Raw genomic sequence first — 57,671 nt, forward strand, 5'->3', positions numbered from 1 at the left:
AACGCCACCGCCACTGCCCAGCAAAAGCTCAGCGAAGGCGAAGGCAGCCTGGCGGCGGTTGCCGTCCGTGCCGCCGAGGAAAGCCTGCACCAGACCAATGTCCTCCTGGATGCCATCGCCAAGGTCTCGTCCAACCTGGATGAGGCACGGAACAGCCTCGAGGCGGCCGTTGTGGACACCTCCCAGGACCTCGCCCAGGCAAGGGCCATGATCCAGTCCGGCGCACACCCGGAACTGGCAGGCCCGGTGGCCGGGGTTGAAAGCGCCCTGGCCCAGGTCAAAGCGGAAATCCAAGGCGGCAAGATTGACCCTATTGCCACCCTGCAGCGGGTGGAAACCGCCCACCAGTCGCTTGACCAGGCCCTCAGCGGCATCAGGGACCAGCAGGAGCAGGCCCGCCGGGCCCAGGCCTCCCTCCAGCAAACGATCATGTCTGCCCAGGCGCAGATCAGCGCCACCTCGGACTACATCACCGCCCGCCGCGGCGGTGTGGGGACCGAGGCACGCACCCGGCTGGCTGAGTCGCAGCGGAACCTCGACTACGCGCTGTCCATCTCGCGCACCGATCCGGTCACGGCACTCACCTACGCCCAGCAGGCCCACGCACTCGCCGCCCAGGCAGCCCAGCTCGCGCAAGCGGATGTGGACCACTTTGGCGGCTACGCCAACCAGGGCTACGGCCGCGGTGGCATGTTCGGCGGCGGCGGCGGTGGGGGCCTGGGCGGCGCCATCCTGGGCGGCATCCTGATCAACTCCATCCTCAACGGCGGCGTTGGCGGCGGTTGGGGTGGCGGCCACAATGATGGCGGCGGCTGGGGCGGCGGCGACTTCGGTGGCGGGGGCGACTTCGGTGGCGGTGACTTTGGCGGAGGCGACTCCGGAAGCTTCTAAGCTTCAGCTCGCCCAGGCCTATCCGGCCGACACAACGGCTGGCGAATGCAGGACATACACAATTGTTCACTGGTTTCAGTGGTCACCACAGAGCAGGACGAAAGGGTAACACCATGGTTAAGCAGTCCATTTTCGGCCGCATCGCGCAGCTGGCGAAGGCAAACGTCAACTCGTTGCTGGACAACGCTGAGGATCCGCAGAAGATGCTGGACCAGATGGTCCGGGACTACACCAACAACATCGCGGAGGCAGAGTCCGCCGTTGCGCAGACCATCGGCAACCTCCGGATGCTCGAGGACGACTACAACGAGGACGTCAAGAACGCCCGCGACTGGGGCAACAAGGCACTCGCCGCCTCGCGCAAGGCTGATGAATTCCGCGCCAGCGGCGACGTGGTGGACGCCGAGAAGTTCGACAACCTTGCCAAGGTAGCCCTGCAGCGGCAGATGGCCGCCGAAAATGAGGCAAAGGGCGCGGAGCCGAGCATCGCTTCCCAGCGCGAAGTGGTGGAGAAGCTGAAGACCGGGCTGGACCAGATGAAGGGCAAGCTCAACCAGCTGACCAGCAAGCGCAACGAGCTGGTGGCACGGTCCAAGACCGCGGCAGCCCAGTCCCAGGTCCACGACGCCATCAAGAGCATCGACATAATGGACCCCACCAGCGAGGTTGGCCGGTTCGAAGAGAAGATCCGCCGCGAAGAAGCCAAGGTCCGCGGCCAGCAGGAGCTCGCCGCTTCGAGCCTGGACGCCCAGTTCAACCAGCTTGAAGACCTCGGGGAGCAGGTTGAGATCGAGGCGCGCCTGGCTGCCCTGAAATCTGGCAATTCATCAAAGCCGGCCCTCGGCGCTTCGGGGTCCGCGGCCCCAGCATCAACCGTTGAGGAAGCTGACTTCGACAAACTCTGAACAGCGGAGGAGCGATCCGCCACGACTGAACAGAACGGGTAAGGCCAGGGCCATGGACGGCCCTGGCCTTACCCGTTCCTGTCCCTGTCCCTGTGTAGCGTGGTGCTATGGAATCCTCCGGTGTGACCTCGATCGTCTGGCTTCGCGACGACCTTCGGCTGGATGACAACCCTGCCCTGGCGGAAGCAGCGGCGCTGGGCCTGCCCCTGACGGTGCTTTTCATCCTCGACGAGGAGTCCGAAGGAATCCGGCCCCTGGGCGGGGCAACCAGGTGGTGGCTGCACCATTCCCTCACCTCCCTGGGCGCGGCGCTCGAAGCCAAAGGCTCCCGGCTGCTCCTCCGCCGCGGTCCCGCCCAGGACGTCATCCGGCAACTCGCGGCCGAAACCAACGCCGGCCATCTGTTCTGGAACCGCCGCTACAGCCTTCCGGAGCGCACAGTCGACGCCGCCGTCAAGGCGTGGGCCGGAGGGAACGGGATCGAAGCCGCGAGCTACCAGGCGAACCTCCTGTTTGAGCCATGGACGGTCCGCACCGGCGCCGGCGGCCCCTACAAGGTGTTCACTCCGTTCTGGCGGGCCTGCCTGGCGGACGGTGAGGTGCGCGACCCCCTCGATGCGCCAAGGAATCTGCCGGCCCCGCCTGAGGGAACAGGCGCTGCCGGGGACGACCTCGGGAGCTGGCACCTCCTGCCCACCTCCCCCGACTGGAGCGGCGGGCTGGCCGATACCTGGGATCCTGGCGAAGACGGCGCCCAGCGCCGGCTTGAGGATTTCCTGGGCGGTCCCGCAGCGGACTATGGCACCGGCCGCAACGTGCCCGGCGTGGAAGGAACCAGCCGCCTGTCTCCGCACCTGCGCTTCGGCGAAGTCAGTCCTTTCAGGGTCTGGCGGGAAATCCGCGGCCGCTTTCCACGGGAGGTGCCGGCCGACGTCGGGATTTTCCGTTCCGAGCTCGGCTGGCGCGAATTCTGCTGGCACCTGCTGTACACCAACCCGGAACTTGCCACCCGCAACTACCGGCCGGAGTTTGACCGGTTTGAGTGGCAGTCCCTGGGCAGCGACGAACTGGAAGCCTGGCAGCAGGGACGTACCGGATACCCGTTTGTTGATGCCGGCATGCGGCAGCTCTGGCAGACAGGCTGGATGCACAACCGGGTGCGGATGGCGGCAGCGTCCTTCCTGGTCAAGAACCTCCTGGCAGACTGGCGGACCGGGGAGGCCTGGTTCTGGGACACTTTGGTGGACGCAGACGCCGCAAGCAATCCCGCCAACTGGCAGTGGGTGGCAGCGTCGGGAGCGGATGCGTCCCCGTACTACCGGATCTTCAATCCGGTGACCCAGAGCAAGAAGTTCGACGCCGCCGGGAGCTACCTGCGGCGCTACATCCCTGAGCTGGCGGAATTGGACGGGAAAGGCGTCCACGAGCCGTGGAAGGCCGGTGGCGAGCTGCGGGGATACCCCGCTCCCCTGGTGGACCTGCCGGAGTCCCGTGAACGGGCCCTGGAGGCCTACCAGCGGCTCAAGGACAGCTGAGAAACCCTCAGCAGCGCCGGCTGGCCTTGGTCAGCGGCTGACCTTGCCCATCAGGGAGGCTACCGGTCTCAGGAAGAGCGGCCGGGCCAGGAACCAGGCGGCCACCATGACCACGACCGAGGCCAGGAAGACCCAGAAACCGAACCACCCGTCATTGTCCTGCACACCATACATGTGGTTGAGGTTGCGAAGTGCTCCGGTGGCGAGCACCAGGAACACGTGCACCACGATGAACGCCACAAAGTAGATCATCACAGGGAAGTGGACGGCCCGTGCCCACTCGATGGGAAAGGCCCTGTTGAGGCTTGCCGCCTTCTTGGGCCAGGCACCGGACATACGGAGGCCGGTGATGAAGGCCAGCGGAGCGGCGACGAAGACCGTCACGAAGTACGTCAGCAGCTGAAGGGCGTTGTAGTTGATCCAGCCGTTCTCGGTGGGCCAGTCCAGGGAGGCATACTGCAGGGCGGCCGACAGTGCGTTGGGGAAAACATCCCAGCCCGTGGGAACAATCCGCATCCACTGCCCGGTGGCAAAGAGCAGGACAGCGAACACCAGGCCATTGACGACCCACAGGGCATCCAGCGTCAAGTGGAACCACAGCTCAAGGGTGATTTTGGTGGGCGGGTTCTTGGTCTTGATCAGCCCTTTGTTGTTCCGGGTCCAGTGCCCGCTGGGGCGGGTGGTGGTGCGCACCTGCCAGCCGGTACGGATGATCAGCAGGAGGAAGAACGCGTTGAGGAAGTGCTGCCAGGCAAGCCAGGCAGGAAAGCCCACGGGGGCAGCGTCCGGAAGCTCGGAATGGCCGGGATAGTCGGCAACGAAGGAGGCAATGGCAGGCAGGCCCATCAGCCATTTGGCAATCAACACCACGAGGACCAGTCCGCCCAGGACGGCAGGGACCCCCCAGTAGAGTCGCGACCGCTTACCCGCCGCGGTACCGGGTTTCTTCGTGGGTGTGGACATCGAACAACATTCCTCTCGAGAATGACTGGCCAAGTACTCACGACGTGTGAGGCTCTGCGAAAGAGAATACTAGGAACTACTCGTATCCAAGGAAAAAGAAGACCCCGGCCGGCTGATGCCGGTCGGGGTCTTCTTCATAGTTGCGGGGACAGGATTTGAACCTGTGACCTCTGGGTTATGAGCCCAGCGAGCTACCGAACTGCTCCACCCCGCGTCGCTGAAACAACTCTACCCTATTTTGCCGGCCGCTTTTTCCACGCGCCGATTAAACAAAAAAGCCCGGACACTGTTTCCAGTGCCCGGGCTTCCCCATCAGTTGCGGGGACAGGATTTGAACCTGTGACCTCTGGGTTATGAGCCCAGCGAGCTACCGAACTGCTCCACCCCGCGTCGCAAGAACTACTTTACCGGCACGTGAACACCAGGCCAAATCGGGGCGGCGTGATGTCCGTCTCCCTAACGGAAGCGGCACCTGCTCCCCGAAAGGAGCAGGTGCCGCATCCCGCCGTCGTATGCCCTCAGCTACCGGGCGGTACCCCGTGCTGGCGCATCAGTTGCTCGGCGAGGGCGAGGGCGAAGGCGTGGCCTCAGGCGTAGCCGTGGACGCCGGCGCCGGAGATGCCTCCGGAGCCGCGACCGGAATCTTGGCCTCCGCCTCCACGGCCCTCTTGAGGGCAGCGGCGATCCGGTTCTGCGCCTCGCCGTACGCGGCGAAGTCACCGGCAGCCAGTGCCGCCTGCCCGGCCTGCATGGCCGCGTTGGCTTCGTCCAGCGCTGCCTTCAACTCCGCCTTGGCGTCGGCACCCGCCGGCGTGGCAGGGGTGGCAGGACCGGCCGGCGTCTGGCCGTTGTTGTCCGAGTCGCCGGCAGCAGCTCCGGAGTCCCCGCCGAACAGCTGCTTCAGCGCCTCGTCGAGGGTGGGTGCGAAGCCCACCTTGTCCCCGAAAGCCACCAGGACGCGCTGCAGCGTGGGGTAGGACGTCTCGCCGGTGGACTTGAGGTAGACGGGCTGCACGTACAGGATGCCGCCGCCCACCGGAAGGGTGAGGAGGTTGCCGTTGAGTACTTCCGAGGCGCCCTGGCGCAGCAGGTTCAGGGCCTGCGACACCGTGGGGTCCGAGTTGAACTTGTTCTGCGCCTGGCCCGGGCCGGGGACCTGGATCTCCGGCGGGATCTGGAGCAGCCGCAGCTTGCCGTAGCTCTCGGCCTTAACCCCTGCCTGGTTGCCGGCATCGGAGTCGGCGGCCAGGAAGCCGTAGAGCACGTTGCGGGCGTTTCCGTTGACGATCTGCGGGATGAACGACGAGGTCAGCTGGAAGGCGGGCTTGTCCTGGTCCGGCATCTGCAGCGACATGTAGAACGGCGGCTGCTTGACGCCGCTGGTGGAGTCAACCGTGGGATCCGCCGGAACGCTCCAGACATCCTTGGTCTGGTAGAACGTGGACGGGTTGGTCACGTGGTACTCCCCCAGGAGCTGGCGCTGGACCTTGAACAGGTCCTCCGGGTACCGGACGTGGCTCATGACGTCGCCGGACATTTCCGAGTACGGCTTCAGCGTCGAGGGGAACACCTTCTGCCAGGACTTCAGGAGCGGGTCCTGGTCGTCCCAGGCGTAGAGCGTGACGGAACCGTCATACGCATCCACCGTCGCCTTCACGGAGTTCCGGATGTAGTTGACGGTGCTGTTGGGCAGGGCAACTGCCCGGCCGGACGTGGTCTGGGTGTCAGCGGTGGCGTCCGAGAGCTGCTCCTGCTGGGAGTACGGGTAGTACTGGCTGGTGGTGTAGCCGTCCACGATCCATTTGACCCGGCCATCCACCACTGCGGGGTACGCGTTGCCGTCGACGGTCAGGTAGGGGGCTACCTTTTCCACGCGCTCACGGGGGTTTCGGTCGTACAGGATCTGCGACTCCTGGTTCACGCCGTCCGAGAGCAGCAGGTCCGAGGACTGGAACTTGATGGAATACAGCACGCGGTTGAAGAACGTCCCCACGTTGGGTCCGCCGTTGCCTTGGAAGGTGTACTGGGTCTCGCCCTCGCCTTCCCGGCCGGAGGGCCTGTCCTGCTCGCGCGCCCGGGCACCGTCAGGCGCACCCACGATCGAGTAGTCCGGCGAGGACTCGCCGAAGTAGATCCGGGGTTCATATGTGGAGTCGTCGCCCAGGACACCCGTTGACGGGATGCCCGACTGCAGGAACTCCGGCTTGCCGTCCACCGTGAACTTGTTGCCCTTGGCTGCCACCACGCCGTATCCGTGCGTGTACACAACATGCTGGTTCAGCCAGCCCTGCTGGTTGGTGGCCACGTTGGCAGGGTTCAGTTCACGGACCGCGATCACGGTGTCCTGGATCTTGCCGTCCACCTCGTACCGGTCAACGTTGAGGGCTTCCGGGAACTGGTAGTACGGGCGGTACTGTTCCAGCTGCGAGAACGCATCCGAGATCAGGTTCGGGTCCAGCAGCCTGATGTTTGCGGTGGTCTGGGCATCGGGTGCGAGGGCTCCGGTGCTGGCCGTGTTGGTGGCGTCGTACCGGTCCACCTGGATCTTGTCCAGGCCATAGGCAGCCCGCGTGTTGTCGATGTTGCGCTGGATGTATTCCTTTTCCAGCGTCTCTTCGGAGGGGCGGACCTGGAACTGCTGGATCACCCAGGGGTAGACGCCCCCGGCCAGGATGGACGTGATGACGAGCATCGCGGTTCCAATGACGGGCAGGCGCCACTTGCCGATCACCGCTGCGACGACGAACAGGATGGCAACGAGGACCGCTGCCACGGCCAGGATGGCCTTGGTGGGGATAACGGCGTTGACGTCCGTGTACAGGGCACCGGCCCAGCGCCCGCTGTTGCTCTGCACTGTTGTAAAGCGGTCAAGCCAGAAGTTGATGCCCAGGAGCACCAGGAAGGAGGCGCCGGTGACGGCGATGTGGATCTGCGCCGCCCGGCTGGTGAAGACGCCGCGTTCCATCAGCCGGATGCTGCCGTAGAGGTAGTGGGTGAGGATGCCTGCGATGCCGGCAATGACCACCACGCTGATCAGGAACCCTGTCACGAAGCCGAGGAACGGAAGGGTCATCAGGTAGAAACTGATGTCCATGTTGAACTCGGGATCCGCTTGCCCGAAGGGCTCCTGGTTGAAGAACAGGAGGACCTTCTGCCACTGGCTGGCGACCGCGCTGCCGGCGAAGAGGCCGAACAGGACGGGCAGGCCCACCATGACTACCCGGCGGACCGGTTCCAGCTGCGCCTGGTACCGGTTGAGGTTGTCCCGGATCTCAGAGTCGGGCGCGTATACCGGCCTGGCATGGTAGGCGATGCGGATGGCGAAGAAGACCGCCGCGAACATCACGGCGAAACCGGCTGCAAAGATGCCGATCCGGGCCAGGTTCTCGGTGACGAAGACTTCGATGAAGCCGAGCTGGCGGTACCAGAGGACGTCGGTCCAGACGTTGGCGAAGAAGATGAAGCCCACTACCACCAGGGCAACAACGATCAGGGTGGGCGTCAACGCCCCGCGTCGTGAAGGGGGCCTGCCTGTGGACATGGTGCTGGCGGGACGGGACAAACTGGGTACCTCATAGCTGGTCGTCAGATTATTCGATGCGTGCGTGCGAGCGACGTCCGGCACCGGTCAAACAGCTGGTTTCGTCCGTCACAATTGCCACGAGTGGCGGTAAGGCTTAGTTCCTGTCGAGTCTAGTTGCGCCCAGTCTAGTTGCTTGTGCACGCCGGAAGGCCGGATGTGTCCTGGCCGCTGCCGGCGCGTTCGACGGCGTCACGCGCCTCGGCCAGGTTCTCCACCCGGACCACCTGCAGACCTTCGGGGACCTGCCCCACCACTTCCTGGCAGTTTGCGGCCGGCGCGAGGAACATCGTGGCTCCCCCGGCCCTTGCGCCCTGCATTTTCTGCTCGATCCCGCCGATGGGTCCCACGAGGCCGTCCGGGGAGATGGTCCCGGTCCCCGCAATATGCTTGCCGCCTGTCAAGTCACCTGGCGTGACGGTATCGATAATGCCGAGCGAGAACATCAGCCCGGCACTCGGACCGCCTACCTTCTCAAGCGAGATGTCGACCGTGAAGGGGAACGTGAACAGGTATTTGAGCATCACTCCCAGGATGAAGCGGCCCTGGCCGTTGTCCTTGGGGGTGATGGCCACCGGGACCGGCTGCCCGCCGCGCTCCACCACCACGGTGGCCGGCGCTCCTTTTCCTGCCGCCAGCTCCTCCTGGACAACGGCCAGTGAGGTGATGTCCTTGCCGTTGATGGTTTTGAGGATGTCCCCGGGCTCGATCTTCCCGGCGGACGCGGAACCTTCCGAGAGGGCCGCCGCCTGGAGCTGCTGCCCGAAAGGAATCTCCAGCTCCTTGAGGGCTGACGCCACGGCGTTTTCCTGGGACGTGGTCATGGCCACGGAACTCTGTTCCTCGGCCTCTTCCTTGGTGGTGCCCGCCGGGTAGATCAGTTCCACCGGGTGCACGGCCTTGGATGGGGTAAGCCAGGCGGAGAAAGCATCCAGGATGCTGACGGGCCCGTTGGGTCCGCCGTCGACGTAGACGGTGGTGAGGTCCAGGTTGCCTTTCGCCGGGTACGTATCCCGGCCCGTGATGCTGATGACCGGTTTCCCTTGGTTTTCGCCCAGCGTGTTGTACGTGGGGCCGGGCGACTCCACCACGTAAGGCACCGGAAGGGTGCCGACGGCGATACCCAGCCCCAGCGCCGACATCCCTGCCAGCAGCATGGCGGATACTTTCCGGTCCCGGGGCGCGGGGGCAGGCAGGGCCCCGCGGGCTGCCGGACCGCCGTCGTCCTCGTTTTCTTCTGTTGGCGCTTCTTCTGTCTGCGCAGGCAACCCGCGGGTGAAGAGCTCAGGAGCGTGGTCCTCTGAGGGATGGCCGCCACGGGTTGTAGTCACCCAACCAAGACTACGCGGTGACCGTACCCGCCAGCTCTTTGCCTAGAGCGAACGGCCCCGCCGTCCGGCAGACAGCCGACCACGGCCGGGGTACCGTGAAGGTTGACAGTCACACCGACGATCGGCGGGATCATGGCCTCCAATCCACTCAATTCGTCCAACGGGGATGACACCCCCAAGGACCCGTTGACCGAAATGCTGCAGAACCTCATGGGCGGCAAGGGGATGGAAAATTTCGACCCGGCGGAGCTGGCCAAGGCTGCCGGGCTGCCCAACGACCCCAACCTGCTGGCGCAGATGTTCTCCCAGGTGCAGGCAATGATGAGCGCCCCCTCCGAAGGTCCCGTCAACTGGCAACTGGCCCACGACAACGCACGCCGGGTTGCGGCAAGCAGCAGCGACCCCTCGGTGACATCCCAGCAGTCGCGCGAGGTCGACGAGGCCCTGCGCCTGGCGGAACTCTGGCTGGACCCCGTCACTGATCTCCCGTCTACCGGACTGATCGGCAAGGCATGGTCCCGGGCGGAATGGGTGGAAGCCACCCTGGGCACGTGGAAGCGGCTCACCGAGCCCGTTGCCAACAGCATTGCCAACGCCCTGTCCTCCGCCATGACGGAGCAGATGCCCGACGAGATGAAGTCCATGATGGGCGGGGCATCCTCCATGCTCCAGAACATGGGCGGCGCAATCTTCGGCATGCAGCTGGGGCAGGCCATCGGCGCCCTGTCCGCTGACGTTGTCAGTTCCACCGATATCGGTGTCCCCCTGGCCGACCTTGAAATGGCACTGCTGCCGGCCAACGTTGCCAAATTCGGAGAAGGTCTGTCCCTGCCCGAGAACGACATCCGGCTCTTCCTCGCCGTACGGGAAGCGGCGCACGCACGGCTCTTTGTCCAGGTGCCCTGGCTGCGCGGCCATCTGCTGGGCGCAATCGAGGCCTATGCCCGCGGCATCCACATTGACACCTCACGGATTGAGGAACTTGCGCGGGACCTTGATCCCAGCAACCCCGAGGGCATCCAGGACGCCCTTTCGCAAGGCGTGTTTATGCCCCAGCGGACTCCCGCGCAGGAACAGGCCCTGGAGAAGCTTGAGACAGCGCTCGCCCTGGTGGAAGGCTGGGTGGACGAGCTCACCGCGGCCGCCACGGAGAAGCTGCTGCCGTCCGCGGGCGCCCTCCGCGAAACCGTGCGCCGCCGCCGGGCAACCGGCGGCCCGGCCGAGCACGCCTTCGCGTCCCTGGTGGGCCTCGAGCTGAGGCCCCGCAGGCTGCGTGATGCCGCCACGCTGTGGGCCATCCTGAAGGAAGAGCGCGGCATCGAAGGCCGCGACGCCATCTGGCACCACCCGGACCTGCTGCCCACCGCCGAGGACCTGGATGACCCCAAGGGCTTCAGCGGGCGCCGCAAGCTGGCCGAAGCCAGCGACAGCGAAGTGGACGACGCCCTGCAGAAACTCCTCAGCGGTGGCTTCGACGCTGCCCCGGAGGGCGGGAGTGGGTCTGGGGGCCAGGACTCCCCGGAGGGCCAGGGCGGCGGCGAAGGCCTGGGCGGCTCTGCAAAGGACGACGGCGACGGCGGACGGCCGGAGGAAGGGCAGGACGGCCAGCCGAAGGGCTAGGCCGTCCTGGCCGGCATTGCTGCGCCGGCGGATTCAGTCCGCATCGGGGTCGGCCATGCCGCGCCCGGTGGCGAACGAGACACCTTCGAGGAACGCTTTGGCCCGCTGGGTCTCGGGGTAGGCCTCCAGCAGCTTCCAGAACGCAGCGTTATGCGCGGCCACCAGCAAGTGGGCGAGCTCGTGGAGCAGCACATAGTCGATGACCCACTGCGGCATTGGCCGCAACTTGTCCGAAAGCCTGATGGTGCCCTCCGCGGGGGTGGCTGAACCCCACCGGGAATTCTGGTTGCTGACCCAGCGCACCGACGCCGGCACTGCCCGTCCCCCGAGATACTGTGCCGACAGGTGGGCGGCATGGGCTGCGAGGGCAGCGTCGGTGGCCGGGCGCTTCCGGCCTGACGCTGCCCGCCGCTCCCCTTGGCGCTGCAGCTTGGCCACCATCCGGTGGACCCATTCGGCCTCCTGCGCCGCGGTAAACCGCGCCGGGATGGCCACAACTGCACTTCCGTTCTCCCAGAAGGCCGCCACAGTGCGCGTGCGCCGCGCGGATCGGCGCACCACAACGGGCGCACCGTCGGCAGTGGTCAGGGGGGCAGTGGTCCCGTTGGCGGCGGTCCGGGCAGCGGCAGCCGCTGTCGCGCCGTTCCCGGACCTCACAGGGAAGTGCTTTCCGTCAGGACGCGCAGTACGTCTTCCCCGTACCGTTCCAGCTTGGAGGGGCCAACTCCTGCGAGCCCTGCGAGCTCTTCGAGCGAGGCGGGACGCGCCTCGGCAATGGCGGTGAGCGTGGCGTCAGTGAAGACCACGAACGCCGGTACCTCCGCGGCGAGGGCAACTTCGCGGCGCCAGGTCCGCAGGGCATCGAAGGTCTGTTCCTCATAGCTCGGCGGACAGGAGTTGCACCGGCCAATTTTGCGTTCCGCGCCGGTGGCGAGCATGCTTCCGCAGACCCGGCACATGGCGGGCGCGGCGGCTTTCCGGCGGGACACCGTGACCTTTCCCCTGGTGCTTGAACTCGCCACGGAATCCGGGCGCAGCCCGTCCAGGAACCGTGACGGCTTCCGGTTTGCCCGGCCGCCCGGAGTCCGGGCCGTGGACCATGACAGCGACAGGTGCTCCCGGGCCCTGGTGATTCCCACGTAGAGGAGCCTGCGTTCCTCGTCCACAGATTCCGGCGAGTCAGCGAAGGAGATGGGCATCAGCCCCTCGCTGAGGCCCACCAGGAACACCGCATCCCACTCCAGGCCCTTGGCGGCGTGCAGCGAGGCAAGGGTCACGCCCTGGACGGTGGGGGCGTGCTGGGCAAGGGACCGTTCCTGGAGTTCGTTGACGAAGTCGGCCAGCCCAAACTGGGCGCCCCGGGTTTGGACCAGCTCATCGGCAAGCGCCACCAAGGCTGCCAGCGATTCCCAGCGTTCCCGCAGCGCACCGCCGCTGTGGGGGGCCGAGTCCGTGTAGCCGAGGGAGGAGACGATGTCCCGGACCAGCTGGCCCAGGGGCTCGGGGGCGTCCGTTTCCGCGACAGCCCGGGTGGCGGCCCGCAGCTGCAGGATGGCGTCGCGGACCTCCTTGCGGGCGAAGAACCGCTCACCGCCCCGCAGCTGGTACCCGATGCCGGCGGCGGCGAGGGCCTGCTCGTACGCTTCGGACTGGCCGTTGGTGCGGAACAGGACAGCGACCTCACTGGCGGGCGTGCCGGCGTCGAGCAGTGCCTTGATCTTCTGGGCAACAGTGGCTGCCTCGGCTTCATCGTCCGCGCACTCGGTGAACTGTGGTGCCGGTCCCGCCGGCCGCTGCGCCACGAGCTGGAGCGGTGTTGCCCAGGATGCATCCGCAACGGGCCCGCCGCTGCGCCTGCCCGCCAGGAGGTCGTTGGCGAGCTTCACCACCTGCGGGGTGGAACGGTAGTCGCGGATGAGTTTCACAACATTGGCCTGCGGGTAGCGGGCCTTGAATTCCAGGAGGTGCTTGGGGGACGCCCCCGTAAACGAATAGATGGTCTGGCTTGCGTCGCCCACGACGCAGAGTTCGTCCCGGCCGCCGAGCCAGAGTTCCAGGAGCCTCTGCTGCAGCGGGGAGACGTCCTGGTATTCGTCCACCACAAAGTGCCGGTACTGCTCGCGGACGGTGGCGGCGACTTTCTCGTCCTCCTGGAGGATGCCCACCGTGATCAGCAGTACGTCCTCGAAGTCGATGACATTGCGGTCCGTCTTCACGTCCTCATAGGACTGGAAAACCCGTGCCACGGCGGTGAGGTCGAACCCTCCGGGCGCGCCCCTGTCCTGGGCGTTTTCCAGGTAGTTGGCCGGCGTCAGCATCGACACCTTGGCCCACTCGATTTCGGAGGCGAGGTCGCGGATGGATGCCCTGTCCGTGCTGAGCCGGAGCCTTCGGGCGGCCTCTGCCAGCATCTGCGCCTTGTGGTCCAGGAGGTTGGGCAGGGTTCCGCCCACCGCCTGCGGCCAGAAAAACTGGAGCTGGCGCAGGGCAGCGGCATGGAACGTGCGTGCCTGCACGTTGCCCGCGCCGAGGTCCCGCAGCCGGCTCCGCATCTCTGCAGCAGCCCGGGCAGTGAACGTCACGGCAAGCAGCCGTTGCGGCGAGTAGACCCCCGAGTGGACGCCGTAGGCGATCCGGTGGGTAATGGCACGGGTCTTGCCGGTCCCCGCACCGGCCAGGACGCACAGCGGCCCGTTCAGCGTGCTGGCCACTTCCCGCTGCTCCGCGTCCAGGCCGCCAAGGATGCGATCCTCCAGGGATGCTGTGCCGTCAATATGTTCTGTAGTCACTTCTGCTGCTCTTGGTCTCGACTACCGCGTGCTGGAGTCTGGTGGATACGTAAAGGAGTCAGGCGCCGGGCCGGTCCTGGATGCGTCCGCCGTACCAATGCTCAATCAGCGAGCGGGCAATGGAAAGCCGGCTGGAGATGGTGATCTCCCCGCTGAGCACGGCTTCCTGGAGTTCCTCCCGGCTGAACCAGCGCGCCCTGGTGACCTCAACGCCGTCGGGCTTTGCTTCGGAGTCTTCGGTGACGGCGGTAAATCCAAGCATAAGGGAGGCCGGGAACGGCCAGGACTGCGAACCGAGGTACTGGCATGCGGTCACCCGGACGCCCACCTCTTCGTAAATCTCGCGGACCACTGCCTGTTCCAGGGACTCCCCCGGCTCCACGAAGCCTGCCAGCGTGGAGTAGTTCCTGGCATCCGCCGGACCGCCGCCGCCCAGCAGAAGCCGGCCGTCAGGGCCCACGACGGTGACAATGATGGCAGGATCCGTCCGCGGATAGTGTTCCGACAAATCCTCGGGGCACCGGCGCACCCAGCCGCCGGATTCCACCTCGGTGGGCTTGCCGCACCGGGGACAGTGTGTGTGGCCGGAGTGCCAGTTGGCGATGGCGCTCGCTTCGACAAAAAGTGCAGTGTGGGTTGGGCTCAGCCCGCCAGCCACGTCGCGGAAGCCGGCCCAGCGGGCGTCGGACGGGATGCCCGCTGTTCCCGGGGCCACCGGCTCCGGCAGGACAAAGAGCAGCAGCCCGGTTCCTGCGGGAAAGTCCGAGTCCGGGAGGGCGGAACCGAGGAAGACCACCAGTTCCGGCGCCGACCCTGCCGCGGAAAGTTCTTCAAGCAGCGGCGCCGCGGCGGCCGCAAACAATCCGTCGCCCTGCACCAGCCCCTGCCGGCCGGACAACACAACAGCCAACGTTGCGGGGCTGGCCAACTGGCTGGCCACTATCCCGGGCGCAGTTCGCTCGGCCGATCCGCGGTCCACCAGCGCAGGCCTTACGGGGAGCAGGGTATCCATGAGGTGGTTTGCGGGCAGCGTTGCCGGCTGCTCCTGGTAGACCGGTGTAACAGACTCGGCATGGCTCATAGGTCCACCGTACTGACTGGCGCTGACAATTGACATTTCGAAGCCCTCTCCATGCCCCCTGATTTGCAGGTATCTGAAGACTCGCCGCTGCCGGACCGGCCTCCCGGACGGCAGGCAATCTACCGTGGAATGGTGAGAAGAAAACCGATTGAACTGGCAGCCGTTGCAACCGCGGCAGTCCCCGGACTGACCCCGACGGCCGTTAGCTCTGCCCCGGACGACCCCGCGGACTTCGACTCTGCCCTGCTCCTTGATTCCGAGGGGAAGCGCTGGCGGGTGAGGTCGCCGCGGCACGCCGAGGCCAGCGCACGCCTGGAAACCGAATTCCTGGTCCTGCGCGCCTTCGCGCCGGGCATTAGGGCTGAGCTCCCTTTCCTGATGCCCACCGTGGCGGGCAGTGTGCGGCTGGGCAGCCTGAGCACGTTCGTCTACTCGCACCTGGGCGGGAGCACCCGCAGCGTCGAAGAGCTCACGGCGGGACCGGACGCCCTTGCCCGGGAAATCGGTGTTGCCCTGGCGGCGATCCACGATCTTCCGCGTGCGTTGGTCAGCAACGCGGACCTGCCCAGCTACACCCCGAACGAATTCCGGCAGCGCCGGCTGAACGAGCTGGACCAGGCAGCCACCACCGGGAAGATTCCCCCCGCCCTGCTGCTCCGCTGGGAACACGCGCTGGAGGACGTGTCCCTGTGGCGCTTCAATCCGTGTGTCGTGCACGGCGACCTGCACGAGGACAACCTGCTGGTGGAAGGCCAGCGGGTCACGGCGGTGACCGGCTGGACCGACCTCCGCATCGGCGACCCCGCGGACGACTTCGCCTGGCTGGTCGCTTCCAACGAGCAGGATTTTGTGGATGCCGTCCTGGCGTCCTACACGTCCGGCCGCCGGGACACTCCGGACAACCACCTGCTCCGGCGGGCTGCGCTCTCCGCTGAGTTCGCCCTTGCCCAGTACCTGGTGAAGGGCATCGCGGCCGGGGATTCCTCCATGATTGCCGAGGCGGAGGAGATGCTGGACACCCTGGCCCACGACATCGCTGAGCACGGCGGGCAGCCCATCAGCGTTGAGCCCCTTCCGCCTGCGGCAGCTGCCGGGACCACTGCGGCTGGGGCGGCTGGCACGGCGGCGCATGGGGCTGCGGCACCTGACGCTGTTCCGGGCATCCGCGCGGCCGACGACGACATGCCGGCTGGCGTGCCGCCGGTCACGGTCCTGCCCGTCCCGGCCCAGCCTGTCCCTGCCGGGCCTGCCGTCATCGTGACTCCAATTCCGGTGGCGCCAGTCCCTGTGTCCCAACCTGCGCCCCACCCGGCACCCGCTGCCGGCCAGCGGTTGGGGGCGGACAACGACGGCACCGGGACGAAAAGCGATCCCGAGAGCGGCGCTGGATCCTCCCGCCTTGGATCCGCCGGCGGACCCGACGATACATCCACCGCCGCACTCTCAATTGTCGAGGCCAAGAAGGACTAGGCCAGCTCCCGCCGTGACGGGACTACTGCCATAACAGGACTACGGCGGGGAGGAAGCGCGGCCAGGAGGACGCCTCCTCAGGGAGAAGCGAGTGCGGCCGTGACGATCTCCTCCAACTGGCCTGCAGTTCCAAGGTCGTGGGGCCGCACCACCTCGTTGTCGGCAACGTAGAAGAACGCCGCCCGTACGTCCTCCAGCGGCACCCCCTTCAGCCGGGACCATGCCAGCCGGTACACAGCAAGCTGGACTGCCTTGGTCCGGAGCAGGTCCCCGGAGGGCCGCCGGCCCGTCTTCCAGTCCACCAGGTCCCAGCGTCCGTCAGGATCCTGGAATACTGCGTCCACACGGCCACGAACCACCACGTCCCCTACGCGCGTCTCCACGGGCACCTCAATGAATGCCGGAGAACGGTGGGCCCAGGGGGACGACCGGAAGGTGGCCACCATGGCGTCGAGGTCGTACGCCGCATCGATGTGGTCATCCGAACCCGGTGCTTCATCGAGGTCCAGCATGCCGGCCGTGCCAAAGTACTCTTCCACCCACGCGTGAAAAGCCGTTCCCTTCCGGGCCGACATTCCCGGTTCCCGCGGCACGGGCCTTCGCAGGCGCCAGGCCACCGCTGACGGGTCCTCGCCCAGGTCAACCAGGGTGGATGCCGAAATGTGGGCGGGAAGGTGGACGTCCTGGGAAGAAGACCTCCTTGCCCGGCGTTCGAGCAGCAGCGCTGCTTCCCGCGCCCAGCCGGCAGCAACCCCTGGCAGTTCGGACGTCCGCAGGAGGCCGGGATCCATGACGGACGGGGTTCCCGCGCCCGCTCCGGCGTCCGGCCGGGCAGCAGCGGGACGCCGGATGGAGGGCTCCAGCGCCGCCATCACCCGCGCAGACGCGGTTTCCATCGCGTGCCTGCGTCCGCTGGCCAGGCGCAGTCGCTCCCCCGTGCGCGGATCCACCGGCCCCTCCAAGGGATCGTAGGGCCAGCCGGCCACCTCTGTATCAAGCGTCAGGGGGCTGGTTTCAGGCAGGGAGGCCTCCTCCACCGAAAGGGGATGGATGACTGCCCGTGCGGGCCCTTCGCTGGCCGTGGCGGTCAGAATTTCAAGCTCCGCCAGGAACGGCGACATGTCCGCCCGTCCCGACCTCGATCCCACCCAAGCCACACTGGACGCCCACAGGACATGCTTTGCCCGGGTATACGCCACGTACGCCAGGCGGCGCTCCTCAGACTCCGCATGTGCCTGGACAGCTGCCTTGAAGTCCTTTTCCGCATCCAGCCACCCTTTTTGGTCGGGCTGGTCCAGGTCCCACTGGGGAAGATCTTCCCGGTCACCGCGAAGCGGCCAAGGCAAAGCTGCGGACCCGCTGCTCCAGCGGGAGTCACGATCGCTGGGGAAGTCCTTGGCGTTCAGTCCAGGAACAAAGACGACGTCCCATTCCAGCCCCTTGGAAGCATGGACCGTGAGCAGCTGCACGGCCTCCCGGTTGACGTCGCCCGGTGGTGCTTCCAGCCCGTTTTCCTCTGCTGACGCAGCTTCCAGCCAGGACAGGAAGGCGAGGATATCCACGCGCTGGGATGTCCGCAGGAACCCGGCCGCGGCATCCTGGAAGGCATCAAGGTTCCGGCGTGCCTGGTGGATGCTGATGCCGGGCCTTGCGGCAACCTCGATATCAAGCAGCATGGCCCTTTCCACCTCCCCGAGCAGGGTAGTGAGGTCGTCCCCAAGATAGCCGCGGAGCTGGCGCAGCTCCGCTGAGAGCTGGACCATCCGCTCCCTGGCAGCGGGGGTAAAGGACCTGCCGTTCGCTGGGGGGCATCCTTCCCGGGGCAGCCAGTCAAGTGCCTCCACCAGGCTGGCGGCGTCGGTAAGGTCGCCTTCCAGGACGGCCGGCTCTGCTTCCGGCAGGTGGTCGCTGGCCTGTCCAGCCTGGCCCCGGCGCCGGGCAAGCTGGCTGGACCAGTCCCGCAAGGCCATCAGATCTGCGGGGCCAATCCGCCAACGCGCCCCGGCCAGCAGGCGCATGAGAGCATCGGAACGGCCGGGGTCGGCGAGGACACGCAGGGTTGCAACCAGGTCCACGATTTCAGGCGTATCCAGGAGCCCGCCGAGTCCGACAATCTCGTAGGGAATGCCGCGGGCCTCCAACTGCCGCCGTATGGGCTCCATTTGTGCGCGCCGCCGGCAAAGGACAGCGATGGCGGGCGGGACCGGCGAACCGTCGGGCTTCAGCTCAAAATCCGTCACCCGGTACTTCAGGACGTCATCGGCGAGCGCTGCGGCTTCATCCACATCGCTTCCAAACCGCCCCAGCACCACTGATCCCGCTGCCGCATGGGGGCTGGGCTGCAGCGGCGGCACCTTGGGTGCCGCCGCCCCTCCCCCGCCCGCTGGGCCGCGCTGCGCCGCGGCCCGGGCCAGGGATTCGGACATCACGTTGGCGGCGGCCAGGATGGACCGTCCGTTCCGCCATGCCGTTGTCAGGTATGACGTGGGTGCGGGAGACCAACTGGCAGCGCTTTCCGCCATATCCTCTCCCCTTGCACCCTCTGCATTCTCACCGGCGAGGGCTGTCCCATGTCCCGGTGTCCCCTTCCACACGGGGAACTCGCGTACGAAGTGAAACAACTGGCCCGCCGAAGCGCCCCGGAAGCCGTAAATTGACTGGTTGGGGTCTCCAACGGCGGTCACAGCATGCCCGCCGCCAAAGAGCCGGGAGAACAGCACCAGCTGGGCGTGGGACGTGTCCTGGAACTCGTCGAGCAGGACCACCTTGTAGCGCTGCCGTTCCATCTGGGCTGCCAGGGGCACCTCCTGCGCCACGCGGGCGGCGAGGGCCACCAGGTCGCCAAAATCAAGCGCCCCACGGGCTCGCTTCGCCGCCGCGTACCGGCCAACCATGTCTGCCACGCTTGCCCTGGTCCTCAGCATGCCGGCGAGGTCGGCCGCTGCCTGCGGCGGGTTCCTCTTCTTGGCCGCGAGGTACGGCAATGACTCAAAGTCGGACAGCCGCGCCATCAGCCAGGATTCAACGTCCTCAGGTTCCTGGAGGTGCTCTGCGCATTCACCGGCAAGTTGAATGACTGCCTTCACAAGGGTTGACTTGGCGGCGCGGAAGTGACCGTATTCGCCGTCGTATCCCTCCACGACCTCGCTGGCCAGCTGCCAGGCCTGCGCGCCGCCCAGCAGGACCACATCCCGCTCCACTCCCAGGCGGAGCCCGTAGTCAGAGACGATGCCGCTGGCGAAGGAGTGGTAGGTGGACACTTTCGGCTCCAAAGCGTCGGTGCTGAGCAGCCCGTCCTGGAACACGCTGGGCCTGCTGCCTCCTTCAGCCCGGCCCTGGACATCCCTGCCCCGAAAAGCAGTGTCCTGGATAACCAGGCGCTGGAGGGCGGTCAGCTTGCCCCTGATTCGGGAGGCGAGTTCACCTGCCGCCTTGCGGGTGAACGTCACGCCCAGGACTTCCTCCGGCCGTACCCAGCCGTTGGCCACGAGCCACACCACGCGGTCCGCCATGGTGGCTGTCTTGCCGGATCCTGCCCCCGCAATGACCAGCCGGGGGGCCAGCGGCGACGAAATGATGGCCGACTGCTCAGGGGTAGGAACGTTCTTCTCCCCCAGGAGCACGGACAGTTCCTCCGGACTGAAGCGGGGCGCCGGGGGTGACCCCGCATTGCCGGCGGGCCCGGAAGGCGGGAGCGCTGCGGAAATGGTAGCCGAGGAAAGTTCCATCTCCGGCCTCATTCGGTCACTTGCCTTCCGCGCACGCACAGCGGACACACCTCCGGGAGCCTGCAGCCGTGGCCGCCGTGGCTTCCCCTCGAGGGATCGTGCCGTGCTTCGAACGTGCTCCCACCCATAACAGCGGCTGCCTCCTTCACCATGTCCATGGCCCAGTTCTCCTGCGGGTCGATTGCGTCCTGATGCTGGACGGCTGGATTCTTTGCCCCGGTTCCGAGCTGGGCCAGTACAGCACCGCCGGGGAGCGGGGCGGCGGGGCCGTCCGGACGGTCCTGGAAGCCTCCGGCGAGCACCGCTGCCTGGTAGGCGCCAAGCTGGGGATGCCGCGACAGTTCCCCCTTGCCGGGCTGCCGTTTTCCGGTCTTGAGGTCAACAATGACCAGCCTGCCTTCGCTGTCTATCTCAAGCCGGTCCACTTGGCCGCGCAGGACGGCGTCCCGGGCAGGAGCATCATCGACGGGAATCTTTCCGAGTGCTACATCGAAATCCTGTTCCACTCCGAGCAGGCTTCGGCCCTCGCTTCGCATGAGGAGTACATACTGTGCCAGCTTGCGCACCATGGACTCCGCACGCTGGAAGTCCAGCCTGCCCTCCCAGTTGTCCTTCATTCCGAGTGCAGGCCAGCGCCGGACCAGCTCGGCGACGTACTCACTGCCGGACGCGTCCGGCAGCTCCTGGGCAATGGCATGGACAAGGGTGCCAAGGCTGCGGGCAAAGTCTGTGGCGGCCTCACCTCCGGCGGCCTGGACAAACCAGTCGAGCGGGGATTTCTGCACTGTCTCGACTTTTGACGGCGACACGAAGACGGTACCGCCGGGCGGAACCACCGCTGCAGCAGAGGTCAGCGGAAGAAGGCCCCACCAGCTCTGCGGATGCGCGCCGGGCACCGGCGGGTCGGCCTGCGCCAGCCGGGCAAGGACCCTGGCCGCCTCATCCGCCTGGGGAGCGTCCCTGCCGTCCAACTGGGCATGCTGCCGGAGTTCGGCAACAAGGGCCCGCAGCGCCATGGGCCGCTCCACTGCCGTGAACGGACGGCCCTCCTGGCCGGGTGCCAGCGGCGCAACATAGTCCAGGAAAGAGGACGGCTGGTCATCCTCGGAGGAAACAGCCGTGCACACCAGCAGTTCACGTGCGCGGGAGACTGCAGTGGAAAAGCTTCGCAGCTCGTCATACCTGATATCGCGGAGCCGGCTCAGGGGAACACGCTGCAGGGCGTACCCTGCCCCATGTTCCACGGCATCGCTGTAGAGCGTACTTCCCAGCAGCTCGCCGCGGAGCCGGGTATTGGGCCACACACCTTCCTGGAGGCCTGCAACTATCACCACCGGCCATTCCCGTCCGGCCGCACTGGCGGGAGTCAGCAGTTCCACGGCGTCATCCACCTGGGCACGGGCGGCAAGGGTGTCCATGGGAAGCTCCTGGTTCAGGAGGTACTCGAGGAACTGCTCAGGGCCGGCACCGGGCATCTGGTCTACGTAACGCTCCGCGGTGTGGAAGAGCGCCATCATGGCGTCCAGGTCGCGGTCCGCCCGCGCGCCGTGCGGACCCCCGGCAAGCGCGGTTTCCGTCCAGGAACCGGCAAGTCCGGTTGAATCCCAGAGCGCCCAGAGCACTGATTCAGCGTTGGCGCCGGGTTGCGCAGCGGCGTGGCGGCCCGCCTGGATCATGCGTGCAGCCCGCCGCGCGGCACGGCCTTCGATGCCGAGGGTAGCCAGCGCGCCGGGTTCCAGCAACGCTTCGACCAGCAGCGAGTCGCTGGTCCGGCCCCCGCCGCCCAGGATTTCTTCCCTCCGCAGTGACTGCCGAAGCCGGCGGAGCTCAATGGAGGTGGCTCCGCCGATCCGGGAGGTCAGGAGGGATACTGCGGCTTCCGGGGTCAGCAGCATGGGATCAAGTGCAACCGCGAAGGCATCAAGCAGCGGACGGACAGCCACTTCGTCCCGGACGGCGGACTCAGCCACGGGGACCCTCACACTGATCCCCTGGCCCGACAGGTAGCGCTGGAACTCGCTGACCTTGGCGCCGTTGCGCACGATCACCGCGAGCTCGGAAAGGTCGCGTCCATGGTTGACGTGCTGGTCCAGGATGCGCTGGGCTACATAGCGCAATTCATGTACGGCGGACGGGACGAGGTGTGCCTCCACAGCCCCTTGAGGCCTGCGGCCGACGGGTTGCTCAAGCCGCCTGGCCAACTGCCCGCCCGCGCGCTGTGAAATCCGCCCGGCAACTCCGAGCCAGGCTTGGGCCACCGCGGGTGCCTGCCGGTGGGCGTACTGCAGCGGACGCTCCACCACGGGTGCGTCGGGTGACAGCAGCCCGGGCAGTTCAGCCACGAGGTCTGGCCTGGCACCCCGGAAGCCCTGCACCACAGTGTCCGGAGAAAATGCGACATAGCAGTCCTGCCCGCCGGCGATGTCAGCCAGCAGCTCAAAGACTGCGGGGTTGGCTTCCTGGATGTCGTCCACCAGGATCACCTGCAGCCGGTCCCGTTCCGCCGCCAGGAAGCCGGGGGAATCCTGGAAGATCTGCCGTGCTGCCGTGATGATGCCGGCTGGATCAAAGGCCTCGGGCATCCGCAGGTCCAGGACATCCCGGTACTCGGCGTAGAGTGCTGCGGCGGCAATCCAGTCAGGCCTGCGGCACTCGTGGCCGAGCCGCACAAGGTCCCCCGGGGTACGGCCCGACTCGATGATGCGGTCGAACAACTGCCGGACTTCCTGCCGGAAGCCCCGGGTTTCCAGCGCCCCCGCGATATCTTCGGGCCAGGGAAGCTCCAGCCCGGGAAGGCGGTGCCCGTCAAGGAGTTCCTTGATGATGAGGTCCTGCTCCGGGCCTGAGAGCAGCCTGGGGGGCCTGGACAGCGGAAGGATCCCTTCAGCCTTGGCGCGCCGGATCACATCGAAGGCGTAGGAGGCCCAGGTCCGTGCAGGGGTTGTGCTCAGGCTCCTGTCCAGCCGGGCGGTGAAGCGGTCCCGCAAGGCATCGGCGGCAAGGCGGCTGGGCGCCAGGATCAGTACCCGCTCGGGGTCCACGCCGTCCCGGGTGACCCTGCTGACGGCGGCCTCGACAAGGACGGTGGTTTTGCCTGTCCCCGGAGCACCGGGGAGCAGCACGGGCCCTGTTCCTTGGGGGACGTCCACGGCAGCTTGCTGATCAGCTGACAACAGCGGCGCCACGGCATGCACCTGGCGCGGCGGGAGCAGCCGCAGGCCGGTTGCTCCCGGCCCGGCCTGCCGCGGCGTACGTGCCCCTCCGGGGCCGGTGGATCCACCAGGATGAGGGGCCTGGCCATCCGCGGAATCATCCCGGGGTTCGTCGAGCGGGCCGGTGAGGGGCATGGTTACTGTCACAGGGACATTCCATCATCGGCCACTGACAATCTGTGCAGCCGCCGCTCCAGCATCCCGGCAACGGCGTCAATCCTGTCGAACTGGGCCTCGCTTGGCGCCCAGCGGGCGGCCGTAAGATCCACGCGCCAACGCCCCTCGCCGGTCCGCTGGAAGTCAAGGTAGGCACCCAGCAGGGGTGTGCCTTCACCAAGGTAGCGGCGGAGGGCTTCGGCCTCGTGTCCTTCCGGTGCGTGGCCGCTCGCCTTAAGGACCCGCCACCAGGGGACCCCGCTGCCGTAGCTGCTCATGACCGTGCCGACCTGCCTCGGGCCGCCCGAACCCAGCAGTTCGGCGACGTCGCCGTATGCAACGGCGGATCCGGCGGGAACCAGTTCCACAATGGCCAGCACCGCCTCCACATACTCAATCCGCATTGATCCAATCTAGCGGCAGTGGCGTTCCCCGGAATTGTCGGTGGTGCCCTTTAGCGTTGGAGCATGAGCACTTGGAACACCCTCCCCCGCGCGGCCTTCGACCTCGAAACCACAGGGCGCAACTCCCGGGCTGCACGCATCGTCACGGCCTCTGTGACCGTGGTGGACCACAAGGGCGACGTCGTCAGGGAGCACGAGTGGCTGGCGGATCCTGGGGTGGAGATACCCACTGAGGCCAGCGATGTGCATGGCATCACCACTGAACAGGCACAGCGTGATGGCAGGCCTGCCCACGAGGTGACGCGTGAGCTTGCGGCAGTGCTGCAGGGATTGTTCGACGACGGGACTCCAGTCATTGCCTTCAACGCCAGCTACGACTTCACGGTGCTCGCTGCCGAGTCTGCACGGTACGGGGTTCCGCAGCTGACCCGGTTCCCGGTCCTGGACCCGTACATCATGAACAAGCAGGTGGACCGCTACCGCAAGGGCAAACGGACCCTCACGGCGTTGTGCGAGGAGTACGGCGTGGTCCTGGACAACGCCCACACGTCGGCCGCTGATGCCCTCGCCACCTTAAAGGTCCTGGACGCCATGGCCGGCAAGTTCCCTAAACTCAGCATGCCGGCCAGCCAGTTGCACCAGCTCCAGGTTGACTGGGCAGTGAGCCAGGCAGCCGATTTCCAGGGCTACCTCCGCAAGACCAAACCCACCGCCGTCATTGAAGGTGACTGGCCTGTCCTCCCGCCGCAGGATGCCAGCACCGGGGGCTTCTAGCGGGGCGGTTCAGTTTCCCGAGGGAGATGTCGGTCACATCGCTTAATAAGCTGGCTGATTTTCAGCAGCCGTCATTCGGCTCATGGGCTGATCCTTCGTTCAACGGAGCACCTGAGGAACCCTTTCTTCGAATCAGATTCGATTGACGCCCCAATGAGTTCCTTTATATTCAGCGGCGGGCCTGAAAACACCGAAGTGAGACAATAAAGTTTTGCGGTCACCCCTGCCCCGCAGTGCTTGAACAGCATCGGGCAGGTGCCAGGCGCCACCAGCGCAGCCTTGCGGCCCGGTTGACTTATGACTCAATGAAAGCGACAGACTGATGAAAATCAAAGCGATGAAGTGGCTGACAACCGCTCCCGTGGCAATCGCCCTCGCGGTTTCCCTGGCAGCGTGCGGCTCAGGATCAGCCCAGCCGAGCGGCACCCCCACGGACGCCCTCGCCGGCAGCGACCAGCAGACGCTGGACAAGTACACCACCGCAGACGTCACCCCGATTGACCAGATCGACAAGACCAAGCTTGGACTGAACACCGAAGGCAAGCTTGAAGTGGGCACCCTGTCGGACGCCCCGCCGAACATCTTCATCGACCCCTCGGGCAAGTTCACCGGGTACGACAACGAACTGCTCCGCGCCATCGCCGGCAAGCTCGGCCTCGAGGTCGAGTTTGTTGCCACGGACTTCTCCGCCCTGCTTTCCCAGGTTTCCACCAAGCAGTTCGACGTCGGGTCCTCCTCCATCTCCACCACGGACGCCCGCCGCCAGAACGTCGGCTTCACCAACGGCTACGACTTCGGCTTCATGGCCGTGGTTGCCAAGACCGACAGCGGCATCAAGGGGTTTGCCGACCTCAAGGACGATCTCCGCATCGGCGTGGTCCAGGGCACCGTCCAGGACGACTACGTCACCAACACCCTGAAGATGGAACCCATCCGATTCCCGGACTACGCCACCGTTTACGCCAACGTGCGCAACGGCCAGGTTGACGCCTGGGTGGCTCCGTCGCAGCAGGCCACCGGCCAGGTGAAGGAAGGCGACGGCACCGCCATCGTCGAATCCGTCGTCAACACGCAGAACTTCACTGCCTACGCCGTGGCCAAGGATAACCAGCCGCTGATCGACGCGCTGAACTCGGGCCTCGACGCTGTCATCGCCGACGGAACCTGGACCAAGCTGACCAAGGAATGGTACCCGGACCGCGAAATGCCAAGCGACTGGAAGCCGGGCAGCAAGGCCGCCACGGTTCCCCAGAGCTGATTGAGCCGGGACGTTTATGGATCTCCTGGACCAGCTGGCTGACACCTTCTTCAACTGGGAGGAAATGGCCAAAGTCATTCCCGCCCTGTTCATGGTGGGCTTGCCCAACACCCTGATATTGGCCGTGGCCTCCGGGATCCTCGGCTCCCTGCTGGGGCTGGGGCTCGCCATGATGGGGATTTCCCGCAACGCGGGTGCCCGTTGGGTGGCGCGCATCTACACCGATATTTTCCGTGGCCTCCCTGCCATCCTGGTGATCCTGGTCATCGGCATCGGGCTCAGTCCCATTGCCAGGGAAATCACCGGGTCCCGGAACCCGTACCCGCTGGGCATACTGGCCCTGACACTGATCGCGGCCGCCTACATCGGCGAGATTTTCCGCTCCGGTATCCAGAGCGTGGAGAAGGGCCAGCTGGAGGCCTCCCGGGCGCTTGGCTTCAGCTACGGCAGTTCCATGCGCCTGGTGGTGGTGCCCCAGGGCATCCGGCGGGTCCTTCCCGCCCTGGTGAACCAGTTCATCTCGCTGCTGAAGGATTCCTCGCTGGTGTTCATGCTCGGGCTCGCTGCCTCGGACCGGGAAATCTTCCGGATCGGCAATGACGCCATGGCCAACACCGGCAACCTGTCTCCGCTGGTTGCCGCGGGTGTCCTGTACCTGATCCTGACCGTCCCGCTCACCCACTTCGTCAACTTCATCGACCACCGGCTGCGTACCGGCAAGCCGGAAAAGAAGGAACCGGACGAGCTGGCAGCACCTATCGGCAAGGGGGCACAGGCATGACGGAATTCGCATCCGGGACCCTGACCGGCAAGAACCTGCACCTCTCCTTCGGGCACAACCACGTTCTCCGCGGCATTGACCTGCACGTGGAGAAGGGCACCACCGCTTCGGTGATCGGCCCTTCGGGTTCAGGTAAGTCCACCCTGCTGCGCGTTATGAACCGGCTGATTGAACCGGACCAGGGCGACATCCTCCTGGATGGCCGATCGGTCCTTAAGGACAACCCGGACGAGCTCCGGCAGCGGATCGGCATGGTATTCCAGCAGTTCAACCTGTTCCCGCACAAAACCGTGGTGGACAACGTGTCCCTGGCCCTGCGGAAACTGCGGAAGCTTTCCAAGGAGCAGGCGCGGGCCGAGGCCCTGGAGCAGCTGGAACTGGTGGGCCTGAAGCACAAGGCCGATGCCCGCCCGGCAAACCTTTCCGGCGGCCAGCAGCAGCGCGTGGCAATCGCCCGGGCACTGGCCATGAAGCCGGAGGTGATGTTCTTTGACGAGGCCACCTCCGCGCTGGACCCCGAGCTCGTCAAGGGAGTCCTGGCACTGATGACCGACCTCGCGAAGGGCGGCATGACCATGGTGGTGGTGACCCACGAGATGGGCTTCTCCCGCAATGTGTCGGACACCGTGACCTTCATGGATGCCGGAGTGGTTGTGGAGTCCGGCCCGCCGGAGCAGATCTTCACCGCACCCGCAACGGACCGGCTCAAGGGCTTCCTCTCGGACGTCCTGTAGCCCGTCCCGAAGAGCGCATAAAGAAATCCCCGGCTGCAGCACGCAGCCGGGGATTTTTTTGCGGGGTGCCGCCTCGCGGCGGCTGGGGCGGACGACCCCGGGACCCGCCCCAGGCCCTAGCCTTGGGCCGCCGCGGCAGCCCTAGCCGCGGCCGGCAGTGCGTCATAGATCCGGTTCATGGCGGTGTCGTCATGCGCGGCGGACAGGAACCACGCCTCAAAGACGGACGGCGGCAGGTACACCCCGGATTCCAGCATCGAGTGGAAGAACGGGGCGTAGCGGAAGCTCTCCTGCGCCTGGGCGTCAGCGTAATTGTGGACGCCGTTGGCGGAAGTGCCGAAAGCCACGGAGAAGAGGTTGCCGGCAAACTGGATCGAGTGGTCAACCCCGGCGGCATCCAGGGCCCCGGACAAGGCGGAGGACAACTCCAGGGAGCGGACGTCGATAAAGGAGTACACATCCCGGGTGGCATGCGTCAGCGTGGCCACGCCGGCGGCCATCGCCACTGGGTTTCCGGACAGCGTGCCTGCCTGGTAGACGGGACCGGTGGGCGCGAGGTAGTCCATAACGTCGGCACGTCCGCCGAGGGCCGCCGTCGGCATTCCCCCACCGATGACCTTGCCGAAGGTGAGCAGGTCCGGGGTCCACGGCTCGGCGGCGTCCGGCGCTCCGCCGGTCAGGCCCCAGTAGCCTGAGTAGCCGGTGCGGAAACCGGTGAGCACCTCGTCCACGATGAGCAGTGCACCGTGTTCGCGGGTGATGCGGGACAGGCCCAGGTTGAAGCCTTCCTCCGGCGTCACCACGCCCATGTTGGCCGGGGCTGCCTCGGTGATCACAGCAGCGATGCTGGGCCCGTGGGCGGCAAAGGCTTCCTTGACGGCTGCGAGGTCGTTGTAGGGCAGCACCAGCGTTTCGGCGGCCGTGGCCTCGGTGACGCCGGCGGAACCCGGCAGGGCGAGGGTGGCCACGCCGGAACCTGCGGCTGCAAGAAGTCCGTCCAGGTGGCCGTGGTAGCAGCCGGCGAACTTGATGATGAGGTTGCGGCCGGTGAAGCCGCGGGCCAGGCGCACGGCGGTCATGGTCGCTTCTGTTCCGGTGGACACCATCCGGACGCGTTCGACGGCGGGGACGCGTTCCTTGACGATTTCAGCGAGGTTGGCCTCGTCCGGGGTGGACGCGCCGAAGGACAGGCCGCGGTCCACGGCTGCGTGGACGGCCTCCAGCACGGCGGGGTGGGCGTGGCCCAGCAGCGCCGGCCCCCAGGAGCAGACCAGGTCCACGTATTCCTTGCCGTCGGCGTCCGTGAGGTACGGACCCTTGGCCGAAACCATAAAGCGCGGTGTCCCGCCCACGGAACCGAAGGCACGGACCGGCGAGTTGACCCCGCCCGGCATCAGCTGGCGGGCACGGTCGAAGAGTTCCTCATTGCGAGGGGTGCTGGATGTCATGGTTCCTATTCTCTCAGTTAGCCGACGCTGTCTTCCGCCGGCGCGTCAGGTGCCGAGCAGTTCAGCCACCCGGGGCGCCACCGCCGTGCCCAGCAGCTCGATGGAGCGCATCATCGCCGAGTGCGGCAGCGGCCCGTTACTGTATTTGAGGTCAAAGCGGTCCACACCCAGGTTCTGCTTGAGCAGGACGATCTTGCGCGCCACCGTTTCCGGCGAGCCCACGTAGAGGGCACCTTCCGGGGCGCACAGTGCCTCGAACTCGCCCCGGCCGGCAGGTCCCCAGCCCCGTTCGGCACCGAGTTTGTTCCGCAGCTTCAGCCAGTGCGGAAAGAGTTCCTCCCGGGCCTGCTCGTCGGTCTCGGCCACGTGCCCGGGCGAGTGGGTTGCAATCTGCTGCATCGGGTGCCCGTACTTTGACATGGCCTCGCGGTACAGGTCCACCAGCGGCCGGAAGCCCCGCGGCTGCCCGCCGATGATCGCGAAAATGATGGGATAGCCGTACTGGGCGCACCTCAGCACCGATTCGGGCGTTCCGCCCACGCCAATCCAGGTGGGCAGCAGGTGGTGTTCCAGGGTCGGGTAGACGCTCAGTCCCGACAGCGCAGGCCTGGTCCGGCCTTCCCAGTGCACCGGTTTCTGCGCCCGCACCTTGTCAAAAAGCTCGAGTTTTTCCTCGAACAGGACCTCGTAGTCCGCCAGGTCCAGCCCGAACAGCGGGAAGGACTCGATGAAGGAGCCACGGCCAAGCATGACTTCCGCCCGGCCGTTGGAGATGGCGTCGACGGTGGAAAAGCGCTGGAACACGCGGATGGGGTCATCTGAACTCAGGACAGTGACCGCGGAGCCGAGCCGGATCTGGGATGTGCGGGCGGCTGCGGCGGCCAGGAAAACCTCCGGCGCGGACACCGCGTAGTCCTTGCGGTGGTGCTCCCCCACACCGAAGGCGTGGAGTCCGACGGCGTCAGCCAGCTCGGCCTGTTCCAGCAGCTGGCGCAGCACCTGGGCATGGGGCTGCGGGCTCCCGTCCGGATTCTCGCCGACGTCTCCGAAGGTGTTGAGGCCGAGCAGGATGCGGCCTGCACCCACGGGCGCCGTGGGACTTTCCGGCGGTGCAGGGGTTGCTTCGGTCATCGGGACTCCTTCAGCCAGCCGGCCAGTTCGGCGGCCCAGTAGGTCAGGACCATGTGGGCACCGGCGCGGCGGATGCCCAGCACCGATTCGGTGATGGCGGCCCGCCGGTCGATCCAGCCGTTGGCAGCCGCGGCTTCGATCATCGCGTACTCGCCGGAGATCTGGTAAGCGGCCACCGGCACCGAGGACATGGCGGCGACGTCGGCGACGATGTCCAGGTAGCTCATTGCAGGCTTCACCATCACGACGTCGGCCCCCTCGGCGAGGTCCAGTTCCACTTCGCGCAGGGCCTCGGTGCGGTTGCCGGCATCCATCTGGTAGGTCCGCCGGTCGCCCTTCAGCTGGGAATCAACGGCTTCACGGAACGGGCCGTAGAACGCTGAAGCGTACTTGGCTGCGTAGGCGATGACGGAGGTGTTGGTGTGCCCGGCTTCGTCAAGGGCGGAGCGGATCGCGGCAACCTGGCCGTCCATCATGCCGGAGGGGCCCAGCATGTGGGCACCGGCGTCCGCCTGGGCCACGGCCATCCGGGCGTAGATCTCCACCGTGCGGTCGTTGTCCACGTAGCCGTCGGCGTCGAGCACTCCGCAGTGCCCGTGGTCTGTGAACTCGTCCAGGCACACGTCGCTCATGACCACCAGGCTGTCGCCGACCTCTGCGCGCACGTCCCGGATGGCCTTGTTCAGCACCCCGTCCGGGTCAAGCGACGCCGTCCCCTCGGCGTCGCGGGTTTCCGGGATGCCGAAGAGCATGATCCCGCCAAGCCCCAGCTCAACGGCCTCTGCCGCGGCGCGTTTCAGGGTGTCGGTGGTGTGCTGGACAACTCCGGGCATGGAGGTGATGGGGTTGGGTTCGGCCAGGCCTTCGCGGATGAAGGCCGGAAGAATCAACTCGGCGGGCGCCAGGCGGGTTTCGGCGGTCAGCCGGCGCATGGCCGGTGTGGTGCGGAGGCGGCGGGGGCGGTCGCTGGGAAAAGTCATGATCCTGTCCTTTGCTTTTGGTTCAAGCGGTGGGTGGGTGTCCGGTGGCGGGCTTCCCCCGCATCAGGGCGGCTGTCCGCCGGCGTCTTTATTTGCTTGGAGGGCTGCCGCGACGGCGGCAACAAGCCCTGCCGGCGTGGGCTGCGCCGCGATGGCAGCAACCGGCATGCCAAGCGCGGACGCCTGGTCCGCCGTCGGCCGTCCAATCGCCACGAAGCGGCAACCGCCCAGGGGAACCAACCCATGGAGGCGCCGAGCAGCGCTGGGTGAAGCGGCGATCACGGCGTCGATGCGTCCCGCGGCGAGTTCGGCGGCCGCAGTTGCCGGCGTCAGCAAGGCGAACGACGGCGGCTGCCCCTCCCCTGCCCTGTCCTCCGCCGGGATGGCGAGCCTCCGCTCCGCTGCCGCGGGATAGTCCACGGTGCGGTAGGCCGTGACAGCCGTGACGGTGCTGCCTGCCGCTGAGAGCCCCTCCGCCAGGCGCGGCGACGCGATGTCGGCCTGAGGCAGCAGGACCTTGCCGCCACCGCCTGGCCACACCGAGAGCAGCCCGGCGGCGGACTGCTCTTCCTCCGGCGCCAGGGCCACCGCGAGCCCGTGCTCTTCCAGGAGGCTGCGGGTCGCCGCGCCCACGGCTGCGATGCGGGTTGCGGGCGGGACCCAGGCCGCCAGCGCCAGGCCGCGTTCGCCGGCTTTGGCCGCGAGCACATGGACCGTGGTGGCGCTGCTGACCGCCAGCCAGTCGAAGGCCCCGGCAGCCAGGGCATCGCAGGCAACGTCAAGGGAATGCTGGTCCGGAGCCCGCTCAAAGTCGATCAAGGGCAGCAGCAGCGCGTCGGCTCCCGCGTCCCTCAGCGCCTCGACGAGAGGCAGCGAGCGCTCGGGGCTGCGGGTGATGAGCACCCGTGCGCCCGCCAGCGGCGCCGTGGGCGTCCCGGCGCCCTCCTGCGGAGCCCTGGCCGGCATGATCAGCTGCGCCCCGGCCGTGAACACCGGGCGCAGACGGTAGGCAAGGGCATGGCCGGGTTCAGGAAGCCTGCAGGTCCGCTATGTCAGCGGCGCCTGCGGCCAGGAGTACTTCGGCGAGTTCGATGCCGAGCAAGGTGGCACCCACCTCTGTCAGGCCGTCGGTGGCGCGCTTGTCCCGGACGGAGGCGGTGCCGTCCACAGCGCAGACCACCGCTTCCAGGTGGAGCAGGCTCCCTTTGCGGTAGGCGTAGGCGCCGACGGGCGCCGCGCAGCCGGCTTCGAGCCTCGCGAGCAGGGCCCGTTCAGCGGTGACGGCCAGCCTGGTGTCCGGATCATCCAGTGCAGCCAGGGCCTGCGCCAGGACTTCCTTCGAACCTTCCGTAGAGCCGGGCCTCGGCGGAGCGTCGGCGGTACGGCACTCGATGGCAAGCGAGCCCTGGCCTGCGGCGGGCAGCATAACGTCCGTCTCGAGGAACTCGCTCACCGTATCAAGCCGGCTGATGCGTTCCAGGCCTGCGGCGGCGAGAACCACGGCATCCAGGTCGCAGGACTTGCCGGGAACCACGTCGCTGACGGTGTTGCCCGGCAACCCGGGAACGCGGCCCAGGCGGGTGTCCACGTTGCCGCGGATGTCCACGATCTCCAGGTCCGGACGGGCGGTGCGGAGCTGGGCTGCGCGCCGGGGTGATCCGGTGCCCACCGTGGCGCCGGCGGGAAGGTCGGCAAGTTTCAGCCCGTCGCGGGCACACAGGACATCGCGGACGTCAACGCGCCGCGGGGTGGCCGCGAGGCTCAGCCCCACCGCTGGCCCGGTGGGCAGGTCCTTGAGCGAGTGGATGGCGACGTCGCATTCGTTCCGCAGCAGCGCATCCCGCAGGGCCGCGACGAAGACGCCGGTGCCACCCATCTGCGAGAGCGAGCCGGTGAGGACGTCGCCGTCGGTCCGGATGTGGACGAGTTCCACCGGAAAGCCTCCGACGGCGGCAAGCTGGTCCGCGGTCTGCTGCGTCTGGGTGAGCGCCAGCTTGCTGGCACGCGTGCCGATGCGGACCGTCACTGCTGCGGCGCTCCCCCGGAAGCCGCCGGCTGCTCCGCCCCGGCTTCGCCGGGATAGGGGTCGTGCCCGGTGCCAACGGTGGTGTCAGCTCCGGCGATGGTGGGCTTCTCGCCGCGGAAGTTCGCACAGCATCCCGGGCGGCAGACGTCGTACCAGGGACCGAGGTCCGTAAGCGCCGGACGGTCGCTGATGTTGTTCGCCACGGTGCGCTCGGTGATCAGGTCCACCAGGCCGTTGACGAACTTGCGGTGCGTGCCGGGCGTGGGGACGCGGGTGGCGGCAAGTCCAAGGTTGGCGCAGGTTTCCAGCGCTTCGGTGTCCAGGTCCCAGACCACTTCCATGTGGTCGCTGACGAAGCCCAGCGGCACAATGACGATGCCCTTGACGCCCTGGCCGGCCAGCTCCTCGATGGCGTCGTTGATGTCCGGCTCGAGCCACGCCACGTGCGGGGCGCCGGAGCGTGACTGGTACACCAGGGACCAGGGGGCGGTGAGGCCCGATTCCTCCTCCACGCGCTGGATGACGGCGGCCGCGGTGGCAAGGTGCTGGGCCACGTAGGCCGAGCCTTCCTCGAACTCGCGGGGTTCGCCTTCGGACCGGCCTGCCGCTTCCGCGTCCCGGGTGGGGATGGAATGGGTGGCGAAGAGGATCTGGACGGGAGCGTCGGGAGTGCCGGCTGCGGCGAGCTTTTCGCGGACTTCGGCGAGGCCTGCAGCGGTGCCTTCGATGAAGGGCTCCACGAAGCCGGGGTGGTCGAAGTACTGGCGCACTTTGTCCACTTCCAGCCGGCCGTCCAGGCCGGTTTCCGTGAGGGCCATGCCGATGTCCTCGCGGTACTGGCGGCAGCTGGAGTAACAGGAGTAGGCACTCGTGGTGACCATCAGCAGGCGGCGGTGGCCGGCGTCGTACGCGTCCTGAAGGGTCTGCGGGATGTACGGCGCCCAGTTGCGGTTGCCCCAGAGCACGGGCAGGTCGATGCCGCGGGCGGCCAGCTCGGCCTCCAGTGCGGCCTTCAGCTCGCGGTTCTGCTGGTTGATGGGGCTGATGCCGCCGTTGGCGCGGTAATGGTGCGAGACCTCTTCCAGGCGCTCGTCCGGGATGCCCCGGCCGCGGGTGACGTTGCGGAGGAACGGGATGACGTCCTCCTGGCCTTCCGGGCCGCCGAACGAGGCGAGGAGCACGGCGTCGTAATTCTTCGGCGCCATCCGTCCTGCCTCGGTAACGGGGTTCACGGCGGTGCCCGCCTGGGGGTCCAGGGGGCTCATGCGAGGACCTCCGCTACTTCGTCGGCGCTGATCCGGCGGCCGGTGTAGAACGGTATTTCCTCACGGACGTGGTTGCGCGCCTCGGTGGCACGCAGGTGCCGCATGAGGTCAACCAGGTCCACCAGCTCCGGGGCCTCCAGGCCCAGGATCCATTCCCAGTCGCCCAGGGCGAAGGAGGAAACCGTGTTGGAGATGACCTGGGGGAAGTCGCGGCCCAGCAGTCCATGGTCGCGGAGCATCTTGCCGCGCTCAGCCTCGGGGAGGATGTACCACTCGTAGGACCGGACGAAGGGGTAGACGCACAGCCACTCCGCGGGCGCAACGCCACGGGAGTACGCCGGCGTGTGGTTCTTCGCGAACTCGGCCTCGCGGTGCACGCCCATGGCGGACCAGACGATTTCCGTGCCCGCGAAAAGGGTGCTGCGGCGGATGTCGCGGATGGCCTGCTGCAGGGCCTCGGGCTTGGGGCCGTGGAGCCACACCATGACGTCGGCGTCAGCACGCATGGCTGATACGTCGTAGCTGCCGCGGTGCGTGACCCCGGCCTGGGCGAGCCGTTCCAGCAGGGCTTCGAAGTCTGCGGCAGCGTCGGCGCTGCGGATCACGTTTTCGGAGCGCTTGAATACCGTCCAGAGGGTGAAAAACTGCTCGGCTGATTCTTCGGTTTTAGTGACAGATTCGGCAGAAGTGTGGCTCATGGTTACAAGTTTGCCCCCTACTACCCACCAAGTCGAAACCAAGAACTTCTACAAGCGGTAGAAGTGGTTAAAGTCACATCCCAGCCAAGGCAGCGTGCGGCGGGCGCCGGTCCGGCTATGGCTTCCGCATCCGGAAGTAGGCGGCGCCGGCAGCAGCAGCGAGGCCCACCAGGCCCACACCGAGCCCGATCATCACGGCCTCCAGCTCCGGCTGCGACCTGACAACGGCGCCAACGCTTTGCGGGGCACTCCGGGGGACGCCGGCAGCCTGCGGCGCGCGGCCTCCGGCTTCCTGCGGTGTGGCCGCAGCCTGGTTTGCGGCCACAGGTACAGGCACTTCGGCGCCGGCCGCGGATTGGCTGCCGGGCCCGGCCTCCGCGGCCCCGCCTTGGCCAGCCGGAATGTCGCCCCCGGACGTATTTCCACCGGCTGCCCCAGCGCCATTCGCAAGTCCGCCGGGGCCCGACGTCGGCACCGGTACTGCGCCGGATGGTGCGTCCTGGGCGGCGGTTTCCGGGGTGGGGGCGGCAGGAGCCGCAATGCCGGGCTGTTGCGGGGCCGGTGACTCCGGCGACGGCACGGCTGGCACCGGAACGCTTACTGCCGGAGCGGGTGCCGAAGGAAGAAGCGGAACGTCCGACGGCGCCGGGAGGGGTATCGCCGGCAGGGGCGTCGCAAGTGCCAGCGAGTCATCCGTGGGAGCCGCGGTCACGGCCGGCGCCAGCGAAGCCCTGACTGCGGGAAGAAGCGCTGAGGGAACTGACAGGGCCGCCGGGGCGGGCGCCTGGCGTGGAACAGGAGAAGGGGAAACCGCATCCTTGGAAGGCCTGGAACCCTGGTCCTTTGCTTCCTTGCCATCCCGGTCCTGGCCGGGGGAACCCTGGCTCGCGGGGGCGGCAGTGCCTCCGGATTGCGGATTCCCTTCATCACCTTGGGACGCCGGAACGCCTGTTGCAAGGACCAGTACCGCTCCGACTGCGGCGGCTGCAGTGCCGCGCCGGAGTCCCCCATGGATACCGGTCCGGGACTTGAAAAGTTCGGACCTGTTGTAAGCCATAGTCATCGACCCTAGCCACATCGGAAGGGGAAATAAAAACCGGCGCAGCGCCCGGTCTCCGGGCCTGGGCGGGGCCCTAACGCCCTGCTGCCACGCTGACCAGCAGCAACAGTCAGCGGACCAGGTTCCGGATCTGTTCGTTCGTGTCGGAGACCACTGCTGCAAGCCCGTTGCCGGCCACCCAGCCTCCCACCACGGCCAGGTTCCCCGCCGACGTGCAGGCTTCCCGGATGCCGGCCACCCGCGCTTTATGGCCCACGGCGGCGAAGGGAAGCGACCCGCGCCAGCGGACCACGTCCCAGTCCACCACGTCTTCCCTGGTGATGGCGGCACCCAGCAGGGCTCCGGCGTCGCGCAAGGACGCAGCGAGGAGTTCCTCATCAGTGTCCGGGCCAGCGGCCTGTTCCCCGGCCCCGTCCACCCGCCCGTAGGAGAGCCGGACCACGTGCCGTCCGGGCCCGGCAGCGGCAGCCAGCCAGTCCCACTTTCCGGTGGCATGCGTCAGCGCCTTCGCTTCAATGCCGGGAGTCTGCGGCGCCACCAGGACGCCCGTGCCCCGCGGCCGGCGGTCCAGTTCATGGCCCGCCAGGACCAGCGTGACAAGCTTGACGTCCGGGCCTGCCGGCGGCCTCTTCCCGGCGATGCCGGGCACTGCGTCCTCAAGCAGTCCGACGGCGGCCGGACCGTCCACTGCCACCACCAGCAGGCCGGCGTCGAACGTTGCTCCTGCGGACGTGACCCGCCAGCCTTCGGAGGTGCGGGCAACCGCCCCGGCGGGTGTCCCCGGGAGCAGCGTGACTCCCCGGCGGCGGAGATCGGAGACCAGGGCGGTAACAAGCGTGTGCATGCCGCCCTCCAGCCCGGCGACGGCGGAGCCCGCCTTGGCCGGAGCGGCAGGTGCGGGGCTGTCCCCCTCGAGGGCAGCACCGGCCGGCGTGCGGCGCTGGGCGGAGACGGCGGCGGCCAGGGATCCGTGGCGCCGCAGCCCGGCGCGCAGCCCGGGTGCCACCATGTCGACGTCGAGCATCCCGGGGTCAGCGGAGTGCACGCCGCCCACCACCGGGGCCACCAGCCGTTCCAGGACCCGGGCGCCCATGCGCGCCTTGACCAGTGCGGAGACGCTGATAACGTCCGCCGCGGTCCCTAGCGAAGCCGGGAGGAGCTTATCCAAGGAAGCCCGGAGGGTGCCGATGAGGCCGAGTGAACGGCGGACTTCCGGGTCCCACGGATTGGCCGGAATCCCCAGCACACCCGTCCGTGGCAGCTCACGCGGGCCGTCCGGCAGCTGGACCCAGGCTCCGCCGGGGCGGGGCGACACGATCTTGGCGGACAGGCCCAGCTCGGCGGCCAGCCCTGCCACCGCGTCCGACCGGGTGGCGAAAGACTCGGCACCGCTGTCCAGGGTCAGGCCGGCGACCACGTGGCTGCCCACGCAGCCGCCCCATTCCGTACCGGCTTCCAGGAGCGTCACTTGGTACCCGGCGGACGCCAGCCCGCGGGCTGACAGGAGTCCCGAGATGCCGCCTCCCAGCACCAGTGCGGTCCCGGTTGTCGCCGGCGTGCTGCCCACTTTGGCCTACTCCGGGGAGATGGAGTGGATGAGTTCAACAACCCGGGTGAGGACCGCGGGATCCGTCTCCGGCGGAACGCCGTGCCCCAGGTTGACCACGTGCCCGGGCGCAGCTGCGCCCGCCGCTAGGACGTCGCGGACGTGGGCCTCGAGGATTTCCCATGGCGCAGGCAGCAGGGCGGGGTCGATGTTTCCCTGCAGCGGCACCGTGCCGCCCAGCCTGCGGTTCGCTTCATCGAGCGGAAGCCGGTAGTCCACGCCCACAACATCCACACCGACGTCGCGCATTGCAACCAAGAGCTCGGACGTTCCGGTGCCGAAGTGGATCAGCGGCGCTCCGAGGTGCCGGACGTGGTCCAGGGCGCGCGCCGAGGCCGGTGCCACGTACTTTGTGTAGTCGGCCAGGCCCAGGGAGCCGGCCCACGAGTCGAACAGCTGGGCCGCCGAGGCGCCGGCCTCGAGCTGTGCCTGCAGGAACATCCCGGAGGCGTCCGCGGCCCAGTTGGCCAGTGCGTTCCAGGTTTCCGGGTCGGCATGCATCATGGTGCGCGGGCCCAGGTGGTCACGGGACGGCTTTCCCTCCACCATGTATGCCGCCAGGGTGAAAGGAGCACCGGCAAAGCCGATCAACGGCGTCTTGCCGAGCTCGGCCACGGTAAGGCGGACCGCTTCCCGGATGGGTTCCAAGGATTCCCAGGTGAGCTGCGGCAGCGCTGCCACGTCCGCAGCAGTGCGAACCGGGGTGTCCAGGACGGGCCCTACACCGGGAACGATATCCACGCCGACGCCGGCGAGCTTCAGGGGAATGACGATGTCCGAAAAGAAGATGCCGGCGTCAACGTCGTGGCGGCGGACAGGCTGCAGGGTGATCTCCGACGCCAGCTCCGGACGCAGGCAGGAGTCCAGCATTGCGACGCCTTCGCGGACCTTCAGGTATTCCGGCAGCGAACGTCCGGCCTGGCGCATGAACCAGACGGGGCGGCGTGACGGCTTGCCCCCGCGGTAGGCGGTGATCAGCGGTGAGTCTGCGGTGCGGCCATCCACCAGCGGGTGGTCTGCGGCGAGGGCGCCTGCAGCGGACGTGGCGGGGCTGGAAGTCATGCCTTTGATTGTGCCCAAAAACGGCTGCAAAAGATAACGACAAAGTGTCATGCTGCAGCGCTGCCGCCGCGCCGTGGCAGGAATCACAGCCGGCGCCACCGCCTGGCAGGCCGGAGAGTTGTTCTACCAAGTAACGAAAAAGCTATGATTGTCCTGCTGTGGTTCTTTTTTCATTGGTGGCTACTCACGCCGACATCGATCTTGAGACCGTTGCTCAGTTGAGCAACGGTTCTTCCGGGATCGCCACATCCGCCCTCTCCGGATCGCCGGCAGTGACGGGTGCGGTGGTCCTTGCCACCTGCAACCGCTACGAAATCTACGGTGAAGCCGCCCGTCCGGACGATGTGGAGGCCGCCCGCGCTGCCTTGGTGGCCCAGATCAGCGAATCCAGCGGGCTCAGTGAACCGCTCGTCTCACGCTCCTTCAGCACCCGCACGGGTCCTGAGGTCAGCCAGCACCTCTTTGCCGTCAGCGCCGGCCTGGACTCCGCAGTAGTCGGAGAGCGTGAAATTGCCGGCCAGGTACGGCGGGCACTTATTACGGCCCAGCACGAAGGCACGGCCAGCTCCGGCCTGGTCCGGCTTTTCCAGGCGGCATCCAAGACCGCCAAAGACGTGGGCGCCCAGACCGCCCTCGGTTCCCGGGGCCTTTCCATCGTTTCCGTCGCCCTGGACCTGGCAACTGATCTTTCCGAAAATCCGGACTGGTCCGGCAAGAAGGTTGTGGTTTTCGGCACCGGGGCCTACGCCGGGGCCACCATGGCGCTCCTGCGTGAACGCGGCTGCACCGACATCGCGGTTTTCTCCTCGTCCGGCCGTGCCGAAGGATTTGTCGCCACCCGCGGCGGCACGGCGCTGGACGCCGAGTCACTCCGGCCGGCGGTTGCGGCAGCGGATGTCATGATCGGCTGCAGCGGTTCAGATACCCGGGTGGAGGCCGACGAACTGGCCGAAGTCCGGGCCAACTCGCCGCAGCCCCTGATCGCCATCGACCTTGCGCTCACCCATGACTTCGATCCCGCGGTCGGCGAGCTCGACGGCGTGGAACTGCTCACTCTGGAATCGGTGCGCCTTGCCGCCCCGCAGGAGCAGGCCGAGTCGCTGGCGCAGGCCAGCGGCATCGTCAACGGCGCCGCCCAGGCGTTCGAGCAGGAACGCGAGGTGCGGTCCGTGGATTCGGCCATCGTTGCCCTCCGCCGCCACACCATGAGCGTGCTTGACGCGGAGATGGAAAAGGTCCGGGCCCGGCACGGCTGCACCGCCGCGGCCGAGGAAGTGGAGTTCGCACTCCGCCGCATGGTCAAGCAGCTTCTCCACGTGCCCACGGTGCGCGCCCGCGAGCTTGCCGCCAATGGCCAGCAGGATGACTACGTGGCTGCCTTGGAAGCGCTTTACGGCATCACCGTGGAACAGCCGGCAGCTGCGGCCCCGCAGGCTGAATGCCCGGTGGACCACCGCGGCCTCGAAACCGCCTGACCGCACCCACCCCCACGCGACCCTCTCTCACTTAATGCACGCTTTCTGGCGACCCTCTCTCGCTTAATGCGCGCTTTCTGGCGACCCTCTCTCACTCGTTTGAGGAAAGTGAGAGAGCGTCGATCAAAACGGCACGTTGAGTGAGAGAGGGTCGATCAAAACGGCACGTTAAGTGAGAGAGCGTCCATAAAAACGGCACGTTAAGTGAGAGAGGGTTGCGGGGCGGGTCAGTAGACGGGCTTGTGGGGTTCCACCTCGCGCACCCAGGCGAGGATGCCGCCGTCGAGATGACTCACCCGCTGGTAGCCCGCTTTTTGCGCCGCGGCGAGCACGTTGGCCGAACGCGTCCCGGCCTTGCAGTGGAACACAATGTCCCTGTCCTGCGGGAGCTCATTCCACGCCTCGCCGGCAAGGATGCGCCCCTGCGGAATCAGCCTTGCCCCGTCGATCCGGACGATGTCGTACTCCCCCGACTCCCGGACATCCACCAGCTCGAAGTCCTTCAGCCCCGCTTTGCGCGAGGCGAGCATGGTGGCCAACTGGGTTGCCGTAACCGTGTGTTCCGTGTCGGACGGGGCCGCCGGGGTGATGCCGCAGAACGCCTCGTAGTCCGTGAGTTCCGTGATGGGCGCGGCTGCGGGGTCTTTCGAAACACGGATCTCGCGCCAGCTTCCGCCCAAGGCATCAAACAGTGCCACGCGGCCCAGCAGGGAACGCCCGACGCCGGTAATCAGCTTGACTGCCTCCGTCACCATCAGGGATCCAACGGCGGCGCACAGCATGCCGAACACGCCGCCCTCGCCGCACGAGGGCACCGAGCCTGCCGGCGGCGCCTCAGGGTAGAGGTCCCGGTAGGTGGGCCCGTGCTTCTCCCAGAAGACACTCACCTGGCCGTCGAACCGGAAGATGGAACCCCAGACATATGGTTTGCCCAGGATCGCGGCGGCGTCGTTCACCAGGTAGCGGGTGGCGAAGTTGTCCGCGCCGTCGAGGATCAGGTCGTAATCGGCGAACAGCTCCAGGGCGTTGGACGCGTCCAGCCGGACGTTGTGCAGCCGGACGTCCACCAGCGGGTTGAGGGCGGCGATGGCGTCGCGGGCGGACTCGATCTTGGGGCGGCCGACGTCCGCCACGCCGTGGATAACCTGGCGCTGGAGGTTGCTGAGGTCCACGGCGTCGTCGTCGATAATTCCCAGCGTGCCCACGCCGGCCGCGGCGAGGTAGAGGAGCGCCGGGGAGCCGAGGCCGCCGGCTCCGATGACCAGGACTTTCGCATTCTTGAGCCGCCGCTGACCGAGGGTGCCGATCTCGGGGATTATGAGGTGCCGCGAGTAGCGCTCCACCTCGGCAGGGGTGAGGTCTGCGGCCGGTTCCACCAGCGGATCCAATGCCACAGGTGAAACATTTGCGGTGAATGTCGAAGCCATACTTCAATGTATCCCCCGGATACTGCCCGGTCATATTACCCCGCAGTAAAGTGGAAGTAACTGCAACGGAAAGTAGGACAACTGTGGTCCATGAAGCACGGGCTGACCGCCCGTCAGCCGCCGAACCGCAAACTCCCCCGCGTCCCGCAGGGCAGCGGTCCGCCCGGCTTCCGCGTGACGAGCGGCGCGCGCAGCTCCTCAACGCGGCCCAGGAAGTCTTCGTGGCCAACGGCTACCACGGTGCGGCCATGGACGAGATCGCCGAGACCGCGCACGTCAGCAAGCCCGTCCTTTACCAGCACTTTCCCTCCAAACGCGAGCTGTACCTCGCCCTGCTGGAAAGCCACCTGGCATCGCTCACCGAGCTGATGCTGGGCGCGCTGAACTCCACCACCGACAACGACGAACGTGTGCAGGCCGTCATGCGCGCCTACTTCCAGTTCATCGCCAGCGACGACCAGGCCCACCGGCTGGTGTTCGAGTCAGACCTGATCAACGATCCCGACGTCAGTTCACGGCTGGAGACGTTCAACAGGACCTTTGCCGATGCCATCGCCCGCGTCATCGCCGAGGACACCAAGCTCCCCCATCTCGAGGCGCAGCTGCTGGGCCGGGGGCTGGCCGGAATGGCGCAGGTCAGCGCCAGGTACTGGCTTGAAACGGACGGCAACCTGGACATCAATGTGGCCAGTGACCTCATCTACCGTTTAGCTTGGCGCGGAATCTCTCGCTTCCCCAAAGAGTCCTAGACTACAAATAAGACAACACCTCGTAGGGAAAACGCGTTGAGAAAAACCGTAGAGAAGCACGAGAAACTTTGACTGGCTGGGAGGCCCCTGTGGAGATTAAAATCGGCGTTCAGAATGTTGCCCGCGAAATCGTGCTCGAATCAACCGAGGACGCGGATTCTGTGGCCAAGGTCGTGGGGGAAGCCATCACCACGGGCAGCGAACTTCGCCTGAAGGACGAAAAGGGACGCCTGATCATTGTTCCCGGAAACGCTCTCGGCTATGTGGAGATCGGTGCGGAAGAGGCGCGGCGCGTAGGTTTCGGCCAGTTCTAGCGCCGGCCGAAGAATCCGGCTGAAGAACCCGTCCGTAGCCCAAGGAGACCCATGCTTTCGCTGACCATCGTTGTACTGGCTGCCGCCGCGGCAGGCTTCGTCGTCTGGGCAAACGACAAGCGGCACGCCAAGTATGGCGCAGGCCTGCCCGCGGGGGTTGCCGTGGGAGTGGCGGCTGTGAGCTGGATTGTCCTGATGGCGGCCGGTTTCGGCTACCTGCCAGGGCTGACCTGGCTGCCGTGGGTCCTGCCCATTGTGCTGGGCGCCGGGGCCGCAGCGGGGGTGGCCGTGTACCTTGGCCGCACACGTTCACGCCGGGATGCCGAAAGGCTGACCGCAATCCTCCGCGCGTAGGGCCCGCGCAAGGCAGCCGGCAGCAGCTTAGGCAGCGGTGGCCGCTCCCCGTAAGGGGTAGCGGCCACCGCTGTTTTGTTTTCAGCCAACTGTCAGAGGAACTCGGCCCGGCCTTCCATGGCGGAGGATGCCAGCGCGTGTTCGCGGCGGGGTATGCGGCCGGCCGCCCTGGCAAGCCTGCCGGCCACGACGGCGTGCTTGAAGGCAGCGCCCATCATGGCCGGGTTCTGCGCCCGGGTCACCGCCGTGGCCAGGAGCACGGCATCACATCCCAGCTCCATCGCGAGGGCGGCGTCGGACGCGGTGCCGATGCCCGCGTCCAGCACCACCGGAACCGAGGCCCGGGACACGATGAGCTCGATGTTGTGCGGGTTGAGGATGCCCAGCCCGGTGCCAATCGGCGAGCCGAGCGGCATCACCGCGGTGGCTCCCAGGTTCTCGAGCCGAAGCGCCAGGACGGGATCGTCATTGGTATACGCGAAAACCTTAAAGCCCCGGTTGACCAGCTGTTCAGTGGCATCCACGAGTTCCACGGCATCCGGCAGGAGGGTGTGTTCGTCAGCGATGACTTCGAGCTTCACCCAGTCGGTTTCCAGGGCCTCCCGGGCGAGCTCCGCGGTGAGGACAGCTTCCCGGGCAGTGAAGCACCCCGCCGTGTTGGGCAGGACCCTGATGCCGTGGTCCAGGAGCAGCTGGAAGAGGGAGCCAGCCTCCTGGGGTGAATAGCGCCGCATGGCCACCGTGGTGAGGGAGGTGCCGGAGGCCAGGAGCGCGGCGCCAAGGCCGTCGAGGCTGGGCGCGCCGCCGGTGCCCATGATGAGCCGGGACGCCAGCGCGACGCCGTCGATCACCAGGGGGTCAAGAAGGTACGCCGGGGTGCCAGTAGGGGTGGTGCGGGTTTCCGTCATGCTGGTCAGCCTCCCTGTACTGCCGTGACAAGTTCGACGTCGTCACCCTCGGTGAGTGCCGTGGCGAACCACTGGCTCCGGGGCACCACCTGGGCGTTGCGCGCCACGGCGACGCCCAGTTTCCGGCCGTCGGTGGCATGGCCGTCCGCTGCCAGTGCGCGGCCGGTGACCTCGCTGACGAGCGTGGTGATGGACGCGCCGTCAGCCACTGTGTGTCCTGCTCCGTTCAGGGTGATGTTCATGCTGTCTCCTTGCGGTTGGATGGGGTGGCCGCTTCGGCAGGCCGGAGGGCGCCGCCGGAAAAGCGGCCAGGATTGAAGGGGGCCCAGCGGGGGTCCTCCCTGCCGTCCAGCAGGTCCCGGCAGATCACGGCCGCTGCCGGGGTCAGGAGGACACCGTGGCGGAAGAATCCGGTGGCGACGATGAGCCCTTCCACGTGGCCTGGCCCTGCAGGGCCGTCCGCTGCACCACTGGAGTACCGGGCCGCCGCACCGGGCACGGGGACCCGCCCGAGCAGCGGGGCGTTGTCAGGAGTGCCCGGCCGGGCCCGGGCCGTACACTCCAGCAACTCAAGTTCGGCAACCGCAGGCACCAGGACCTGGGCATCGCGGAGCAGTTGGTAGACGCCGCCAGCAGACACTGCGCTGGTCCCGCTGTCCTGCCCCAGGGCGTCCTCACGCTGCGTAGCCCCGATCACCACCGTGCCGTCCTGCCGAGGGACGATGTATACAGGAATCCCGCGGACCAGTCCGCGGATGGTGGCCGTCAGCAAGGGCTGGAGGTGGGCGGGGACGGCGAGCCGGAGGATGTCCCCGTGGACCGGCCGCAGCGGCAGGTGCAGGTTTTCCGGCAGCCCGGTGAGGGCCGCGGCGTGCAGTCCGTTGGCCACCACGGTCTCCCTGGCCACCACCGTTCCCCCGCTCTCCAGCATGACCCCGGCAACGGCTCCGTCCTCCCAGAGAAGGCCGGCTGCGCGGTCCGGCACGGCGAAGCCATCCGTGGCTCCGGCCACGAAGCTTCCGCCGCTCCCGGCTCCGCGGGCGTGCCGGGCCAGGACACGGCGGAGGCAGGCCACCAGCAGCCTTGGATCCACCTGGTGGTCCCCAGGCGTATCCAGCGCCGAGGCAATGCCCGGGTTCAACAATGGCTCCCGGCGCCGGGCTTCACGGATGGTGAGGGGCTCAACCGTCAGCCCGTTGGCCTGCTGCACCCCGCGCAGATCCAGCAGGGCCTGCCTGTCGGCGGCGTCGGCACCTACGGCGAGGGTCGGCGTCGTAAGATACCCGGGATCCGACCCGGCAGCCGCCGTGAGGTCCGCCGCAAATCCCGGCCAGCGCCCGGAGGCTTCAAGCATGAGTTCCAGGAGGTCCTCCTCCTGGTAGTGCAGCTCGCTCACCGGGGCAAGCATCCCTGCAGCCGCCCAGCTGGCACCGGAGCCGGGGGCGTCATCGATGACCACCACTGAACGTCCGGACCGCCTTGCCTCCCAGGCGATGCCGTGGCCGATGACTCCCCCACCGATGACCGCAACGTCGGCCTTCACTGCGGAGCCGGGCCCACGCCGGTACGGCGCTTCGGGCGCATTGGCCATGGTTGTCTCCTTCCCTACGCCGGTACTAGCCGGATCAGGTCAAGCGGTCGGCTCTAACGCCCTCTCAGCCCGGCGCTTTGTGACAGCTGCCGCGGCTCCCGCAGTACGAGGCCAGTGTAGAGGAACTAGGCTGGCACCCATGAATGTGTCCCACCCCCCTGCCGCTGCATCCCCGATCCCAGGCACCGACGCCTTTGTCAACGCCGAAGGCAGTTCCGGGGTGCAGTCCGCGCGCCTCTACCTCTGCACGGACGCGCGCCGGGAACAGGGCGATTTCGGGCAGTTCGTCGATGCCGCCTTCCAGGGCGGGGTGGACATCATCCAGCTGCGGGACAAGTCCATCGAAGCGGCCGAGGAGCTTGAGCTCCTGGCCGTCCTCAAGGAATCGGCGGTGCGGCACGGCCGGCTATGGGCGGTGAATGACAGGGCGGACATCGCAGTGCTGTCCGGAGCCCCGGTGTTCCACATCGGCCAAAAGGACCTGCCCCTCAAGGCGGCGCGGACACTGTTGAACGGCAATGCGGCCATCGGCCTGTCCAGCCACAGCCCGGAGCAGGTGGACGCCGCCCTGGCGGCCGCCGCCGGCCCCTCGGCACTGGACTACTTCTGCGTGGGGCCGCTCTGGGCAACGCCCACCAAGCCCGGCCGGGCCGCCGTCGGGCTGGACCTGGTGAGGTACGCCGCCGCAGCTGTTGCGGGGGCGGAAGGGCAGGAGGACAAGCCCGACGGCGGGGTGCCCTGGTTCGCGATCGGCGGCATCGACCACTCCAACGTCGGAGAGGTGGTGGAAGCGGGTGCACGCCGGATCGTGGTGGTCCGGGCCATCACGGAGGCTGACGATCCGGCTGCGGCCGCCGCTTCCCTCCTGGCCGCGCTGGACGCCGCCCGCCCCTAACCCGGCTCCGGAACTGCCCTGCCTCACCGGGCCCCTTCCGTGCATTATTGGCGAAATTCGGGCTACGCTGATTTTCGTGTCACATCATCGGTTGGCCCCCAATGTCCACGAGCACACCAACGCCCTCGAAGCGGCGCTGGGTGCACTCCGGAGTGAGCTTGAGCTGCCGGGCGCCTACCCTGATGATGCCGTGAAGGACGCCGAGGCGGCGGTGGCCGCATTGCGGCTGCCCTCCCATGACCTGACGTCCGTTGAATTCATCACCATCGATCCGGCGTCGTCCACCGACCTCGACCAGGCGCTGTTCATCGAGCGGGACGGCAGCGGCTACCACGTTCTCTACGCCATAGCCGACGTGCCGGCATTTGTTGCCCCGGGGGGTCCGCTGGATGTTGAGACTCGGCGCCGGGGGCAGACTTTTTACACACCGGACGGCCGCATCCCGCTGCATCCGGAAATCATCAGCGAGGGGGCGGGAAGCCTCCTGCCGGGCCAGGTCTGTTCCGCGTTTGTGTGGGACTTCCGCCTTGACGGCAACGCGGAGGTCACTGCCGTGGCGGTGCAGCGCGCCCGAATGCGCAGCCGCGCCAAGCTCAGCTACAAGGGCGCCCAGGCGGAACTCGACGCCGGCAGCCCCTCCCCTGTCTTGCTCCTCCTTAAGGAGGTTGGGCTCAAGCGGGTGGAGCTGGAGCGCGCCCGGGAGGGTGCCAGCCTGAACATGCCGGACCAGGAGATCGTCCAGCTTCCCGACGGCGGCTACCGGATTGCCGCCGCCCCGCAGCTGCCGGTGGAGGACTGGAACGCCCAGATATCGCTCATGACCGGTATGGCCGCCGCCCAGATGATGCTGGCCGGGAAAGTGGGTATCCTGCGCACCATGCCGGCCCCGGACGAGCGTTCCCTGAATCATTTCCGGCTGCAGACAGAGGCGCTCGGCAAGCCCTGGGATGGCGAAGTCAGCTACGGCGAATACCTCCGCAGCCTCGATCCCACCCATCCAGGCCAGCTCGCGATCCTCCACTCCGCAGGGATGCTCTTCCGCGGTGCGGCCTATACGGCCTTTGACGGGACCGTCCCGGATGACGCCGTGCAGTCCGCAATCGGCGCTGCGTATGCCCACACCACCGCCCCGCTCCGCCGCCTGGTGGACCGGTTCGTGCTGGTCACGTGCGAGGCCCTGAGCAACGGCGGTGAGGTGCCCGCATGGGTGCGGGATGCCCTGCCGTCGCTTCCCGAAATCATGGCCGGTTCGGACCAGCTGGCATCCCGGATGGAGCGAATGGCGCTGGACACGGTGGAGGCGGCGCTGCTGATCAACCACATCGGACAGGAGTTCGACGCGATCGTGATTTCCGCGTCGAAGCCCCAGAAGGAGAACGGGAACGGCGCTGCGGGCGGCGACGGCAACGGCAGGGCCAGGAATGGCACTGCCAAGAACGGCAACGGAAAGAACGGCAACGGGGGCTCCGGGATCATCCAGATCGCCGAACCCGCAGTGACGGCGCGCTGCGCCGGTGAACTGGAGGCCGGCACCAAGGTCCGGGTCCGCCTCATTTCCTCAGACATTGCCACGCGGGAAGTGCATTTCGAACTGGTGCCGAGGGTGCCCTGAGCCGGGATCGTTTTGTGGCACCACCAACCGACGGGCGGACGAGAGCCGGATTTCCGCGCCCTTGCGGCTAGACTGAAGAAGTAGAAATGGATGCCCGGTCGTTGATTTCCTTGATTTGAAACCAACAAGCCCGCCCCTACGCGATCTTGAGAACCACCCGCTGGTCACCAGTGCCAGCATTTAGATAGCCCGCGATCGGCTTCCACTGGAATTGCTTGTGCGCCTGAGCGTGCTCCGGAACAGCCTTATGGCAGGCCCGTTGAGCAGGCAGCGCACATTGCCCAAATGAATAAGGAAACTCCCCAGTGAGTGAATTGCACACCCACCAGCTTCTGACCGACGATTCCGGCACCGAAACCCTTGAGCCGGAAGAAACCATCATCTCGGACGAGAAGCCGCACGAGATCGCGGAAAAATCGTTCGCGGACTACAACGTGCGCGCCGACATCGTGGAATCCCTGGCCGACGCCGGGATCACCCATCCCTTCCCCATCCAGGCCATGACCCTTCCGGTGGCGCTGTCCGGCCATGACATCATCGGCCAGGCCAAGACCGGCACCGGCAAGACCCTCGGTTTCGGCATCCCTGCACTGCAGCGGGTCGTGGGCCAGGACGACCCCGGCTACGAGAAACTTGCCGTCCCGGGCGCACCGCAGGCCCTGGTCATCGTCCCCACCCGCGAACTCGCGGTGCAGGTGGCCAATGACCTCCAGACTGCATCCCGCAAGCGCAACGCCCGGATTGCCACCATCTACGGCGGCCGCGCCTACGAGCCCCAGGTGGAGGCCCTGAAGAACGGCGTGGAGGTTGTGGTGGGAACCCCCGGGCGCCTCATCGACCTCTACAAGCAGAAGCACCTTAGCCTCAAGAACGTGAAGATCGTCATCCTGGACGAGGCTGACGAGATGCTTGACCTCGGCTTCCTGCCCGACGTCGAAACCCTGATCGCGGCTACCCCGGCAGTTCGCCAGACCCTGCTGTTCTCCGCCACCATGCCCGGCCCTGTCATTGCCATGGCCCGCCGCTACATGACGCAGCCCACCCACATCCGTGCTGCGGATCCGGATGATGAAGGGCTCACCAAGCGCGACATCCGCCAGCTCATCTACCGTGCGCACAGCATGGACAAGATCGAGGTTGTTGCCCGGATCCTGCAGTCCAAGGGCCGGGGCCGGACCATCATCTTCACCAAGACCAAGCGCACCGCCGCCAAGGTGGCCGAGGAACTGGTGGACCGCGGCTTTGCTGCCGCTGCCATCCACGGCGACCTGGGACAGGGCGCCCGCGAGCAGGCGCTGCGTGCGTTCCGCAACAACAAGGTGGACGTCCTGGTGGCAACGGACGTGGCCGCCCGCGGCATCGACGTCGAGGACGTCACCCACGTCATCAACTACCAGTGCGTCGAGGATGAAAAGATCTACCTGCACCGCGTAGGACGTACCGGCCGCGCCGGCAACAAGGGCACCGCCGTCACCTTCGTGGACTGGGACGACATGCCGCGCTGGGCACTGATCAACAAAGCCCTGGGCCTGAGCGTGCCGGAACCTGTTGAAACCTACTCTTCTTCCCCGCACCTCTATGAGGACCTCGACATTCCCGAAGGTACCAAGGGCCGGCTTCCGCGCGACAAGCGCACGCTGGCCGGCGTTGACGCCGAGGTGCTGGAGGATCTGGGCGAAACCGGAAAGAAGAACACCCGCGGCGGCCGCGACGCCGGCAGCTCCCGAGACCGCTCCCGCGACCGTGACGGCCGCGAGCGTGACAGCCGGGAACGCGGCGGCAGGCGCGAAGGCGGCCGCAGCGGTGACTCTGCCGCCCGCTCAGGTGAGCGCCGCCGTCGTACGTCCGAGCCCGCTGCAGCCTCCGCTCCTGCCGGTGATGCCAACACCTCTGCAAGCGACGCAGAGCAGCCCTCCCGTACCCGCCGCCCCCGCACCCGCACCCGCCGCCGCAACGGCGAGGTAGTGGGCAGCGACAACGCGGGGCAGCCCGGCAGCGCTGAGGCCTAAACCCCTTTATGACTGACACTGTCTGGGCGCCGGACGGCAGCAGCCTGGTGGTCCACGCGGACAACGCGGATTTCCTCCCCTCGCTGCCGGACGGCGCCTTCACACTGATCTACGTGGATCCACCGTTCAACACGGGCCGGGCCCAAAGCCGCCAGCAGACCACCATGGTGGCCAACGCGGACGGCGCCGGTGACCGCGTCGGCTTCAAGGGACGCTCCTACGACACCATCAAGGGGGCCCTCCACCGCTACGACGACGCGTTCAGCGATTACTGGTCCTTCCTGGAACCCCGGCTCGTCGAAGCGTGGCGCCTGCTGGCGGAGGACGGCACCCTGTACCTGCACCTGGACTACCGGGAAGTGCACTACGCGAAGGTGATGCTGGACGCGATCTTCGGCCGGGAGTGCTTCCTCAACGAGATCATTTGGGCCTACGACTACGGCGCCCGTGCGAAGAACCGCTGGCCCACCAAGCACGACAACATCCTGGTGTACGTGAAGAACCCGGCCAAGTACCACTTCGACAGCGCCGAGGTGGACCGTGAGCCGTATATGGCACCGGGCCTTGTGACGCCAGCCAAGCGCGAACTGGGGAAGCTACCCACAGACGTCTGGTGGCACACCATCGTCTCGCCCACCGGCAAGGAGAAAACCGGTTACCCGACGCAGAAGCCTGAAGGCCTGGTCCGCCGGGTGGTCGCGGCCTCAAGCCGGCCCGGCGACTGGTGCCTGGACTTCTTCGCCGGCTCCGGAACGCTCGGGGCGGTGGCGGCCAAGATGGACCGGAAGTTCGTGTGCGTGGACCAGAACCAGCCAGCCATCGACATCATGGCCAGGCGCCTGGGTGCCCACGCGGAGGTCACCGCGTTCCCGCCCAACTAGGTAGCGCTAAGTGTCGTTTTGAGCCCGCAAAACGACACTTGGCGCGACTTACTTCCTCACTTGGGTTGCTTTACGGGCACCCCTCCATCAACTGGATCCCGTGGTCCGTCTGCCGGCTCACGAGCACTGACCCTTGGGCATCGCAGATGGCATTGACCAGCAGGGCATGCCCGTCGCCGTTCTGGTAGTTGCCCTTCTCGCCGGGCAGGCCGAAGTCCTGGACCGTTCCTGGCGGGACGAAGGCCCACACTTCGGGAGCACCCGGGAAGACACTGGGAAGCCAACCCCAGTTCCCGTTCAGGATGGGCCCGTCAGTACAGGTTGAGCCGCAGGCGGCGGGCGGCCTGCTGACGTTGATACAGTCAAGCGCGTTGGCTGCTGTGGGAACAAACAAGAAGGCTGTAGCAAGGCCGGCCGCAGCAAGGGACTTTTTCAGCATCGATCTCTCCGTCATCAGTTGGCAGTGACTCAACGAGACCTGGACCGGCTGGCGCCGCTCCCCCAGTACGCGCAAGGTTACTCCGCCCTGCCCGCTAGTCAATGCGCGGCAGCAAGCTAGTCCCGCCCGCGCACCACACTGCTCCCTGTCCCCAGGTCCTCGATCCTCGCCAGGACGTCCGGCGACGTGAGGTTTTCCCCCAGCAGGTTGGGCTTGCCCGTGCCGTGGTAGTCCGACGAGCCGGTGATCAGCAGGTCATGCTTGGCCGCAAGCCGCCGCAGGAACCCCCGTCCCTCCTCCGGGTTGTCCCGGTGGTCGACCTCCAGGCCCGCCAGGCCGGCGTCGATCATCTCCTGGTAGACGCGCTCCCCCACGATGCGTCCGCGGGAGGACGCCACGGGGTGGGCGAAGACCGGGACGCCGCCGGCAGCGCGGACAAGTTCGACGGCGATGGCCGGCGCGGGTGCGTAGTGCTGGATGAAGTAGCGCGACCGCGAGGTGAGGATGGAGGCAAAAGCCTCCGACCGGTCCTCCACGACGCCGGCGGCCACGAGCGCGTCTGCGATGTGCGGCCGGCCGAGGGTAGCGCCGGGGGCCACATGGTGGATGACGTCATCCCAGGTGAGGGGGTAGTCCTCCGCCAGCAGGGTGACCATCCGCTCGGCACGCGTCTGCCGGGCATCCTTGGCCTTGGTGATTTCCTCAAGGAGTCCCGGATGCGTCGGATCGTGCAGGTAGCTCAGGAGGTGCACGCTGATGCCCTCCTCCGTCCGGCAGGAAACCTCCATCCCCGGTACCAGCGCAACACCGTATTCAACAGCCGCCTGGGAGGCTTCGTCCCAGCCGGCCGTGGAGTCATGGTCGGTCAGCGCTATCACGTCCAGGCCGGCGCGGGCAGCGGAGGCCATGACGTCTGCCGGTTTCTCGGTGCCGTCGGAAACATTGGAGTGGGCATGCAGGTCGATCCTCACCTGTCCAGAGTAGTTGACCCTGAGTTCACCCCGCGTATGCCCTGCCGCAACCCGCGCGACGGTACCCGCCCCGGCAGAACCGGCCCAGCCTGTGATCCGCCTGTTCGCGCAGCCGCTGAGCTGGTGAGACGATGGTGCCGTGAACGATGCCGAAAACACCCCGAACTCTGCTTCCCAGCCCCTGGACGAGCGCGTCAACAACCGCTCCCAGCGGCCCAGTTCCGACGCCTTCAAGGCCTTCATGGCCAGCAACTGGGCGCCCTCCCGCCAGGAACTCCCGGCGCGCGATGCCGTGGCCAGCTACGCCGCGACCCGGCGCAAGGCCATCTCCGGCCAGTTCAAAGGTGAACGCCTGGTTATCCCCGCAGGCCCCCTGAAGGTCCGCTCCAACGACTGCGACTACCGTTTCCGTCCCCACTCCGGTTTTGCGCACCTCACCGGGCTGGGCCTGGACCATGAGCCTGACGCGGTGCTGATCCTGGAGCCGGTGGAGGAAGGAAAGGGCGACGACGGCGGGCACCATCGTGCCACGCTGTACTTCCGGCCCTTGGCCGGGAGGGACACCGAGCAGTTCTACGCGGACTCCCGGGCGGGTGAATTCTGGATCGGCGCCCGCCCCACGCTCGCCGAGTTCGAGGCACGGCTTGGCCTTGCGACGGCACACATCGACCAGCTGGAAACAGCCGTCACCAAGGATGTGGGCGCCCCGGAGATCGGTGGCGTTTCCATCCGCCTGGTCCGGAAAGTGGACGAGAACATCGACGCACTGGTGGACACCGCGCGCTACAACACGGCAAAGGACCCGGAGAACCTGGATCTCGAAGTCCTCGATGCCCTCGACGAAAAGCTGAGTGAAGCCCTCTCCGAACTGCGCCTGCTCAAGGACAGCTGGGAAATTGAACAGATGAAGCTCGCCGTGGCCGCCACCGTTGAAGGTTTCGAGGAAGTGGTCAAGGTCCTGCCCCGCGCCCTCACGCATGCCCGCGGCGAGCGGGTGGTGGAAGGCGCGTTCTTCGCCCGCGCGCGTGAAGTGGGGAACGAGCTGGGGTATGACACCATCGCCGCCTCCGGCAACAACGCAACCGTGCTGCACTGGACCCGCAACACCGGGAAGATCCACGCCGGCGAACTCCTCCTGCTTGACGCGGGAGTCGAAGCAGATTCCCTGTACACGGCAGACATCACCCGCACCCTTCCCGCCAGTGGGGTGTTCAGCGACATCCAGCGCAAGGTGTACGAGGCAGTGCTGGATGCTGCCGACGCCGGCTTTGCCGCCGCGCAGCCCGGCGCCAAGTTCCGGGACATCCACACAGCGGCAACCACGGTACTGGCCGAGCGGCTCGCCGAGTGGGGCCTCCTCCCGGTCACGGTGAAGGAAGCCATCAGCCCTGAGGGCCAGCAGCACCGCCGGTGGATGCCGCACGGCACCAGCCACCACCTGGGGCTGGACGTCCATGACTGCGCGCAGGCCAAGCGTGAACTCTACCTGGACGGCATCCTCACAGAAGGCATGGTGTTCACCATCGAACCCGGCCTGTACTTCAAGGAAGAGGACCTGGCCATTCCGGAGGAATACCGCGGGATCGGCGTCCGGATCGAGGACGACATCCTGATGACGGCAAACGGGCCGGTCAACCTGAGTGCCGCCCTGCCGCGCAAGGCCGGGGACGTGGAGGACTGGATGTCCGGCATCTATCGTGAAGCCGAGGCACCCACAGAGTCCTAGCCAGACACAAAAAAGCGGGGCTGCCGGAAGGATACTTCCGGCAGCCCCGCTTTTGCCTTTGCCGCCAAGGCTGGCGGCCCTATTGCCGCGTCTCGCCCGGGTGTTGCTCTTTGTCTGCGCGTGGCTGCCCGTCTTCGGGCTGCCCGTGCTGGTCATTTTGGGGCTGCCCGGCGCGGGCAGCAGGTCCCTGCGGCAGGCGGACACCATATTGCGGCCGGCCGTCCGGCAGGTCAGGGTACCGGACTGCCCGCGCCGGAGCTGGCTGCTCCTGGGCAGCGGCGTCCTGCCGTGGTCCGGCAGCGGCGCCGTCACCGGGGTTCTCCTGGGCAGAGGACCCCGCGGACGACTGGCCGTAGGGGTCATTCCATCCCGAGGGGCGGGCGGGAGCCTGGCCCGGCTGCTGGTGGGGCTGGTACGGCTGGCTGTTGTAGTCGTGCTGGGTGTACGGTCCCCCGCCGGCGGCCGCATCGGAGCGGGTCATGGGCAGCTGCTGAAGGAGCCGGCGCGCCTCATGCGCCGCTTCCGGAGCCACCACCACGTCATAGCTGGTGGCCACCACCTGGCTGGTGGAGGTGAAGTCCCGCTTGCCCCGCTGCATCGCGTAGGTGACGATGCCAAAGAGCATGAAGAACGCCGCGCCCATCAGCACCGACGTGAGAATCGAAAAGTACCCCGGAGACGGCGCGAAGAAGGAGAGCATGACGCCCACGAACAGGCCGAACCACATGCCGCTCAGCGCTCCGGACAGGGCAACCCGGGGATAGCTCAGGCGTCCCGTTACGCGCTCCACCATCTTCAGCTCGTTGCCCACAATGGACACCATGTGCACCGGGAACTGCTGGTCCGCGAGGTAATCCACGGCCTTCTGGGCATCCAGGTAGGAGGAGTAGGAACCCACGGTGTCACCGGTGGGCACGGCCCGGGACTCGTCCATTCCGCCGGGCCCGCCGGCCTTGGGAGCACCAAATATGTTTGCCATACCCCCATTCTTGCCCATGAGCATGTGTGCTGCCTGTAAATTCAGCTAAAAGAGAGCAGACTCGGTAGCCTGTAGTGGTGAGCACAACTCCTACCCGCGTCTTCGTGGCGCGCCTTTTGGGCCTCGACGTCTTCGATCCGCTGGGCGACCGGCTGGGCCGGTTGCGCGATGTTGTTGTGCTGTCCCGTGGAACCCAAGGGGCCCCGCACGTGGTGGGCATCGTCGTCGAAGTTCCCGGCAAAAAGCGCGTGTTCGTGCCCATGACCCGGATCACCTCCATCGACCAAACGCAGATCATCTGCACCGGCCTGGTCAACCTCCGCCGCTTTGAACAGCGCGGCGCCGAGACCCTGGTGGTGGCCGAAATGTTCGACCGCCGCGTCACGCTCCGGGACGGCAGCGGTGACGCCACCATCGAAGACATTGCCATGGACCAGCACCGCTCCCGCGACTGGTTCGTCAGCAAGCTCTTTGTGCGCCGGGGCCATTCGCTTTCGCCGCTCAGCCGGCTGCGGCGCAACGAAACCCTGATCATCGACTGGGCCGACGCCCTGCAGGGACCCCGCACTGAACCGCAGGCCGCCACCCAGTTCGTGGCCAACCACGAGGACCTCAAACCTGCGGACTTCGCCGAAGCACTGCAGGAAATGAGCGACAAACGCCGCTTCGAAGTGGCCAGTGAACTGCAGGATGAGCGCCTGGCTGACGTCCTGCAGGAGCTTCCCGAGGACGACCAGGTGGAGATCCTGTCCGCCCTGGATGTCCAGCGCGCCGCCGACGTGCTGGAGGAAATGGACCCCGATGACGCCGCCGACCTCCTCGGCGAACTTCCCTCCGCCCAGGCGGAAGAGCTGCTCCAGCTGATGGAGCCGGAGGGGGCAGAAGACGTCCGGCGCCTGCTGGAGTACGACGAGGACACCGCCGGCGGCCTCATGACCCCGGTGCCGGTGATCCTGCCGCCCGAAGCCACCGTGGCCGAGGCCCTGGCGCACGTCCGGCGCGAGGAACTCTCCCCCGCGCTTGCCTCCTCCATTTTCATTGCCAGGCCTCCCTTGGAGACGCCGACCGGCCGCTTCCTGGGCGTGGTCCACATCCAGCAGCTGCTCAGGTTCCCGCCGTTCGAACCGCTCGGCAACCTGGTGGACAAGAACCTGGAGCCGTTGTCGGACCAGGCGCACATCAGCGAAGTGGCGCGGACCCTGGCCACCTACAACCTGAATTCCCTCCCCGTGGTCAATGACGCAGGCCGGCTTGTGGGGGCGGTGACTGTTGATGACGTTTTGGATCATCTGTTGCCGGATGACTGGCGCGCCCATGACGGCGAAGCCCCGATAAGAAGGCTTGGTGGCCGTATTGGCTGACAGCAGCGCCCCAAAGAACCCCACCCAGCGGATGCCGGCCAAGGCCGCGGCGAAGGGCAGCCTGGACACGCCGCTCAGCGGCCGCCAGCGGATGCTGCCCAAGCTGTCGCCCGATCCCGATGCCTTCGGCCACGCCACGGAAGGCTTCGCCCGCTTCATGGGCACGCCGCAGTTCCTGGTGTACATGACCGTCTTCGTGGTGATCTGGCTTGCCTGGAACACGTGGGCTCCCTTGGCCTGGCAGTTCGATTCCCGCGACCTCGGCTTCACACTTCTCACCCTGATGCTGTCCCTGCAGGCCTCCTACGCCGCGCCGCTGCTGCTGCTGGCCCAGAACCGCCAGGACGACCGCGACCGCGTCTCGCTCCAGCAGGACCGCCAGCGCGCCGAACGAAACCTGTCGGACACCGAGTACCTGACCCGGGAGCTCGCATCCCTGCGGATTGCGCTCCGCGAAGTTGCCACGCGCGACTACGTGCGCGCCGAGCTGCGCTCCCTCCTCGAAGACATGCTGGAAGCCCAGGAAGAGCTTCGGACCCATGACCCGGCCGGGCAGGGGCAGCACGAGTCCCCGCGTGACAAGGTGAGGGAAAAGCTGAAGGAACAGCGCGACCGGCAGCGGAATCCCCGCACCCAACAGATTCCCCGGGTTAAGCCCGGCCACTCCACCCAGGACCGTTAATGAACTCACCCCTCGCCAACTCCGCGTTGGCTGACGCAGTCGCGGCTGCCCTGGCCACGGTCATTGATCCCGAGCTCCGCCGCCCCATCACCGAACTGGGCATGGTTGAGTCGGTGGACATCTCCGACGACGGCAGGGTCCAGCTGGCTGTCCTGCTCACCATCGCCGGCTGCCCCCTGCGGGACACCATCACGGCCGACGCCACACAGGCCCTGCTGGCAGTTCCGGGAGTGTCCGCCGTCGGTGTTGAACTCAAGGTGATGACGCAGGAACAGCGCGATGCCCTCAAGGAGCTGCTCCGCGGTGCGGGCGGCCAGCGCGGCATTCCGTTCAACCAGCCGGATTCCCTGACCAAGGTCTACGCGGTGGCCAGCGGCAAGGGCGGCGTGGGAAAGTCTTCCGTCACCGTCAACCTGGCCTGCGCCCTCGCTGCGCAAGGGCTGCGGGTGGGCATCGTGGACGCGGACGTCTACGGCTTCTCCGTCCCTGCCCTGATGGGCATTACGCAGGCGCCCACCCGGGTGGATGACATGATCCTCCCCCCGGTCGCCTACGGCGTGAAGGTGATCTCCATCGGGATGTTCGTCAGCGGCAACCAGCCCGTGGCCTGGCGCGGCCCCATGCTCCACCGCGCCCTTGAGCAGTTCCTCACGGACGTGTACTTCGGGGACCTGGACGCCCTGTTCCTGGACCTGCCGCCCGGCACCGGTGACATTGCGATCTCGGTTGCCCAGCTGCTGCCGAAAGCCGAAATCCTGGTGGTCACCACCCCGCAGGCTGCCGCCGCCGACGTCGCGGAGCGGGCCGGTG

General features: G+C 67.1%; 47 protein-coding genes, 2 tRNA genes and 1 riboswitch (2 of these 50 running past the window's edge). Of the genes, 21 read left to right on the top strand and 28 right to left on the bottom strand.

Annotated elements, in window-relative coordinates; all coding sequences use genetic code 11:
- From KTR40_RS12315 to KTR40_RS12325, 3 genes are all read left to right on the top strand, one after another.
- Positions 1–891: the final stretch of a TPM domain-containing protein gene (locus KTR40_RS12315; RefSeq protein WP_228403924.1), read on the top strand. It extends 1,164 nt beyond the left edge of the window; only the last 891 of its 2,055 coding nucleotides appear in the window; the start codon falls outside the window, past its left edge; its stop codon occupies positions 889–891.
- Between the two features lie 113 nt (positions 892–1,004).
- A complete protein-coding gene (locus KTR40_RS12320) occupies positions 1,005–1,796 on the top strand; it encodes a PspA/IM30 family protein (protein ID WP_139029743.1) in 792 nt (263 codons plus the stop codon).
- Between the two features lie 107 nt (positions 1,797–1,903).
- Positions 1,904–3,331: a deoxyribodipyrimidine photo-lyase gene (locus KTR40_RS12325; RefSeq protein ID WP_228403925.1), complete on the top strand. Its 1,428-nt coding sequence runs from the start codon at positions 1,904–1,906 to the stop codon at positions 3,329–3,331.
- A 30-nt stretch (positions 3,332–3,361) separates the two neighbouring features.
- Here the strand turns inward: KTR40_RS12325 and KTR40_RS12330 are convergent, their stop codons facing one another.
- The 5 genes from KTR40_RS12330 to KTR40_RS12350 all read right to left on the bottom strand — a co-directional run bounded on the left by KTR40_RS12330 (position 3,362) and on the right by KTR40_RS12350 (position 9,031).
- Positions 3,362–4,294: a cytochrome b/b6 domain-containing protein gene (locus tag KTR40_RS12330; protein WP_139029745.1), complete on the bottom strand. Its 933-nt coding sequence runs from the start codon at positions 4,292–4,294 to the stop codon at positions 3,362–3,364.
- A 140-nt stretch (positions 4,295–4,434) separates the two neighbouring features.
- Positions 4,435–4,508: transfer RNA gene (locus KTR40_RS12335), tRNA-Met, on the bottom strand.
- Between the two features lie 102 nt (positions 4,509–4,610).
- Positions 4,611–4,684, bottom strand: a tRNA-Met gene (locus tag KTR40_RS12340).
- Positions 4,685–4,844: 160 nt separating this feature from the next.
- The gene (locus KTR40_RS12345) at positions 4,845–7,835 is read right to left on the bottom strand and encodes a UPF0182 family protein (RefSeq protein WP_228406128.1); all 2,991 of its coding nucleotides are present in this window, start codon (positions 7,833–7,835) and stop codon (positions 4,845–4,847) included.
- A gap of 167 nt (positions 7,836–8,002) precedes the next feature.
- Entirely contained in the window at positions 8,003–9,031 is a 1,029-nt protein-coding gene (locus KTR40_RS12350) for a PDZ domain-containing protein (protein WP_228406130.1), read from the bottom strand.
- A 306-nt stretch (positions 9,032–9,337) separates the two neighbouring features.
- On the opposite strand from KTR40_RS12350, the gene KTR40_RS12355 reads away from it, so the two are divergent.
- Positions 9,338–10,825, top strand: coding sequence for a zinc-dependent metalloprotease (locus KTR40_RS12355; protein WP_228403926.1), 1,488 nt, complete (start codon positions 9,338–9,340; stop codon positions 10,823–10,825).
- A 33-nt stretch (positions 10,826–10,858) separates the two neighbouring features.
- Here the strand turns inward: KTR40_RS12355 and KTR40_RS19140 are convergent, their stop codons facing one another.
- From KTR40_RS19140 to nudC, 3 genes are all read right to left on the bottom strand, one after another.
- Positions 10,859–11,413: a M48 family metallopeptidase gene (locus KTR40_RS19140; protein WP_228406132.1), complete on the bottom strand. Its 555-nt coding sequence runs from the start codon at positions 11,411–11,413 to the stop codon at positions 10,859–10,861.
- Between the two features lie 65 nt (positions 11,414–11,478).
- On the bottom strand, positions 11,479–13,614 hold the full coding sequence (locus KTR40_RS12365; protein WP_228403927.1) for an ATP-dependent DNA helicase UvrD2: 2,136 nt from the start codon (positions 13,612–13,614) through the stop codon (positions 11,479–11,481).
- Between the two features lie 58 nt (positions 13,615–13,672).
- On the bottom strand, positions 13,673–14,695 hold the full coding sequence (nudC, locus tag KTR40_RS12370) for an NAD(+) diphosphatase (RefSeq protein WP_228403928.1): 1,023 nt from the start codon (positions 14,693–14,695) through the stop codon (positions 13,673–13,675).
- A 132-nt stretch (positions 14,696–14,827) separates the two neighbouring features.
- Here nudC and KTR40_RS12375 point away from each other — a divergent pair, with 132 nt between their 5' ends.
- The gene (locus KTR40_RS12375) at positions 14,828–16,165 is read left to right on the top strand and encodes a macrolide 2'-phosphotransferase (protein ID WP_228403929.1); all 1,338 of its coding nucleotides are present in this window, start codon (positions 14,828–14,830) and stop codon (positions 16,163–16,165) included.
- A 77-nt stretch (positions 16,166–16,242) separates the two neighbouring features.
- Here the strand turns inward: KTR40_RS12375 and KTR40_RS12380 are convergent, their stop codons facing one another.
- From KTR40_RS12380 to KTR40_RS12390, 3 genes are read right to left on the bottom strand one after another with little or no spacing between them, the layout of a single operon-like run.
- On the bottom strand, positions 16,243–19,893 hold the full coding sequence (locus KTR40_RS12380; RefSeq protein WP_228403930.1) for an ATP-dependent DNA helicase: 3,651 nt from the start codon (positions 19,891–19,893) through the stop codon (positions 16,243–16,245).
- 8 nt (positions 19,894–19,901) lie between these two features.
- The gene (locus tag KTR40_RS12385) at positions 19,902–23,252 is read right to left on the bottom strand and encodes an ATP-dependent DNA helicase (RefSeq protein WP_228403931.1); all 3,351 of its coding nucleotides are present in this window, start codon (positions 23,250–23,252) and stop codon (positions 19,902–19,904) included.
- On the bottom strand, positions 23,249–23,665 hold the full coding sequence (locus KTR40_RS12390; RefSeq protein ID WP_228403932.1) for an MGMT family protein: 417 nt from the start codon (positions 23,663–23,665) through the stop codon (positions 23,249–23,251). Before KTR40_RS12390 ends, KTR40_RS12385 begins: the two co-directional genes overlap by 4 nt.
- A 63-nt stretch (positions 23,666–23,728) precedes the next feature.
- On the opposite strand from KTR40_RS12390, the gene KTR40_RS12395 reads away from it, so the two are divergent.
- The 4 genes from KTR40_RS12395 (at position 23,729) to KTR40_RS12410 (ending at position 27,212) form a co-directional block, all read left to right on the top strand.
- Positions 23,729–24,439, top strand: coding sequence for a 3'-5' exonuclease (locus KTR40_RS12395; protein ID WP_139029753.1), 711 nt, complete (start codon positions 23,729–23,731; stop codon positions 24,437–24,439).
- Between the two features lie 322 nt (positions 24,440–24,761).
- On the top strand, positions 24,762–25,697 hold the full coding sequence (locus tag KTR40_RS12400) for an ABC transporter substrate-binding protein (protein WP_139029754.1): 936 nt from the start codon (positions 24,762–24,764) through the stop codon (positions 25,695–25,697).
- Between the two features lie 16 nt (positions 25,698–25,713).
- Positions 25,714–26,478, top strand: coding sequence for an amino acid ABC transporter permease (locus KTR40_RS12405; protein WP_104998485.1), 765 nt, complete (start codon positions 25,714–25,716; stop codon positions 26,476–26,478).
- Complete coding sequence (locus KTR40_RS12410; protein ID WP_228403933.1) at positions 26,475–27,212, top strand: amino acid ABC transporter ATP-binding protein; 738 nt, start codon at positions 26,475–26,477, stop codon at positions 27,210–27,212. The genes KTR40_RS12405 and KTR40_RS12410 overlap by 4 nt, the downstream gene beginning before the upstream one ends.
- A 116-nt stretch (positions 27,213–27,328) precedes the next feature.
- Here the strand turns inward: KTR40_RS12410 and hemL are convergent, their stop codons facing one another.
- The 10 genes from hemL to hemE form a co-directional block, all read right to left on the bottom strand.
- Positions 27,329–28,660 (bottom strand): glutamate-1-semialdehyde 2,1-aminomutase, encoded by a 1,332-nt coding sequence (gene hemL / locus KTR40_RS12415; protein ID WP_228403934.1) that lies wholly within the window; start codon positions 28,658–28,660, stop codon positions 27,329–27,331.
- A 45-nt stretch (positions 28,661–28,705) separates the two neighbouring features.
- Positions 28,706–29,791 carry an LLM class flavin-dependent oxidoreductase gene (locus tag KTR40_RS12420; RefSeq protein ID WP_139029757.1) on the bottom strand — a complete coding sequence of 362 codons (1,086 nt, stop codon included), beginning with the start codon at positions 29,789–29,791 and terminating at the stop codon, positions 28,706–28,708.
- Entirely contained in the window at positions 29,788–30,771 is a 984-nt protein-coding gene (gene hemB / locus KTR40_RS12425) for a porphobilinogen synthase (protein WP_228403935.1), read from the bottom strand. The genes KTR40_RS12420 and hemB overlap by 4 nt, the downstream gene beginning before the upstream one ends.
- A 63-nt stretch (positions 30,772–30,834) precedes the next feature.
- Positions 30,835–31,737, bottom strand: coding sequence for a uroporphyrinogen-III synthase (locus KTR40_RS12430; protein WP_228406134.1), 903 nt, complete (start codon positions 31,735–31,737; stop codon positions 30,835–30,837).
- Between the two features lie 61 nt (positions 31,738–31,798).
- On the bottom strand, positions 31,799–32,797 hold the full coding sequence (gene hemC, locus KTR40_RS12435; protein ID WP_139029760.1) for a hydroxymethylbilane synthase: 999 nt from the start codon (positions 32,795–32,797) through the stop codon (positions 31,799–31,801).
- The gene (locus tag KTR40_RS12440) at positions 32,794–34,062 is read right to left on the bottom strand and encodes a ferrochelatase (RefSeq protein ID WP_228403936.1); all 1,269 of its coding nucleotides are present in this window, start codon (positions 34,060–34,062) and stop codon (positions 32,794–32,796) included. Before KTR40_RS12440 ends, hemC begins: the two co-directional genes overlap by 4 nt.
- Entirely contained in the window at positions 34,059–34,760 is a 702-nt protein-coding gene (gene hemQ, locus KTR40_RS12445) for a hydrogen peroxide-dependent heme synthase (RefSeq protein ID WP_139029762.1), read from the bottom strand. Before hemQ ends, KTR40_RS12440 begins: the two co-directional genes overlap by 4 nt.
- Before the next feature lie 115 nt (positions 34,761–34,875).
- A complete protein-coding gene (locus KTR40_RS12450; protein WP_228403937.1) occupies positions 34,876–35,817 on the bottom strand; it encodes a hypothetical protein in 942 nt (313 codons plus the stop codon).
- 112 nt (positions 35,818–35,929) lie between these two features.
- A complete protein-coding gene (gene hemG / locus KTR40_RS12455) occupies positions 35,930–37,387 on the bottom strand; it encodes a protoporphyrinogen oxidase (protein ID WP_139029764.1) in 1,458 nt (485 codons plus the stop codon).
- 6 nt (positions 37,388–37,393) lie between these two features.
- Positions 37,394–38,488, bottom strand: coding sequence for a uroporphyrinogen decarboxylase (gene hemE / locus KTR40_RS12460; RefSeq protein WP_228403938.1), 1,095 nt, complete (start codon positions 38,486–38,488; stop codon positions 37,394–37,396).
- Between the two features lie 158 nt (positions 38,489–38,646).
- On the opposite strand from hemE, the gene KTR40_RS12465 reads away from it, so the two are divergent.
- On the top strand, positions 38,647–39,963 hold the full coding sequence (locus KTR40_RS12465) for a glutamyl-tRNA reductase (protein WP_139029766.1): 1,317 nt from the start codon (positions 38,647–38,649) through the stop codon (positions 39,961–39,963).
- A 227-nt stretch (positions 39,964–40,190) separates the two neighbouring features.
- Here the strand turns inward: KTR40_RS12465 and moeB are convergent, their stop codons facing one another.
- Positions 40,191–41,390: a molybdopterin-synthase adenylyltransferase MoeB gene (moeB, locus tag KTR40_RS12470; protein ID WP_139029800.1), complete on the bottom strand. Its 1,200-nt coding sequence runs from the start codon at positions 41,388–41,390 to the stop codon at positions 40,191–40,193.
- A gap of 83 nt (positions 41,391–41,473) precedes the next feature.
- Here moeB and KTR40_RS12475 point away from each other — a divergent pair, with 83 nt between their 5' ends.
- The 3 genes from KTR40_RS12475 (at position 41,474) to KTR40_RS12485 (ending at position 42,807) form a co-directional block, all read left to right on the top strand.
- Positions 41,474–42,139, top strand: a complete 666-nt coding sequence (locus tag KTR40_RS12475; RefSeq protein WP_104998498.1) for a TetR/AcrR family transcriptional regulator — start codon at positions 41,474–41,476, stop codon at positions 42,137–42,139.
- A gap of 89 nt (positions 42,140–42,228) precedes the next feature.
- Entirely contained in the window at positions 42,229–42,453 is a 225-nt protein-coding gene (locus tag KTR40_RS12480; protein ID WP_041652937.1) for a DUF3107 domain-containing protein, read from the top strand.
- 51 nt (positions 42,454–42,504) lie between these two features.
- Complete coding sequence (locus tag KTR40_RS12485; protein ID WP_228403939.1) at positions 42,505–42,807, top strand: hypothetical protein; 303 nt, start codon at positions 42,505–42,507, stop codon at positions 42,805–42,807.
- Positions 42,808–42,899: 92 nt separating this feature from the next.
- Here the strand turns inward: KTR40_RS12485 and KTR40_RS12490 are convergent, their stop codons facing one another.
- The 3 genes from KTR40_RS12490 to KTR40_RS12500 form a co-directional block, all read right to left on the bottom strand.
- Positions 42,900–43,715, bottom strand: coding sequence for a thiazole synthase (locus KTR40_RS12490; protein WP_228403940.1), 816 nt, complete (start codon positions 43,713–43,715; stop codon positions 42,900–42,902).
- A 5-nt stretch (positions 43,716–43,720) separates the two neighbouring features.
- Positions 43,721–43,957, bottom strand: a complete 237-nt coding sequence (thiS, locus tag KTR40_RS12495) for a sulfur carrier protein ThiS (RefSeq protein WP_139029803.1) — start codon at positions 43,955–43,957, stop codon at positions 43,721–43,723.
- A complete protein-coding gene (locus tag KTR40_RS12500; protein WP_228403941.1) occupies positions 43,954–45,306 on the bottom strand; it encodes an FAD-dependent oxidoreductase in 1,353 nt (450 codons plus the stop codon). The genes thiS and KTR40_RS12500 overlap by 4 nt, the downstream gene beginning before the upstream one ends.
- Positions 45,301–45,418, bottom strand: a riboswitch (TPP riboswitch). It overlaps the preceding gene by 6 nt.
- 27 nt (positions 45,419–45,445) lie before the next feature.
- Here KTR40_RS12500 and thiE point away from each other — a divergent pair.
- From thiE to KTR40_RS12520, 4 genes are all read left to right on the top strand, one after another.
- Positions 45,446–46,201, top strand: coding sequence for a thiamine phosphate synthase (gene thiE / locus KTR40_RS12505; protein WP_139029805.1), 756 nt, complete (start codon positions 45,446–45,448; stop codon positions 46,199–46,201).
- 76 nt (positions 46,202–46,277) lie between these two features.
- Positions 46,278–47,813 (top strand): RNB domain-containing ribonuclease, encoded by a 1,536-nt coding sequence (locus tag KTR40_RS12510; protein ID WP_139029806.1) that lies wholly within the window; start codon positions 46,278–46,280, stop codon positions 47,811–47,813.
- A gap of 305 nt (positions 47,814–48,118) precedes the next feature.
- Positions 48,119–49,822, top strand: a complete 1,704-nt coding sequence (locus tag KTR40_RS12515) for a DEAD/DEAH box helicase (RefSeq protein WP_228403942.1) — start codon at positions 48,119–48,121, stop codon at positions 49,820–49,822.
- An 8-nt stretch (positions 49,823–49,830) separates the two neighbouring features.
- Positions 49,831–50,703 carry a site-specific DNA-methyltransferase gene (locus KTR40_RS12520; protein ID WP_139029808.1) on the top strand — a complete coding sequence of 291 codons (873 nt, stop codon included), beginning with the start codon at positions 49,831–49,833 and terminating at the stop codon, positions 50,701–50,703.
- A gap of 70 nt (positions 50,704–50,773) precedes the next feature.
- Here the strand turns inward: KTR40_RS12520 and KTR40_RS12525 are convergent, their stop codons facing one another.
- Both KTR40_RS12525 and KTR40_RS12530 read right to left on the bottom strand, forming a co-directional pair.
- Positions 50,774–51,157: a hypothetical protein gene (locus tag KTR40_RS12525; RefSeq protein WP_228403943.1), complete on the bottom strand. Its 384-nt coding sequence runs from the start codon at positions 51,155–51,157 to the stop codon at positions 50,774–50,776.
- A gap of 101 nt (positions 51,158–51,258) precedes the next feature.
- Complete coding sequence (locus tag KTR40_RS12530; protein ID WP_139029809.1) at positions 51,259–52,113, bottom strand: PHP domain-containing protein; 855 nt, start codon at positions 52,111–52,113, stop codon at positions 51,259–51,261.
- Between the two features lie 139 nt (positions 52,114–52,252).
- Between KTR40_RS12530 and KTR40_RS12535 the strand changes: the two genes are divergently transcribed.
- Positions 52,253–53,839 carry an aminopeptidase P family protein gene (locus tag KTR40_RS12535; protein ID WP_139029810.1) on the top strand — a complete coding sequence of 529 codons (1,587 nt, stop codon included), beginning with the start codon at positions 52,253–52,255 and terminating at the stop codon, positions 53,837–53,839.
- Between the two features lie 79 nt (positions 53,840–53,918).
- Here the strand turns inward: KTR40_RS12535 and KTR40_RS12540 are convergent, their stop codons facing one another.
- Entirely contained in the window at positions 53,919–54,818 is a 900-nt protein-coding gene (locus tag KTR40_RS12540) for a general stress protein (protein WP_228403944.1), read from the bottom strand.
- A gap of 77 nt (positions 54,819–54,895) precedes the next feature.
- On the opposite strand from KTR40_RS12540, the gene KTR40_RS12545 reads away from it, so the two are divergent.
- The 3 genes in view from KTR40_RS12545 to KTR40_RS12555 are tightly spaced (at most 31 nt apart) and all read left to right on the top strand, a layout consistent with a single transcriptional unit that may run on beyond the window.
- Entirely contained in the window at positions 54,896–56,179 is a 1,284-nt protein-coding gene (locus KTR40_RS12545; protein ID WP_066277496.1) for a magnesium transporter MgtE N-terminal domain-containing protein, read from the top strand.
- A gap of 31 nt (positions 56,180–56,210) precedes the next feature.
- Positions 56,211–56,861 (top strand): DUF1003 domain-containing protein, encoded by a 651-nt coding sequence (locus KTR40_RS12550; RefSeq protein ID WP_171059045.1) that lies wholly within the window; start codon positions 56,211–56,213, stop codon positions 56,859–56,861.
- Positions 56,861–57,671, top strand: partial view of an Mrp/NBP35 family ATP-binding protein gene (locus KTR40_RS12555; protein ID WP_228403945.1) — the 5' portion only. It continues 332 nt past the right edge of the window; 811 of the gene's 1,143 nt are visible here — the first part of the coding sequence; it begins with the start codon at positions 56,861–56,863; its stop codon lies beyond the right edge, outside the window. The genes KTR40_RS12550 and KTR40_RS12555 overlap by 1 nt, the downstream gene beginning before the upstream one ends.

This window comes from Pseudarthrobacter sp. L1SW (assembly GCF_020809045.1).
Lineage (GTDB): Bacteria > Actinomycetota > Actinomycetes > Actinomycetales > Micrococcaceae > Arthrobacter.

Bases quoted from the DNA above. Each gene is read 5' to 3' on its own strand.
- thiE (WP_139029805.1), top strand. From the start codon at position 45,446: ATGAATGTGTCCCACCCCCCTGCCGCTGCATCCCCGATCCCAGGCACC.
- KTR40_RS12420 (WP_139029757.1), bottom strand. From the start codon at position 29,791: ATGACCGAAGCAACCCCTGCACCGCCGGAAAGTCCCACGGCGCCCGTG.
- KTR40_RS12540 (WP_228403944.1), bottom strand. From the start codon at position 54,818: ATGGCAAACATATTTGGTGCTCCCAAGGCCGGCGGGCCCGGCGGAATG.
- KTR40_RS12520 (WP_139029808.1), top strand. From the start codon at position 49,831: ATGACTGACACTGTCTGGGCGCCGGACGGCAGCAGCCTGGTGGTCCAC.
- KTR40_RS12400 (WP_139029754.1), top strand. From the start codon at position 24,762: ATGAAAATCAAAGCGATGAAGTGGCTGACAACCGCTCCCGTGGCAATC.
- KTR40_RS12525 (WP_228403943.1), bottom strand. From the start codon at position 51,157: ATGACGGAGAGATCGATGCTGAAAAAGTCCCTTGCTGCGGCCGGCCTT.
- KTR40_RS12320 (WP_139029743.1), top strand. From the start codon at position 1,005: ATGGTTAAGCAGTCCATTTTCGGCCGCATCGCGCAGCTGGCGAAGGCA.
- KTR40_RS12410 (WP_228403933.1), top strand. From the start codon at position 26,475: ATGACGGAATTCGCATCCGGGACCCTGACCGGCAAGAACCTGCACCTC.
- KTR40_RS12395 (WP_139029753.1), top strand. From the start codon at position 23,729: ATGAGCACTTGGAACACCCTCCCCCGCGCGGCCTTCGACCTCGAAACC.
- KTR40_RS12430 (WP_228406134.1), bottom strand. From the start codon at position 31,737: ATGCCGGCCAGGGCTCCGCAGGAGGGCGCCGGGACGCCCACGGCGCCG.
- KTR40_RS12330 (WP_139029745.1), bottom strand. From the start codon at position 4,294: ATGTCCACACCCACGAAGAAACCCGGTACCGCGGCGGGTAAGCGGTCG.
- KTR40_RS12500 (WP_228403941.1), bottom strand. From the start codon at position 45,306: ATGGCCAATGCGCCCGAAGCGCCGTACCGGCGTGGGCCCGGCTCCGCA.
- hemE (WP_228403938.1), bottom strand. From the start codon at position 38,488: ATGACTTCCAGCCCCGCCACGTCCGCTGCAGGCGCCCTCGCCGCAGAC.
- KTR40_RS12485 (WP_228403939.1), top strand. From the start codon at position 42,505: ATGCTTTCGCTGACCATCGTTGTACTGGCTGCCGCCGCGGCAGGCTTC.
- hemQ (WP_139029762.1), bottom strand. From the start codon at position 34,760: ATGAGCCACACTTCTGCCGAATCTGTCACTAAAACCGAAGAATCAGCC.
- KTR40_RS12390 (WP_228403932.1), bottom strand. From the start codon at position 23,665: ATGCGGATTGAGTATGTGGAGGCGGTGCTGGCCATTGTGGAACTGGTT.
- KTR40_RS12350 (WP_228406130.1), bottom strand. From the start codon at position 9,031: ATGCTGCTGGCAGGGATGTCGGCGCTGGGGCTGGGTATCGCCGTCGGC.
- hemB (WP_228403935.1), bottom strand. From the start codon at position 30,771: ATGACTTTTCCCAGCGACCGCCCCCGCCGCCTCCGCACCACACCGGCC.
- KTR40_RS12490 (WP_228403940.1), bottom strand. From the start codon at position 43,715: ATGACGGAAACCCGCACCACCCCTACTGGCACCCCGGCGTACCTTCTT.
- hemL (WP_228403934.1), bottom strand. From the start codon at position 28,660: ATGACATCCAGCACCCCTCGCAATGAGGAACTCTTCGACCGTGCCCGC.
- nudC (WP_228403928.1), bottom strand. From the start codon at position 14,695: ATGAGCCATGCCGAGTCTGTTACACCGGTCTACCAGGAGCAGCCGGCA.
- moeB (WP_139029800.1), bottom strand. From the start codon at position 41,390: ATGGCTTCGACATTCACCGCAAATGTTTCACCTGTGGCATTGGATCCG.
- KTR40_RS12325 (WP_228403925.1), top strand. From the start codon at position 1,904: ATGGAATCCTCCGGTGTGACCTCGATCGTCTGGCTTCGCGACGACCTT.
- KTR40_RS12450 (WP_228403937.1), bottom strand. From the start codon at position 35,817: ATGGCTTACAACAGGTCCGAACTTTTCAAGTCCCGGACCGGTATCCAT.
- KTR40_RS12355 (WP_228403926.1), top strand. From the start codon at position 9,338: ATGGCCTCCAATCCACTCAATTCGTCCAACGGGGATGACACCCCCAAG.
- KTR40_RS12405 (WP_104998485.1), top strand. From the start codon at position 25,714: ATGGATCTCCTGGACCAGCTGGCTGACACCTTCTTCAACTGGGAGGAA.
- KTR40_RS12550 (WP_171059045.1), top strand. From the start codon at position 56,211: ATGCCGGCCAAGGCCGCGGCGAAGGGCAGCCTGGACACGCCGCTCAGC.
- KTR40_RS12345 (WP_228406128.1), bottom strand. From the start codon at position 7,835: ATGTCCACAGGCAGGCCCCCTTCACGACGCGGGGCGTTGACGCCCACC.
- KTR40_RS12440 (WP_228403936.1), bottom strand. From the start codon at position 34,062: ATGAGCCCCCTGGACCCCCAGGCGGGCACCGCCGTGAACCCCGTTACC.
- KTR40_RS12380 (WP_228403930.1), bottom strand. From the start codon at position 19,893: ATGGAACTTTCCTCGGCTACCATTTCCGCAGCGCTCCCGCCTTCCGGG.
- thiS (WP_139029803.1), bottom strand. From the start codon at position 43,957: ATGAACATCACCCTGAACGGAGCAGGACACACAGTGGCTGACGGCGCG.